The following is a 52618-nucleotide window of genomic DNA, read 5'->3' as shown; positions in this document are numbered from 1 at the left end:
GGCTTTCTGCTCAAAGTAGTGGGCTTTGTGATGGCTCACAACATTTTGTTCTACTTCTAACCACACAACTTAGGTTAAATAAATGTTTATTACAAAATTACCGGCATACCCTCCCTGGCTAATAGTACAAATACGACGTTTTATAGCTAATGATAGATATCTCGCACTATTAAAAAAGGCTGCTTTTCAAAAGCGCTTGAAATCTCGGTTGGATTCGTACCCGCAAACACGTTAAAATCCCGGATTAAATGCATCTGGTCAAAATAATTGCATTCATAAGCGACCTGGGTCCAGGTCATAGCCGGATTGTGTTCTTTGAGCAACCACGCCTTGCCAAATCGAACTAACCGGCTGTAGAATTTTGGTGAAACGCCCATTCGTTCTTTAAAGGCACGTTCAAACTGGCGGTTACTCAGACAGGCTTTCTTGACCAGGTCATCAATTTTAACCGAGCCACCATACTTTATTATTTCAGGAATTACATAATCAATAGAAAAAGGTCTTTTAATTTTAGTGAGCTGACTGAACATGAATTCTTCTGCGATAGCTTTCATCACCTCAAAGTCAGCCGCATTCGCTAATGCATCCAATACATACTGAATGGATTTGCCAAATACGGTTTCCCCATCATAGTCTATCTGAATCATTCTCTGCATAGGTTCTCTCAACAACCTATGGAGAACGCCCGGCTGAAACCCTATTTTTATAATCAGATGATTATAACCAAGCGAAAGAATAGTACGTTCTGTTTGCGGTCCGGCAATAGTACAGGCATAAAGTGTTTTAACTTGTTTAGTAAATGTATTTTCGACAATGGGTCTGTCATAAGGAAAAAAGTAGATGGAATGTCCGGGCAATGGCGGGTTTGGGAAACTTAACTTGGCCTGTAAATCAGTGGTAACATTCGAGCTAATAAAAATATGATTGACAAGCTGTTGAAGGGCCGGATGAGGGGCAAAGAATACCTGTTTATTGATCATGCTAGTAAATCATAAGTATATAGGCAATTTTAATCCCATTCTAAATTTACTAAACTCTGAGATTTCCGAAACTGAACCTTTTTGACTGGCGCTATTTTTCCTGACTGCTCAATTTATTGAGTGAACTATCTCAGTACTCCCATTTAAAGAGTGTATTTTGAGAAAATTGAACTTATAGTCGCAATCTGATTATTAAATGTTTCAAGCGTCAGATGAAGTCCTGTCTAACAAATGATATTGAACGTATATACGTTTATCTACCGCTTTAAATTACCGATCGGGGGGCCGACCTGTTTAGTGCCATAGTCTTCGTTAAACCGCGCCCGTTCTTCCTCGGTCATCTTGTTGGGTACCCCTTCACTCACTTTCTGAAAGAATTCTTCCATGCGGCCAGCCGGTTGGAAAATCATTAACAGTTTGGCTTCCCCTTCGCCTACCTTGGCAAAACTGTGGGGAACCATGCGGGGGCCAAATACGCTATCACCCGCCTTGGCCCGATAGGTTTTTTCCCCTACTTTGATGATGAATTCACCCTGAAGCACGTACCACCATTCATCTTGACTAAAATGATAATGATGGGGTGGACCACCTTCTTTCAGGCGGGTGGATTCGTAGACATATAAATCCCCATTGGTATCCTGGGTTGATATCTTGGTAAAAAACGTGTCACCTTGTAAGAGCGTGATCTGTTTATCAAATCGATCTTTTCCTGAGCCGACCATAAACCCTTTTTCATCTCTGATTTTTTTTATTGAGTTAGCAATCAGAGTAATCGGCGAGGCTATAAAAGCGCCTGTGGCTAAGCAAAGCTGAAAAAACCGTTGTCTTTTCATAAACTGAAATTTGGGGTGTTTATTGATTCATTGGCGTTGAATTCTGCCGGAGCCCACTGTTAGCAGGCTTAACGCAAAAACTAATCTAGCTACTCCAAGGTTAGTTAACAACACAGGAATTTTGACTGTAAGAATTTTGCGTGAACAGTCAAACTATAGAGTGAGTCATGCTTCATCACCACTTTTAACGGCCAGAATAATCCATAACAGTCTAGGTGTACTACACTGATTTATTATCCGGCAAAACGCCCTAATTAAAAAGCTTTGCTACAGATCAGGGAAACAAATAACTATTAGGCGAAGTCGTGACCCACATATATATGGCTACTTCTGTTTTCTCGCTACTGTACTATTGACTGCTTTACTTCCTTTAATGAATTCATCCGAGGAAGACACCCAGCCAAAGGCTTCAATAGCTAGTAGGGACGCTTCATAATTACTTCTCGATAAGTTTGCGCCCATGGGTTCCGCTGTACAATCAGACAATAATACGGACGAATAATCCCGAAACATGGCATCACGGATGGTTGATTCGACACAAATACTCGTGGTACAGCCGGTGACAATGAGATACTTTTTGCCTAATTTCTTCAGGATAGCATCTAAATCAGTCTGATAAAAGCCGCTGAATCGAGTTTTATACAGAACTATATCATCAGGACGTGGCTTCAGCTCACTAACAATCTCCGTACCCCAACTACCTCTGATCAAAATACGGCCTTTTGACCCATCAGGTGCGGTGTCAGGCTGGCCTACGTGCAAAAATTGTAAATGACCAATCCGATTCGGTGAATCTTCACTGCCTACATCAGACAAATCTGGCTGATAGCCCATCTTAAGGTAAATAATTGGGATGTCTGCTTGGCGGGCGGCTTCGAGCACTCTAGCGGTTGGAGCAACCGCTTTTTGAATCGTTGCTATTTTGATGCCAGCCCGATCAAACATACCTCCCTTACTGCCGAAATCATTTTGCATATCCACGACAATAACAGCCGTTTTGTCAACATCAACATCAATAGTAACAGGTTTAGCCGGTAAGGCTATCTTTTTACTGTTTGAGATTTGGCTTTGGGCTATGGCTGACACACTCAAGCTCACGAACAGGAGTAGATAGAATGACTTCATATTGATGAATACTAAAATTTGGTGCTTTATACAGCTAATATATATAATTCTCTGATTGATTGGCACTTATTTAAGTATTTGTTAGTGAGTGGAATTCTGCTGGAACCCAGTGTCCACTGTTACGTAACTTGATGTGGCAACTAATCGATCTAAATTAAGGCTGGCCGAAATCACACGTACTTTGACTGGGCAAATTCTAACGTCTCATGAAGGAGGGTATTTTGAGAATGTCCCTTTTAAATTTAATACCTGTTCAACTCAATCCGTAGCTTATGAACTGCGCCATACCCAGATTTGTCTTTAATTCAAATACTGCTTTTTGTAGTAGTCAGGACAGCCTGTAAGGCGTCCAAATGCTCAGGCTAAACGAAATGTATGCAATCATATTCAACCCCGGAAGGCATCGTTCGCGTTGAGCGAATGAATAAAACGTTTACCAAATATCACCTGGGCGATGGCCGGGTATTGCATCATTTTACGGCGGCTAACGACGAGCTGTTTCATGACCACCCATGGCCCTTTCGCAGTACCATTTTATCGGGCGGATACGCTGAGATCGTTGCGGAGCTAAAAGACGATGGAACGTTTGCCTTGACTACAGTGAAGCGCCTACCTGGGACAACTCACGAGGTACAGGCGGGTACAATACACAAGCTGTGTGGCTTACTGAAAGGAGATTGCTGGACCCTCATTGAACCGGGAAAGCATGAGCGGAAATCCGGCTTTTATAAGGCGGATGAGGATGGGGTCTGGCACCATTTCTGGGACCAACGGAAATGGAGGTTGATCGTGGCTGTACCCAAGTCGGCCTAAAATTCCACCGAATATTGAGGCATCACGGTAAGTTTCTCTCGACTCAATCAGGAGGTTTTTGTGAGATTTAGTACACAACTAGTCAAGTAGTTTGTTCAAGGTTTTAATTTCCCCTTATCCAGTAAGTCCGTGAGGAATATGGTCAGCACTCCCAGATCGACACCTACTTGATCAGCATTGACCTTATCTTTTGATACCAAAAGTGAGCAATAGGCCCACCAACAGCACCCCAACACCCAATCCAATCAAGACGTTTTCTGTCACCGCTGACGCTTTTGTCGCAGGAGGGAGTTGGGATTGTGGTTCATAGCAGCCATCCGTGACCGCCAGAATCAGCGCAATCGTTTCAGCCGGCACATCCAATTGCGGAACGTGGCCACAATTCGAAAACCAGTGTAGCTGAGCGTCAGGAAACAACTTCAGGGCCAATTCAGACTGACTGGGCGGACAAATCCGGTCCTGACGACCCCAACCAATGACCAGGTTCGGAATGGAACCAAGGGATGCTCCCTGCTGTGGAGGGCCATGGGCCAGACTATCCAGCAGCTTGGTAAAGCTGGGGGTGGGTAAAAACTCCCGAAATTCATGAAGGGCTACTCGGGCTGGTATTGTCCAGGGATGGGCCGAAAATTGAGCAAACAGCACCGTTCGGCTCACCGGATTGCTGACCAGGGGCGGTAAGATCGGTTGGATAAGCCTGGATAATTGTGCCGATAGCCGAACTGACTGGTAGAAATAGGCCACCTGCCAGCCTTGCCAGAATCCACCCGGATCCAAGGATACAACAGCACCGACCACCTGGCCCCGCCGGGCGAGTTCGAGCACCAGCCGGGCCCCCATCGAATTGCCTACGGCATCGATACCCAGCAGTTGGTGCTGGGTTAAAAAGTCGGTTACTGCATCGGCCAGGGTGGGAATGGATACCTCTCCCAGTAGGGCCGGTGACTGACCGAAACCGGGTAAATCTATGGCAATCACATCCCGCTGGGTGGCCAACTCATCCATAATCAGATCCCAAACCTTTAGCGAACTCCCCAGACCATGGAGCAATAAGAGTGGTTTGCCGGTTCCACGCCGGACATAATTCATAGTCATATGCATTGGTTAGTAAATCGTACCTGTGCGCTGAGTAACTCAACCTCCTATGAACGGCTACCAGTACAGATGGTTTAGCGCAGGAGGACTGTCCAGGGTAAGCTAGACTGGACAGTCCGTATGATTTCAAAGTCCAGTTTAGCGTTGCAAATTCACCTTCACGGAACACAACGGTCAGATCATTTAGGGAGATGGGGTCAGTAAACGAAAGCAACGGCAATAAACGACAAGCACCTAGCCAGAGGCATAAATGAGCAAACGGTACTATTCGGACCGATTTAGAAGAGGCTGTAAACAGGATACGGGCCAATCCGTTTACAGGGTGATTTACGGAGTCGTAAATCCGTCGCAAACAAGCTCTATGAAATCGATTGAACCAACACCCCGCAGAGATTTTTTTAAAAAGTCGATAGCCAGTACGATGACCCTACGGGCTGGTATGCCCTTACTGGCCTCCTTACTAACATCGCTCATCAGCGAAGCGGCCAACCCCGTGGATGATTCACCGATGGCAGCCACGGAAAAAGAATTTCGTCAAAAGGTTATTGGCCCGGCCGAGCTGTCGCTGGTCACCAGTCAGATTGCGGTGGGTAAAGCGGCTAATAAATACGCGAAGGAGTTCGCGGGCTTTGAGTTGGAAGAGGCTAAGGCTGTTACGTCGGTGCTCAAAGATCTGGGTACCCCCGTACCAGCCATGAATGCCAAAGCTCAGGCTACACTGACCAAAATCAAGACCACAACAGGCGCTGCTTTTGACAAGACGTATATTCAGGACCAACTCGAAAATCATGAATTTTTGCGGGATTTGGCTCAGGATTATTTAACGAAATCAATGGGTAAAACCAGCCCCGCCGAAAGCCAGACGCGGCATCTGGCCACCCTGGCGCTGGCCGTCTTTAAAGAGCATGTGGCCCTGACCAAACAGATTTTAGGTCAACTGGGCAGCTAACCGAATCGGTTAGCCTTACGGTTTGTTTTTGAGCCACACCTCTTCGTGTGGCTTTTTTTGTCAACAGACAGGCTCAAGAAGGAAATACGTAACCGCTGGAATCAAGCAAGTCGCCCATACACCAGGAATAGTAACAACCAATGACGTTGGTAGTCCGTTTATAAACCAGCGTTTTTGCGAGACCGTTGTATAGGCAACATATTTGTAAATTATGGACAATTGCTTAATGGCAAAAATCCACAGCAGTCCGTAAAATCGGACGACACAGGCCGCCCTGCGCCGAAGCGGCTGCTTTTACATTTCGTTAACCTTCTTTTACAGCTCATTAACGGACGACAGAATACAACCTTTTAGCTTTGCGTTCCACCGCAATGGCGGCCCAGCGCAGTGGTTGAAATCCTTGAAAACAAAGCGAAATGACTAAACTCCTGCATGTATGTGCTTTAGTGATGGTTTTGGTTCACACTTTCTGTGGGGAGTTTTAACAACACTTTTATACAAACCGAACCAAATATGATAAAACAGCTCATCCTTACTCTACTGGTTACTTTGTTTTTTACTCAGGCAGGCATTGCCCAATCCACCGGCACTTTTACCGACTCACGCGATGGGCAAACGTATAAAACGTTCAGCTTTAAAAATGCTTTGACTGACACTACGGTTACCTGGATGGCCCAAAACCTGAACTACAAAGTTGAAGGTAGCTATGCTTATGATGACAAAGAGAGCAATCGAAAAGAGCTCGGCTTGCTTTACACCTGGGAAGCAGCGAAAAAAGGCTGCCCCAGCGGTTGGCATTTAGCAAGGGATGGCGAATGGTCTATGCTGGTGACTAAATTTGGCGGAACCGACAAGGCTGGCGAAGCCCTGAAAAGCGTCAGTGGCTGGGCGGAAGACGGCAATGGTACTAACAGTAGCGGGTTTGACGCTCTTCCTGGAGGTATTCGCAGAAATAATCTTTATGAGGTGATGAGTGTTATGGGTTTCTGGTGGACGTCCACACTCACGGGTGAGGAGGGTAAAGCCTGGGAATGGAACTTTAGTTATGGTGGCCCCGGGGAAAAACCACTTAAAACAAAAGCGTTCCGTTTCCCTGGCTCTGTTTCTTACGCAGAATCTGTTCGTTGCGTTCGGGATTGACTTATTTGATTTATCTATTGAATGCAGCGAATCCTATCCGGAGTATAACGTAAAAGCGTTTGAGGACTTTAAAAGTGCAGCGGGTCAGCAATAAAGTGTATAGCTGTTTCTCAAAACGCCCGTGGCTGTTGCACAACTATTTTGAACCATGCCTTGACCGCAAATCTGGTTGCTGATGGGTTCAGAAATCAGCCATTCAGTATACGAAAAGACCCGAATTGCCTGAATTTCACCCTTACCTACTCATTTGAGTGAGTTGTGCAACAGCCACGCCCGTTTGATGAAAACGGTAGTGAATCTCCGCAAGAAGCCCAGCATAATGTAGTAGCGAATCCCCACGCTAGTCAGGTCAAAGAATTGCTACATCAGTTTAGGTGCGTTTTTTGAACAGCCGCTGTTTTTATTCATCACCTCTAGAAGTTTGATAAACTGACAAACGAATAAGCCGTAAATACAACGCCCTCCACAACTTTTGGATTTGATCCGGTATTCGACTAGGGGTAAGAAACTTTCTAAAACAGCTCGGTTTGATCAAACACACAAACCTAGAAAAATGCAACGCCCTCCACAAGTATTGTCCTTGATCCAGGTTAGTCCCTAAAATGCAAACCAACAAGAAAAAAGCCAGTCAGCGATTAAGCTAACTGGCTGATTTTCAGTGTCGGGGTGGCAGGATTCGAACCTACGACCTCCTGCTCCCAAAGCAGGCGCGATACCGGGCTACGCTACACCCCGAAAAGGAGTTGTAAAGTTTTACAGTTTGTAAAGTTGCTTGCGCATACACCCACTTTAAAACTATATAACCTTATAACTTATTTTCCTGCGGAGAGAGAGGGATTCGAACCCTCGGTACCGTTACCAGTACGACAGTTTAGCAAACTGTTCCTTTCGGCCTCTCAGGCATCTCTCCGAAGCCAATCTGTCTTTCTTGAACGATTGGGACACAAAGATAGAAGTATTCAACGTTTTCAGCAAGAGCCAACCTGTAAAATCTTTTTATAATCGCTAATTTCGTCTTTCCTGATGTGTACTGCCGTCAGTCTTTTCTGACTCAGCATCAGTCCGATACCTGCTCAGAATGAACTGGCTGTATTCTTTTACCCGTGCCGAATTTATTTTTATTGGCTTATTCGTTGGCCTCTACACACTCTACGTATGGCGTACTTTTCGGTTGGCCGCACAGCTTAATACATTGGCATGGGGCGTAGTACCTAAGTTTTTTTTGCGGGGAAGTTATCTAACATTATTGATTATCGCCTTACTAGGCCCCTCGTTTGGAGAAACTGAAGGAGATCTTGTTACTACCGACCGCGATACGTTTCTGGTTGTTGATATTTCGCGGTCGATGGATGCGAGCGACGTAATGCCAACCCGTTTAGAACGTATTAAGTATGATGTTCAGCAACTTTGTGATACGTTGCCCACCAATCGGTTTGGGCTAATTCTAGCGGCAAACATTCCATTTGTCTTATCGCCCCTCACGGCCGACCACGATGCGCTTAAACAGTTTATTCGGGAGGTACGTACCAATGCTTCTCCCTCGGGAGGGGCCAATTTGTGCAGTGCGCTTGAATTGGCCCGCCAGAAGCTGCTCACCGATCCATCGGCCCGCCTAAGCGTAAAATCAATTATCGTATTCAGCGATGGCGAAAACTTTTCCCCCTGTGAACGAACCCTTCTGTCCCAGCTTCGGTCGCAGGGGTTAACCGTTTTGACAGTAGGCATTGGTACAGAAACGGGGGCCCCCATACGTAACGGTCGCGATTTTGTTCGCGACGATGACAAGCAGATTGTTCGAACGCGACTTAACCGTTCATTCTTGCAAGACCTGGCTCGCGACACACGTGGGCATTATCTGGAAGCCGATGCAAGTGGTCAATATGTAAATGAGTTAGCCAACGTAGTGCGCGATCTGAAAGGCCGTTCAGTTGATCAGCGCCGGATAGCCGTGTCGACTAATAAATACTATTATTTTCTGATGGTTGCTCTTACTTTACTAGCTCTCGACCTGATTGTAACAATTCGAACGTTTCGACTGTGAGTTCATGTCAAGGTTTCCGGTTATTTTTGGGGCTCGGTTCTTTTGGTAAATCAGCGTTTCGAAGCGTTGAATATACTAGACAAGCCCGTTTTTACTAACGTATGATTTACCTACTTATCACTGCTTGGTTTTTGTGGCCCGAGCTATTTCCGGCGAACCAGATTTCGCAGAATAATCAGGCACGTCAGGAAGCGCAAAAAGCGTATCAGGTCGGCAATTTCCGGCGCGCGTTAGGGTTGTATATGCGGCTCAACCAAACCTCCGCCATCCCTGATCCGGGCGTCAGATTAAATCTGGGACATACTTATTTCCAGTTGAAACAATACCAGAAAGCCCGTTCGGAGTACGAATCATTGCTTCGGTCAGGAAGTCCCGAATTACGGACGTCGGCGGCACATCAGTTGGGCGTATTAGCCTGTCTGGAGGGTGATAGTACTACCGCGCTGGCCTTATTTCAGGAAGCCCTTCTGGAAAATCCAGGAAATGAACCAGCCCGCTATAATTTTGAGTTGGTAAAGAAATATTATTCGGGTCGAAAAGCGAAATCCAGGTCTCCAAAAAAAAATCAGAAACAACAACAGCAGACAACCACCAAACTCGTTCCAACGGGCGGGCAGCAGGTAGAGCGCTCGGAGCGACAGGATGATCTGTTACGTCGGTTTCGGCGTCTGAACCTAAACGAAGCACAGGCCATGCAACTGCTCGATGCCATGCGGGGCGATGATTTGCCCTATGCTCTAACTCAGTCGGCCCGGCGTTCAGCAAACAAGCCGTCGACGGAAGGAAATCGCTGGTAGACGTAGTGTTAATACGTATTGAACTATGAATGAAGTAGTTATTATTTCGGCTGTGCGAACACCCATCGGTAGTTTCGGAGGAGCTTTAGCCAGCCTTTCGGCAATCGAACTGGGAGCAGTGGCCATTCGTGGGGCACTCAGTCGAGCCAACGTAGCGCCCGAACTCGTGCAGGAAGTCTACATGGGTAACGTAGTGTCGGCCAACCTCGGACAGGCTCCCGCCAAGCAGGCCGCCCTTAAGGCGGGCTTACCGCCTAACATTCCCTGCACAACTATTAATAAAGTATGCGCATCGGGCACTAAGTCTATTATGCTGGCTGCACAGGCTATTGAGTTGGGGCAGGCCGATGTAGTGGTGGCAGGTGGTATGGAGAGCATGTCAAATGCACCCTACTACGTCCCTAAAGCTCGTTTTGGCTATAAATACGGCAACGCCGAACTCGTGGATGGTCTTGCCCGCGATGGGTTAGTTGATGCTTACGACCAATGTGCTATGGGTGTTTTTGCTGATCAAACAGCCCAAAAATATGCCATCAGTCGTGAGGAACAGGATGATTATACGGTACAATCATATCGCAGGGCCGAAGCCAGCACGCAGAGTGGCCGATTCGGTGCCGAAATCATCCCCGTGGAAGTTCCGGGACGTAAAGGAGCGATTATCGTGAACGAGGACGAAGAGTATAAAAACGTCATTTATGACAAAATCCCGTCGCTGAGAGCGGCCTTTACAACTGACGGAACTGTCACAGCGGCCAGTTCGTCGCCTATCAGCGACGGGGCCTCGGCGCTTGTTATCATGAGTCAGAAGAAAGCCGATGAACTTGGGCTTAAGCCGATTGCCCGAATTCTGGCTTATGCTGACGCTGAACAGGAACCTGAGTGGTTTACAACTGCTCCAACCAAAGCGGTGCCATTAGCCCTCGAACGAGCCGGTTTGAAAGCCAGGGATATTGATTTCTTTGAAGTAAACGAAGCTTTTGCGGTAGTGCCACTGGCATTTAGCAAAGTGCTCGATATAGCGCAGGAAAAAATGAATGTGTTTGGTGGAGCCGTTTCCATTGGCCATCCGCTGGGTGCTTCAGGCGCACGTATCGTCACTACGTTGACCAACGTATTACAGCAGACTGGGGGCCGCTACGGAGCCGTCGGCATCTGTAACGGGGGCGGTGGGGCCTCAGCTATTGTTATAGAAAAACTCTAGAATGTTTCAGGTTTCAAGTTAGCTGACCGTAACGACGGACCATCGTCAGCAACTCTTACGTTAGCCTATTTGAGACCTGGAATAATTAACACTTTTTGCATGAACGCCATTCAGGAAACCAATTTTCAATTTCCCGGTCAGACGGGTTTTTATCGGGGTAAAGTGCGCGATGTGTATTCGTTTGCTGAGAAACTGGTTATGATCGCCAGCGACCGAATTTCAGCTTTCGACGTAGTGTTGCCTCGGGCCATCCCGTTTAAAGGACAGGTTCTGAATCAGACAGCCGCCCATTTCTTACAGGCAACCAGCGACATTGTACCAAACTGGCTCCTTGGCGTACCTGATCCTAACGTAAGTGTTGGCCTACGATGCGAACCTTATGCTGTTGAAATGGTGGTTCGTGGCTATCTGGCCGGACATGCCTGGCGGACGTATCGCGATGGGCATCGTATCCTTTGTGGCGTATCACTCCCGGAAGGACTCCGCGAAAACGACCGGCTCCCAACGCCAATCATTACCCCATCGACAAAAGCCCACGAAGGTCACGACGAAGATATCAGTCGCGATGAAATACTACGTCGGGGTATTGTTCCTGAAAACGAATACGTTCAGCTAGAACGCTACGCGCTGGCTTTGTTTGAACGCGGTACGTCTATGGCCGCTGAGCAGGGGCTTATTCTGGTCGACACCAAATACGAGTTCGGAAACCTGAATGGAAAGGTGTATCTTATCGACGAAGTCCACACACCAGATTCTTCGCGGTATTTCTACGCCGATACATACGACACGAATCAGAAAGCGGGACAACCGCAAAAACAATTATCGAAAGAATTCGTTAGAGAATGGCTTATTGCCAATAACTTTCAGGGAAAAACAGGACAGACCGTACCGGCTATGTCGGACGAATGGGTCGGGCAGATCAGTAAGCGCTATATCGAATTGTTTGAAACGGTCACGGGGCAATCGTTCCAGCCCGCCGATTCAACAAATCCGCTCGAACGCCTTGAAGCCAATATTTTGCATACTCTCAATCAATAACGTATCAGTAGTAGAAAAGTAAGTTAATAGTCTATAGTCGTTAGTCATCAGGAGAGGTAAGAGATTTATCTATAAATCTGACGTAACGACTAATGAAAATTGGTCATTTCTAACGACAGTAGACTACCAATTTACGTTTCACTCCCTAATACGTACAACCTCTAACATGAACTATACCATTGAAAAAACCGAGCGATACGCGCTCATCCGGCTGGCGGAAAACCAGTTTGACGAAACCCTAAATACCACTTTCGAGACGCTAAGCCGAAATCTGTTTCGGGAAGGTTATAGCAATATCATTGTCGATGTGGCTCCTGTTCAGGGTGTAGACCAGGCGGGTATCACAAGCCTTCGTAAAATCAGTCGGCAATGCGCCAACGAACTCGGGTTGCTGGTACTGGTTACCAAAAATGACGATCTGATTGATACGTTGGACCGGGCTAACATCGGCGATCTGACCATTCTGCCAACCGTTGAGGAAGCGGTCGATGCTGTTTTTATGAATGAATTAGAAAACGATTTTCGTAGCGAAGACGATGATGAGTACGACGCCGAAAGTAGCGTCGGTCGTGCCGATGTCTAACGTAATGACCGATCAGGAAAACCATTCGCATCGTTCGGTTCACCAACCGTTTGCGCTCACGGTGTTGGGGGCAGGCTCTGCTACGCCTACCCTCCACCTGCACCAGACAGCCCAACTGTTGAGGATTGGCAATGAGTACGTGCTCATCGACTGTGGCGAAGGAACTCAGTTTCGGCTGATGGAGCAACGTATCAGGACCGGGCGATTACGGTATATTTTCATCAGTCATTTACACGGCGATCATTATTTCGGGCTGGCTCCTCTCCTATCGTCCTTAAATTTGGCCGGACGTACGGAAGATTTATACCTGTTTGGTCCGCGAGGACTCGACGAGATTCTGACTACTATTTTTCGAATTTCGGACTCAAGGCTAGGCTATACAATTCACTTTCAGGCCGTTGACTCGAACGTATCAGCAGTGCTGGTCGATAACACGCACATGACTGTGCAATCGATTCCACTAGAGCATCGCATCGATTGCACAGGTTATCTTTTCCGCGAAAAGCCCGCCAAAGCCCGTTTACTACGTGATAAATTGCCTGTCGATATCCCCGTAGAATACCTAAAGCAATTGAAGGAAGGCCGGGACGTAGTGGATGCCCGTGGGCAGGTTTTGTATGCTGCCACTACGTATACCGAGCCAGGGCCGCAGCCCCGCTCCTACGCATTTTGCTCCGATACGCGCTACGTTGAATCACTGGTTCCTCAGTTGCAAGGCGTCGATATGCTTTATCACGAAGCCACATTTCTGGAAGATAACGCCGAGCGAGCTGCCGAGGTTTTTCACTCGACGGCCCGACAGGCAGCCACTATTGCTGCCAAAGCACACGTGGGCCGCTTGCTCATTGGTCACTTTTCGTCACGCTACAAGCAGTACGAACTCTTTTTAACCGAAGCCCAAGCCGTTTTTCCTGAGACCTACCTGGCCATCGAAGGGCAAACGATTCATTTGTAAATTGAATTGACTTTTTGAATGTAGAATCGAACGTAACAGCCCATCACTTAAGTGGTGGGCTGTTACGTTCGATTGGGCGGCTAAACAAACGCCGTTATTATCTGTGTGTATTACGTTGGTTACTCTCTGGGTATGCCGGGAGGTAAAGAATCCACTTCTGCGACGCCAACTAAATCCCGTTCTTTTTATATTTAGCCCCTTAAACCTGACTCCTTACGTAATGCTGGCTTTTCGCCTGGGATTTTTAGACATCAGTTGGCTCGATTTGCTTGATATTGGCCTGGTGGCTTTGCTCATTTATCAGATTTATAACCTCGTCCGGGGAAGCGTAGCCAGCCGGGTTTTTGTAGGATACCTGCTGGTTTACCTGGCGTATCTACTTGTGAAAGCACTGGGTCTCAACCTAATGACGACCATTCTGGAATATTTTATCAGCGTTGGTGCGCTGGCATTGATTATCATTTTCCAACACGAAATCAGGCGATTTCTGCTTCTCATCGGTAAATCGACTAATCTGACTAACAGTCGTTTTTTTCGGCGGTGGCTCCTACGTAACAACACAGAACGTACTGAAACGCATACCCCACTAAAACCTATTCTGGATACCTGCAAAGCACTGGGCGCGGAATTTTCGGGTGGCTTGCTGGTGCTTCAGAAAAATGATGGACTCGAAAAATTTGCTCAATCGGGTGAATTAATAGACGCCGACGTAACAAAATCCCTGTTACTCGCTATTTTCAGTCAGTACAGTCCGCTCCACGACGGTGCCGTTATTATTGGCGATGGACGCATTCGGGCTGCTCGTTGTATTTTGCCGGTTTCGGAAGACGATGAACTTCCGCCATCGCTTGGTTTCCGGCATCGGGCTGCGCTGGGCATGAGTGAAGCTACCGATGCAGCCGTGATTGCGATCTCGGAGGAAAGCGGTCGGTTAGCGCTGGCAATCAATGGCGAACTATTTACCAATCTGAGCCTGCCCGACCTGGAAAGCCGCCTGGAACGATATTTAAGGGAGCCGGGTCGCTAAGGTTAATTCGCGAAAATTGCCCGACATTTTAAGTGATTTCGTCTGGATTTTAATCTCTTTTTAATATCTTGTGACCCCAAAACTGCCTGTAAAGGTGATAATCAACACTTTACTTTAAGCAATGATTATGAAAAAGAATGAAAAATTAGCCGCCGTTCGTCAGTTTTATCCCAACGCCATCTCTACCGATGATGGGGTCAGCCGATTGATTTCCTACATCAAGGAGCAATTGAGCATGCAGCCTGAACAGGTCATGCTGGCTGATAGCATTTGCAGCGACGACGTGAATGCGATTCAGTATCCAGAACGCGCTCGTGAATTTTTAGGCCCTTTCAAACTCGGAGGTTTAGACGGATACCCCTTTGTAGGTCCGACCGGAATGGGTGCGTATGCTCACCATGTTCCCGACAATGGAGTAATCCTTATTTACTATGGTCCGCACATTGGTGTATCGAAAGAAGGTGTACTTGGGAAAATCCATCGTCATGGCCAGAAAGATAATTCGGGTTGCTGCGGAGCTGCTCTTGGCGCGCTGGGGGCCTTACAGAAAGGTGATATTAAAAAGGAAAAGCCTAGTCGAAGCGACTTTCAAATGGATACCATTAAGCAAATCTTTCTAAAATCTGATAAACGGATTCTGGATGTCGATGAGAAGATGCAAATCCATGAAGCTACCGAAGTTATGTACGAAGCCATCGACAAACGGATACGCAAGCTGGTTCAGAAACAGATCATTGAGGGTGACATCCACTTTAAACACGTAATTCTGGTGGGGGGCATTCACATCAATGGTGATAAGGATATGGGGTCGTTTACTTCCGTTAAACGATTTGATTTATATTCAAAAGACGCCCCCTCTTCGGAGTGGACGAACTTACTGGGAACTTGTGTCGCTGTATGAACCAACGACTGGCACACATTGCCCTTGTAGTCGACGATTACGATGACGCCATTACGTTTTATACGCAGAAATTAGGTTTTACACTGGTCGAAGACACACGTTTAAGCGAGACAAAACGCTGGGTTTTGGTCAAACCAACCGGCTCAGGCGACTGTTGTCTACTACTGGCAAAAGCTGCTACGTCCGACCAGCAGAGCCGCGTAGGTAACCAGACTGGTGGACGGGTTTTCCTGTTTCTGCACACCGATGATTTTTGGCGTGATTATAACAACTTGGTTTCTAACGAGATTCGGTTTGTTCGCCTGCCAGCGAGCGAAGAATATGGAACCGTAGCTGTCTTTGAAGATTTATACGGCAACCTCTGGGATTTAATCGGCCCGAATTAGGACGTGATTTTGTCATGCCTAGGCACGAAGCATCTTAACGTTTCCTTATTCACTTGTTTGGAAACGTTAAGATGCTTCGTGCCTAGGCATGACAAACATGACAAAAACGATTACCGCTTACTCGTGGCTGATACCGTTGCAGCCGTTGTTCCCTGACGTAGCAGCCAACCAGCCAATTCTTTAGCGGCCTTATAATTTTCGAATTGGGCCGGAATTTTCCGCCCGTCGACGTATTCGTTGTAAAGCCAGGGATCACCTACCGCGAAAACGGTTCCCTTACCCACTTTCGCTACGCCCATAATTACGTCACCTGCGTCGGTCACGGTGGCTTTGGCAGGTGCTTTTACGTCGAGTGGCGATAACTCTTTTATATAAACAGTTCTGGTTTCGGGAAAAATACCGTTACCCGCCGGAATGTTGATTTTCCCCTGCTCATACTTGTCGCCCTGAACCATGTTCCGGTTCCTGGGCAAAAACTGCATCCCAAATCGGGCCGCCAACTTATTAAACTGCTTGTGTTCGCAATTCGACGTATCATTAGCCATGAGTACTAACGTACCACCCGCCTGCACCCAGTTGGCAATGGCCGCTACGTCTTTCTCGCTGACGTAGTTGGGTGAAGGCGTTTCTTTCGGAGTGTCGGGGTCGACGATGATATATACGTCTGTGCCTTTTAGAGAAGCGGCTGTGGGTGGGCCAGTTATCGTCGCAGTTTTAGCACCCAATCCCATAAAGATGTTCCCCCACCAGAAAAATCCGGAGTGCTGACGGTCGTCCCAGGTGTAGTGGAAAGGTTCGGGTTGTCCGTTATAATCCTTTCGCGATTCGTGATTGAAGTAGTTATCGACGGCCACTGTTTTCCCTTTTCCAATAGCATTTTCATCAGCCATTTCGATCTCTACACTCGCCATAATAAACGGTCCAACACCTTTCAAATCGTCCTGTCGCAGCGGTTCACTCAGGTAATATTCGTAGCTTCCATCACGATAGGGCGTACCTCCCAATCCGCCAACAAGTACGGTTTTCTCCAGGTGAATCATGCTTTTTTCATCTGTAGAGATGAAATTCTTCAGCATACCGTCGAAGCCTTTACGCGCGTTCGTCAGGAGTGACGCAGGCAGATAACCCAACCGCACGCCCTTCGCCAGTGCATACACAAACATGCTCGTACCTGATGCCTCCAGATAATTTCCTTTATCGCCCAGCCGGTCCGTGATCTGAAACCAGCAACCCGATTTAGGGTCCTGATACTTCACAATCGCGGGCATCAACCGATTCAAAATTGCCAGAAGTTCTTTTCGGCGAGGTTGATTTTCGGGTATTATTTCCAATACGTCGACTAAACCCATCGCGTACCAGCCCATCGCCCGGCTCCAGAAATTAGGCGAATTACCCGTTTTGGGATTTGCCCATTTCTGTTCGCGGCTTTCATCCCAACCGTGGTAGATGAGGCCGGTTTTTGGATCGCGGGCGTGGTTCTCCATCCAGACAAACTCGTTGACAATCTCATCGAATTGCTTCGGATCGCCAAATAGTTTGGTGTATTCGGCGAAGAACGGCTCGGCCATATACAAACCGTCGAGCCACATCTGATAAGGGTATCGTTTCTTGTGCCAGAACCCTCCCTCTTTGGTTTTGGGTTGCCCGGCCAATTGTTTCCGCAGCAAATCGGCGGCTTTCCGGTACTTCTCTTTACCGGGCAGTGATTGCTGGAATAGTAACAACACCGACCGACCGGGTGTAATGAAATCCAGGTTGTAATCGTCCAGCCGATAGGTACGTATATCACCATCCGGCTTTACGAACATATCCGTGTTTTTCTGGATGTATTTAAAATACGTATCATCGGCAGTACGGTACCAAACCTGTTTAATGCCTTCCAGTAAAACACCTTTTTCATAATCCCAATGCGATGGAAGTTGCCGACCATCTCTTCTATATGAAATCGAGTCGGGATTACTGGCCATAATGGATGCCGCCATTCGCTGCGACCAGGGCATGGCAGTGGGTTTAACTGTTGTCTGGGCCAGGGTGATAGGGCCGAACGCCAGCATAACAGGTAATAGAAGAATTTTCATTGTTGGTTGTCTTTGCTTACGTTACAAAATAGGTAAGAAATGATGAATTCTACTGCTTATGACTCGCTTTAGCCGTTACGTTATCTTCACTCATTGTCTCTTGATTTTGGAGAACCCAAACCAATTTTTGCCTGTTATCTACGTAATACTCCACTCCAATCCTCCCTCACTGGGGAGGGATTTAGGGTGGGATCTAGTTGCAACGTAGCAGTACGTTTATCCTGCCGAATAAATACCGGCCTATTGACCCATGATTCATCAACTTTCGCTGGCTCTCCCACCCGAAGAAGCACTTGACGAAGCGATTTTCCGTCAGTCGGTGCTACGTCGTCTTTCGCTGCCTGATACGGACGATATTGTTGTCAGGAAACGGCGACAATCCATCGACGCCCGCAATCGACAGGTGCGGGTTCAGGTCGAAACTGACGTCTTCGCCGGCGAAACACCTCCCCCACTGATCCGATACCAGAAACCTCAAATTGACGTTAGCAAAGCTCCACAAGCCATTGTGGTCGGCGCGGGGCCAGCCGGTTTATTTGCTGCCTTACGGCTTGTTGAGCTGGGTATAAAGCCAATCGTGCTGGAACGTGGAAGTGACGTACGCATTCGCCGTCGCGATCTGGCAGCTATCAATAAAGACCACGTAGTAAATCCAGAATCGAATTATTGTTTCGGAGAAGGTGGTGCTGGTACGTATTCAGACGGAAAACTTTACACTCGTTCCACCAAACGGGGCGATGTCCGACGGATTCTGGAAATTTTCGTAGCTCACGGCGCTACGGAACAAATTCTGGTGGATGCCCATCCTCATATCGGTACCAATAAACTGCCAAACGTAGTGGCCGATCTACGTAACAGCATCATTCTGGCCGGGGGCGACGTTCGGTTCGACACCAAAGTAATTGATATTCTGCTGGATGACCAAGAAATTAAAGGCGTCGTTTTAGGCAATGGTGATACGTTGTCGGGCATTGGCGTCATTCTGGCTACGGGTCATTCGGCCCGCGATATTTTTCAATTACTGCACGAACGTAGCGTCAGAATTGAGTCAAAACCGTTTGCGATGGGTGTACGTATTGAACATCAACAGTCGTTAATTGATCAGTTCCAATACCATCGACCAAGCCGGGGTGAATACCTGCCAGCCGCTTCCTATAGTTTGGTGACGCAAACCAAATTTAAGGGGGTAGAACGGGGCGTTTTTTCGTTTTGTATGTGTCCGGGCGGCTTTATTGTGCCCGCTGCTACGTCGCCGGGCGAGTTGGTCGTGAATGGAATGTCGCCGTCGCGTCGGGATTCGCAATACGCCAATTCGGGCTTGGTGGTGGCCATTACCGAAACCGATTTGGAGCCTTACGCGAATGCAGGTCCCCTAGCAGGTTTGACCCTGCAACAGGACCTTGAACGGTGGGCTTGCCGCCAGGGAAATCGCGATGGCGCAGAGTCATCGCAAACGGCTCCGGCGCAACGTATTGCTGACTTTGTAGACGGGCACGTATCAAAGGAGTTATTACCAACGTCGTATCAGCCGGGTTTGGCTTCGGTGGATATGATGGACGTATTACCCGATCATATTGCCCAGCCGCTACGTCAGGGGTTACGCGATTTTGGTCGAAAAATGCGCGGATATCTGAGTAACGATGGACAAATTATCGGTATTGAAAGTCGAACCTCATCACCGGTACGTATCCCTCGTCACCGTGATACGTGCGAACACGTTGAGATTCGGCGACTGTTTCCCTGTGGCGAAGGGGCCGGTTATGCAGGCGGTATCGTGTCTGCTGCCATGGATGGTGAACGATGCGCTGAAGAATTAGTTAAATTGTATAAATAAGTCATTAGTCGTCACCGGGGCCGCCGGAGCGTTCACTAGTCGTTAGTTGTGCAAAACGGTTTGCTTCAGCAACTATAAACTGATGACTAACGACTTACGATTATAAACTTAAACATGATCGACACCTCGTTTCATGCCTTTACCGAAGACCTCAGACAGCGGTTACAGCGACCGTTGCCGGGTGAAGCAGCCCATCGGAAGATGGCGTCGTCGAATCGGTATCGGATGGGTATCAAGCCCAACGAGCGCACACGCCGAAGTGCGGTGTTGATCTGTTTTTACCCCTATCAGCAATCAGTCTACCTGCCGCTCATACTACGGCCGCAGTATGATGGCGTTCATGCGGGTCAGATGGCTTTTCCAGGTGGTCGGATGGAGCGATTCGACGAAAATCTGGTTCGCACAGCACTACGTGAAGCACAGGAGGAAGTAGGCATTCGGGTATCAGACGTAAAGGTGCTGGGTCTGCTGACCGAATTATATATTCCACCCAGCAACTTTTTTGTGCAGCCGGTTGTAGGCGTTCTCCCCTACTGCCCCGATTTTTACCCCGACCCCCACGAAGTCGAAGCGGTTATTGAAGTCGATCTGGAAACGCTACTGGATGAAACCATCGTGGGTGATAGCCAGATTGAAGTACGGGGCGTTATGGTCGATGCGCCTTTTTACCAGATTCAGGGGCACCGAGTCTGGGGCGCCACTGCCATGATGATCAGTGAGTTATTGATGGTGATGGATACGTAGTAACGCATAACCTAAAGTAGGAATTACTACGTAGCGATTACCTCTACTGATACACTTCGCTCAACACTCTCCATACAATTTCACCTTTTGAGAATAGGTAAAAATTAACGTTTTTGTCATTCTGACGAAGGAAGAATCTTAGGATTTCCTTACTCGTGATTATGAATACCTTAAGATTCTTCCTTCGTCAGAATGACAAAAAACTACTAATGCAAACCAGAACCAAAACTCCCTCTATGCTTAATCGCTACCTACTTGTCTGCTTAATTTCATTCAGCTTTTCACTACGTAGTACAGCCGCAACTGTCGATACGTTAGACATTCAGAGTGCCAGCATGGGCCGTACATTACGTGCCGCTGTTGTATTACCAGCCTCCTACGCCGACAAAAAAATGCGAAAAGCAGGGCAAACGTTTCCGGTGCTTTACCTACTCCACGGCGGCACGGGTAACTATCGAGACTGGCTGACGAAAACACCCGACCAATCACTCCTGCACCGGCTCGCCGACCAATATAAGCTGATCATCATTACGCCGGATGGCGACCCAACCAGCTATTATTTCGACAGTCCGCTGGTAAAGACCAGCCAGTTCGAAACGTTCATCTCGAAGGAACTGATTGATAAAATCGATAATACGTATCGGACCATCCGTGAGCGCAAAGGACGTATCATCGCCGGTCTGAGTATGGGTGGTCACGGGTCTATGTTCATTGCCTGTCGCCACCCGGATTTGTACGCAGCCGCTGGCAGCATGAGTGGCGTTATGAATATCAACACGGCGACCTGGAAAGTGCCTACCGAATTTGCGCAGTCACGTAGTGAAAATTTCAAGAAGTTGTTAGGTCCTCCAAAAGATGGCGACGTACCCTATCCAGGCTACACGATAGTCACACTGGTCGATCAGATGAAAGCCAATAATTTGCCGCTTATTTTTGATATTGGCGTGGATGATTTTCTGATTGATACCAATCGAGATGTACATCGTCGGCTGCTCGAAAATAAAACGCCACACGATTACGTAGAGCGCCCCGGAGCGCATACCTGGGACTACTGGGAGAATGCTTTACCTTATCAACTGCTCTTTTTCAATAAAATTCTGAAAGCTAACGGTGCTGCTGTACTTTAAACCGCTACGTTAGGAGTACTACGTTGTAGAAATATTTTCAGGTTTAAACCTCTTTTCTACAACGTAACACTCCCGCTTTCAATTAAGTAGTTCCTGAAAGTTATGTAATCATTGGTTTCGTTGTGATGTTACGTATCATTTTGATAAACAAACAGCTGTATACATCAGACTCGAATTTGGTAGCGTATCCATTGCTACATCTACCTAAATCTGGCTAAGCGTTTTTACGGATAAATCATTGCCTTTCAGCGCAATATTCCAGAAAAGTGTTTATAAAAAACTCATTTCTGAGAAGTAAAGGTCGGTTGTTATAGTCTTAAACATCAATAGCTTTGTAGTCTGTAACAAATACGTAATTTGTACTGTTAATTCTTCATTCTCTCTTGCTAATTTTTTCTCTGTGAAAAGGTGGATTGCTATCGGCCTCGTCGCTCTTGTTGTCGGCGGGATTATTGTGTATAATAAAATATTACATCCAGCTCCTGGAGCCTCGGGCGGTGGTCCTGGTGGTGGGGGCCGAGGTGGTGGTGGTCAGGGTGGAGGCCCTGGCGGCAAAGGTGGCGCAGGCCGGGATGCGGCCCCAACTAGTGTCAACGGCTTTGTGGTGATTACGAAAAGGCTTCAGGAAGATATTGTGTCGAGTGGTTCTTTATTGGCGGCCGAGCAGGTCGATATCTACCCTGAATTATCAGCGCGTATCACGCAGCTTAACATTCAGGAAGGGAGGCCCGTAACCAAAGGCGAATTATTGGTCAAACTCTTTGACGCCGACCTGAAGGCACAACTTCAGAAACTTCAGGCTCAGGCCGATAACGCCCGGCGAACCGAAGAACGCAATAAACAGCTATTGGCCCGTGGTGGTATCAGTCAGCAGGAGTACGACATTGTGACGACGAATCTGCAATCGTCGCTGGCCGACATCGAACTGGTAAAAGCTAATCTGCAACGCACCGAAATCCGGGCACCTTTTTCAGGTGTTATTGGCCTCCGAAACGTGAGCCCCGGTGCCGTTATAACCCCTAACACCCTGATTGCCCGATTGCAGCAGGTATCGTCGCTGAAACTTGACTTTTCCATTCCCGAAAAATACGGCCCTTACGTGCGGAGTGGCAGTGTAATTTCGTTTTTAGTGGATGGAGCCAAAAAGCCGAGTGGGGGTGTAGTGTATGCCATTGAACCTGGGGTAGAAGAACAAACGCGAAATTTGCGTATCCGGGCTCGGGTCAACAACACATCGCTCCAATACCGTCCGGGCACGTTTGCCCGGGTTACGCTGACGGTTCAGAATGAACAAAGTCTGGTAGTACCTACGCAGGCGGTCATTCCCCAAACCCGAACGAATCAGGTCATTTTAGTCAAAAACGGCAAAGCAGTATTTAAGGATATAAAAACCGGTTTGCGGACGGCAGGTACCATTCAGGTACTATCAGGTTTAAATGCGGGTGATACAGTAGCGACAACGGGGTTGCTGTTCCTCAAACCTGATGCGCCTGTTAAAGTTGGAAAAGTAATAACGCTGTCAGGCAGCGGCCCAAAAGTTGCACAAAACTGAGTGATGAGAGAGAAGTGATGAACGATGAGTTTGCTGACGCTCTCAATAGTTGCTAGCGTCAGTAAACTCATCACTCACCGTTTATCACTCATCACTAAAAACAACAAAAGCAATGTCTCTTCCCGAACTTAGTCTGAACCGGCCTGTTTTCGCGATGGTAATGTCCATCGTGATTGTGCTGTTTGGCGTTATTGGCTTCACGTTCCTGGGGGTACGTGAATATCCGGCCATCGACCCGCCTGTAATTTCGGTGCGAACGAACTACGCGGGCGCCAATCCCGAAATCATTGAATCACAGATTACGGAGCCTATCGAGAAGTCACTGAACAGCATCGAAGGCATCCGGACGATTTCCTCGAATAGTTCGCTGGGTGCCAGCACCATTACGGTTGAGTTTAATCTCGATGCGAACCTAGAACAGGCCGCCAACGACGTCCGTGACAAGGTAGCACAGGCCCAACGTCAGCTTCCGCAGGATATCGACGCCCCTCCGGTTGTGACGAAGGCTGATGCCAACTCCGAGCCGATTATTTTCATGAACGTGCAAAGTATGACCCGCAACCCAACGCAGTTGTCGGATTATGCCGAAAATGTGCTTCAGGAACGTATCCAGACTATTCCGGGAGTAAGTCAGGTTCAGATTTATGGGCTGAAACGTCAGGCTATGCGGCTCTGGATCGACCCCATTAAACTGACAGCTTACCGCCTGACGGCGCAGGATATCCAAGCCGCACTAAACGCCCAGAACGTAGAGTTGCCGAGTGGAAAGGTATATGGAAACAATACCGAACTGACGGTGAAAGCCGTTGGGCGTCTTGTTTCTGAAGACGATTTCAATAACCTGATTCTTAGGCAGACCGCCAACCAGATTATCCGGTTTAAAGACGTGGGCTACGCCGTAATCGGTGCTGAAAACGAAGAAACTATCTCGAAGCAGAACGGTGTAGTGGGCGTGTCGATGGCATTAATTCCGCAACCGGGCGCTAACTATGTGAACATTGCCGATGAGTTCTACAAGCGATTCGATCAGATCAAAAAAGAGCTACCCAGCGATATTATCTGCTACATAGGGGTTGACCGTTCTACGTTTATCCGGCGTGCCATCGAAGAAGTGGGCGAAACGCTGATCATCTCGTTTGTACTGGTTGTGCTCGTTATTTACTTCTTCTTCCGCGACTGGCTGATTGCCTTCCGACCACTCATCGACATTCCGGTTTCACTTATCGGCGCGTTTTTCATCATGTATGTAGCCGACTTCAGTGTGAACGTACTGACGCTGTTGGGTATCGTGCTGGCAACGGGACTGGTGGTGGATGACGGGATTGTGGTGACGGAGAATATCTTCAAGAAGATTGAACAGGGTATGGACACCGATAAAGCGGCACGCGAAGGCTCCAACGAGATTTTCTTCGCCGTCGTTTCTACGTCCATTACGTTGGCAATTGTGTTTCTGCCGATTATCTTCCTTCAGGGGTTCGTGGGGCGCTTGTTCCGGGAATTCGGGATTGTGGTGGCCGGAGCCGTATTGATTTCGGCTTTCGTATCGCTAACGCTGACGCCTGTATTGAGCGTAAAGCTAACTAGCAAAAACCACGGCCGGTCCTGGTTTTACCGCAAAACAGAACCCTTCTTCGAATGGCTTGATGATACGTATCGATCGTCGCTGGATGGTTTCATGCGGAAACGCGGTTGGGCATTGGCTATGATTGCAGCCTGTGTGGCAATCATTTTTGGCATCGGTTCGCTGCTTAAATCAGAGTTGGCTCCTCTCGAAGACCGGGGCCGAAGCCGCATTTCCATCACCTCGCCCGAAGGTACCAGCTATGAAGCTCAGGCCAACCTTACCGACCGGGTGATGCAGTTTGTGATGGATTCGATACCTGAAAACAAACTGGCCTTCAGCGTAGTAGCCCCTGGTTTTACTGGGTCGGGATCGGTTAACTCGTCGTTCGTAATGGTCAATATGGTCGATGCCGTCGACCGGAAACGTTCGCAACAGGAAATCGTCGATTATCTGACCAAAAACCTCCGGAAGTTTACCGAAGCCCGCATGTTTCCCAACCAGGATCAGACCATTCAGGTAGGCCGGGGCGGTGGTCAGCCAATTCAGTTCGTGATTCAGAACCTGAATTTTGAAAAGCTGCGGGAGAAACTTCCTGTATTCATGGATGAGGTTCAGAAAGATCCTACGTTCGTAAACCCCGATACCGACCTGAAATTCAACAAACCTGAACTGAATATCACTATCGACCGGGAGAAAGCAACCAACCTGGGCATTTCGGTGCAGGACGTAGCGCAGACGCTCCAGTTGGCCCTCAGTAACCGACGCCTTGCCTACTTCCTGATGAACGGAAAGCAGTACCAAGTGATCGGACAGGTGGACCGGGGTGACCGGGACGAACCGTTTGATCTGGCATCATTTTACATTCGCTCGACTTCAGGTCAGCTGATTCAGTTAGACAACCTGGTGAAATTTCAGGAGGTCAGCAGCCCTCCACAAGTGTATCACTATAATCGATTTAAATCAGCAACGATTCAAGCCAGCTTAGCGCCCGGCAAAACCATTGGTGACGGAGTAGAAGCTATGCGTGCCATAGCCGCCCGTACGCTGGATGATACGTTCCAGACGGCTCTCTCTGGACCCTCTCGTGACTATGCTGAAAGTTCGGGTAATACGTTGTTTGCGTTCCTGCTGGCGCTGGTTCTGATTTATCTGGTACTGGCTGCTCAGTTCGATTCGTTCATCGACCCACTCATCATTATGATGACGGTACCGCTGGCACTGGCCGGGGCCGTATTCTCACTCTGGATGTTTAATCAAACACTAAATATCTTCAGTCAGATTGGTATCATCATGCTTGTAGGACTGGTTACGAAAAACGGGATTCTGATTGTGGAATTTGCCAACGAGCAGCGACTGACGGGTAAGAATAAATTTGAAGCTGCTGCTGAATCGGCCGCGCTACGTTTGCGACCCATTCTGATGACGACCTTAGTGGCTGCGTTTGGTGCTTTGCCGCTAGCTCTGGCGCTGGGTTCAGCCGCCAAAAGCCGCGTACCACTGGGTATCGTGATTGTGGGCGGGCTGTTGTTTTCGCTCGTTCTGACGCTCTACGTAGTACCGGTCATTTACACGTACATGAGTCGCCGGAAAGATGTACAGCCCAATAAGGATTCTCATGCGAAAGGCGGCACAAAAGGCGATAAGTCGAAACCACAGGAAGTTGTTGCTCCGGCATAATCGACCAAACGTAGCAAAAACAAAAAAGGGTGAATCTGGACGTACCGGATTCACCTTTTTTGTTTTGTTACGTTGTTAAATCAGTTTGGCTCTACTACGTAACCTGACTTATGGGTAGTTATTTTTTGTCATCCTGACGCAGGAAGGATCTTAAAGTCCCTCACTAGAGTGCTAGGAAACCTTAAGGTCCTTCCTGCGTCAGGATGACAAAAAATTCAATAATGGCCAATTGATCAGTCATTTAACTTGTCAATTGGCCATTTCGAGCAGTGCGTCTTACGGTTTTATAAACGTTACGTTGTATTCCATTGAATAGTCGTAATTCAGCGTGTATCCACCCGTTTTACGAAGCTCATGCTTATTAGTCGGCATACCATCGGCGTTAAGTGTGTAGCTGTATGTTACGTCTTCGAGGACATTGTTCGAAGGCAGATCGATGAGTTTGAACGAAGTCAATAACTTGTTCGAAAACTTACCGAAAATGGGCAGGTACTGCGGAATCTGATCGTACATGGTCTGCCAGATTGGATTCAGATGAATCTTATCCGTTGCCCCTTGAAACTGAAACTGCATCACCTGTTTTTTACCACTTCTTGAGATATCAATTTTCTCCAGATTACCGCTGCCATCGTAACTAAAAACATACTGCTCATTGTTGTTACCCACAATCGATTGGAGTTTTCCGGCTCCATTGTACTGATAATCATACTGAACCTGCGACAGGTGGTTTCCGCTGTTGTCGTATTTATTGACGAACGATGTTTTTGCACGTTTTTGGGCATCGAAGAGAACCAGCGTTTTATTCCATAACTTAAAATTGTTAAGCAGTTGAATCGTCATGCCCGACCCGTTGGAAGCCCGAATGAATTCCCAATAATAGTTTGGTTCGAAGGATGACCCGAGCTTGTTGATGTTGCCATCTACATCATACGATAGTAGTGAGCTACCCTGTTTCACCAGCGTGTATTTTTTAAATTGAGCCACGATAACATCACCCGAATTAATCGGCGAAATAGTACCGGGACCATCGGGGCGGGTATTATTGTCGTTCACGCCGTTATCCGGGCGAACCGACTCCATCATACTATCTTTATTACAAGAAACTAAGCTCATTGTCAGAGCTACTCCAAACAGGGCAAGCGTACTTTTTACGAAGGTATTCATTGTTGTTGTTTAGTGATTGTGAGAAAATTTAGATCGTTCATTTGTTTGAACGACACAAAGGTAGCAGGGTGCCGAGCGTGGGTACCAGCGCGAATCAACAACTGGAGACTCCGGGTAAATAACTGTCGGAATAAGCAGGCTGATTTGTAGAAAATGACCTGTTTGCTACAGGTGTTGCTACGTATGTTTGAATTTCGTAATGTCTTGTCGCTTCGGCGATCCGATTGGATTTTGTTGTTATCCGTCGGTCTCTATTGTACGTTTGTACCCAATAAAACACACATCGTTATGAGCACAATCATGCAAAAACGCCAACTTGGCCAGAGTAATCTTGAGGTATCGGCCCTTGGTCTTGGCTGTATGGGAATGAGCTTTGGCTATGGGCCGCCCAAAGACAACCATGAAATGATTTCCCTACTCCGCGAAGCTGTTGATCAGGGCGTTACGTTCTTCGATACGGCTGAAGTGTACGGCCCCTTCATCAACGAAGAACTAGTCGGCGAAGCGCTGGAACCGTTTAAAGGCAACGTAGTGATTGCTACCAAATTCGGGTTCAACATTCAGGACGGGAAAATGGCTGGCGTCAACAGTCGGCCCGATAACATCCGTCGGGTAGCCGAAGCGTCCCTGAAACGGCTGCGTGTAGATGTCATCGACTTATTATACCAGCACCGCGTTGACCCCAACGTACCAATTGAGGACGTAGCGGGAACTGTGAAAGACTTAATTCAGGAAGGCAAAGTCAAACATTTCGGTCTGTCGGAAGCAGGAGCCCAAACGATACGTCGGGCGCACGCCGTACAGCCAGTCACTGCCCTGCAAAGTGAGTATTCACTCTGGACGCGCCAGCACGAAAAAGAAATTATCCCGACCATCGAGGAGTTAGGTATTGGTTTCGTAGCGTTCAGTCCACTTGGGAAGGGGTTTTTGGCTGGTAAAATTGATGAAAAAACCCAATTTGCGGAAGGCGATATACGTAACATTTTACCCCGATACACCGAGGAAGCTCGTGTTGCCAATAAAGCTCTGCTGGATTTGCTCCAACAATATGCGGAACAACGTAATGCTACGTCCGCACAAATTGCGTTAGCCTGGGTATTAGCGCAGAAACCCTGGATTGTGCCCATTCCGGGAACCACAAAGCTACATCGGCTGACCGAAAACAATAGAGCCGCTGCGATTCAGTTAACGGCTGCGGAACTTCAGGAGATTGAGAATGCTTCTGCTCAGATTGACGTAGTGGGTACTAGATACACTGAACAAATGGAGAAATCGACGGGGTTATAAATGGCCGGTTTACCAGTATTCGCGCTCACCCTAGCCCATGCTGATTAACGTGTAAATTGGACATCTATTGAGATAATATATTGATAATCAATAGTTTAAATAACATTTTTTTTATCATCCTGACCGGGCCGCCGGAGCGGGCACGAAAGATCTTAAAGTTTCTTTACTCTCAAGTAAGGATGCTTAAAGATGCTTCATTCCAGCTCCGGCGGCCCGGTCAGGATGATAAAAAAAACGAATAATTATTCATTATTCATATTATTTAAGATGTAAACGGCATGAGCTTGACCGATTTTATCATCAATAAATGGGTATGAGATACAGTTGTTTTGTCTAAGTTTAACGTGCGTAACGATTAACACAATGAGACAACTGAAATTTAGAGCCTGGACCCGGTTCAGTTCCATCTATCGAATGGACTATCTGTCGGGCTTTTTCTTCTATGGCACAGATTCCGACCAGATACATCTGTTTCTACCTAATGATGGGGCCGATTTTCTGGTTCCAAGCGCGAATGTCATTTTGATGCAATTCACTGGCCTTGTCGATAGCAACGGGAACGATATTTACGAAGGCGATATCATTGCCATTGACGACAAGACGACTTATAAAGTCTATTGGGATGCCGAAAATTGCTATTGGGCCATCCTATCCAAACAAGGCGACGAACATGGTCCCTATGGTGGGGCACTTATTCAGAATACGGGTTATAGCCGTTCTCGCAAGCGGGTAGTTTTGGGGAATATTTATCAAAATCCAGATCTCCTGACAGAAGAATAATTACACCTCAGGCCAACTTTGATAAAATCTACGTACCGACGCAACCCTTTCGGGGTTTAATCCGTATAGGAGGTTAAGTACCAACCTATTTACAACTCGGTTAGAACGGGAGGTAAACACCAGCTTCTTTGAGGCTGGTGTTTATGTTTATACGTATCCTTCAAATCATAAGATGGTACACAGAGATGCACAGAGGGTAAAGGAGATACGCAGAGAAAAATATAAAACCTCTGTGCATCTCTGTGTACCATTCCTAAAACAAAAAAAGTCCCCGCCACCGAAACAGCAGCGGGGAGCTCCCAATCTAACTAACCCAAAACTATATGAAACATTTACTATCAATAACTAAATGTCTTACGCATCGACAGTCGATTTCTCCCCCACAAATTGCTGATGCGCGTGTTTAAACAGCACGTTGAACGAGGTCAGGCTGCCGTAGATTCTGGTAATGTACTGTTGTATATTTATTTTTTCTTCGTCGTCGAGTGTGCTAGCATTTACGCGTTGCTCGAGCACGCGCAGCCGGTCGCGAACCATCACAATCTTGTGAAAGAACGCATCAATCGGCATTTCTTTATGGGACAGATCCGTACGACCTGGTTTTAATATCAACTTCCCTCCTTTCCACTTATCACCCAGCGGCACCAGCTCGGTTTGATCGGCCCAGCGTTGCAGAATGCGGGTAAGCGATTGCTCCACATCGAACAGGCTGACCAGATCGCTGTCGGGTTCCAGAGCTTCAACGACGGTCAGCGACGTATCGAATTTGATTATCTTCACGCCATGCTGCACGAACGTAATGGTGTAACCGCCAGCTTTCAGGTTGATAATCACGCCATCGCCAAACTCATCGTGTCGAATCCGTGAACCGATGCCCAACAGGGTATTCATAAAAAGGGTATGGGTTTGTATGTTACACCCTATCATAAACAAACCTTGTGCCAGAATTACATTTGATTTAAAATCTGCTGCTTTTTCTGTTCATGTCTACTTCATCCAACGTACCACTTTCTCCTCAAAATCACCTGTTTCGGCTTCCCGACGGTATGCATTATCTCAACTGTGCAACTCGTGCTCCATTAAGTCTGGCCGTCGAACAATCTGGAAATGAAGCCCTTACCAAACAAACAAATCCATTTGGGTTACGACCTGATGATTTTTTTAGTGGGGCGGTTATTGTACGAAAACTTTTTTCTGAACTCATCCAAAATCCTGATCCTGAACGTATCGCCGTAATTCCATCCGTCTCGTATGGCATGGCTGTGATAGCCAGAAATCTGGTGCGAAAACCTGGAATTCAGAATGGCCAGAAAATTGTATTGGTCGGCGGTGAATTTCCGAGTGATGTCTACGCCTGGGATCGGGTTCACTCCGAACTGGGGCTGACGGTTGTTACGGTCGACATGCCCGACCAGTTCCCGATTGGGCCAGCCTGGAATGAGCGCTTACTTGAAACAATTGACGAAGAAACTGCACTGGTCGTCGTGCCGCCCGCCCACTGGATGTACGGCATCCGATTCGATGTAGAAGCGATTGGTCAGAAAGCACGCCAAGTGGGTGCCTGGCTCGTCATCGACGGAACGCAATCCATTGGTGCCCTCCCCTTCGACCTGTCGGCGGTTCAGCCCGATGCGCTGATCTGTGCAGGTTACAAATGGTTAATGGGGCCTTATTCGCTCGGATTGGCCTATTACGGTCCGGCATTTGACGATGGGATTCCGCTGGAGGAAAGCTGGATGAACCGGATCGACAGCGATCAGTTTCATCGATTGATGGACTACCAGCACACGTATCGGCCAAAAGCGTACCGATACAACGTAGGCGAGCACACGCATTTTCTACAGATGCCAATGCTTCAGGCTGCCTTAACCCAACTCCTCGACTGGCAACCGATACGTATCCAACGATACGTTCAGCAGCTCATGGCCGAATCATGGCCAATCCTCGAACAGTTCGGTTACCGCGTCGAACCCGAAAATGGCTCGCGTGGCCGATGCCATCACCTGGTTGGGTTATGGTTGCCCCAGAACGTTGATCCCATCTCCATTCAGCAGGCGTTGCTACGTGAGAACGTATCGGTATCAGCCCGCGCCAACGTACTACGTATTGCCCCTCATGTATATAATACGTCCGAAGACGTCAACGCCCTGGTACGTGTGCTGAGTGGCATAGGGCATGGGGGTAAGGGCATGGGGTAAATGGCTCTCAACGCCACACCCTATGCCTCTACCCCTCTGCCCTCTGCTTCATAAAGTTCCAGCGGCAGGCCGTCGGGATCGGAGAAGAACGTAAAGCGACGAAGTGTGTGCTCATCGGTACGTATTGGTTCAGTCACTACATTCTGGCTGTTCAGGAACGTAACAGCTTCATCAAGGTTCAAAACCGCGAACGCCAGGTGTCGGAGTCCTAGTGCTTCAGGGCGGGACGGGCGCTTGGGTGGACTCGGAAAAGAAAACAATTCGATCAGGTACTGGCCGTTCAGGGCTAAATCTAATTTATAAGATTGCCGCTCGGCTCGGTAGTGTTCATTTAGAATAGAAAAGCCCAATATTTCGGTATAAAATCGCTTCGATACGTTGTAATCCGAACAAATAATGGCGATGTGGTGAACAGCTTTAAGATGCAGCATAAAAATCAGGGAGTCAGCAACGTATCGGTCGCCAGTGTATCAACAGACGTACCATCTTTAGGCATGGGCAATGCCCGTTCCACCTCCCGGCGTTTATTCCAGGGGGCAGTCGTTCGGCTCGCCATATCAATCGCCAGCAATGCTACGATGGTGGTAAAAACGATAAAAACGACAATGAAAATCCGACGATTGCGATTCATGGTACGTAATGAGTAGGCCCCGACAGGCTCTGGCTGTCAGAGTCGCGTTAGCGACTAACTTAGTAGTAATCACGTATCCGACAGCCGGAGCCTGTCGGGGCCTACTCATTCTGTCGGCAGTTGTTTGGGCGATATTTCAAACAGCAACGTACCGGTACGTCCGGAAACTTCGGCCCAATTCAGATCGCCAAATTCCACAGCCAGTACAGCACCTTTGCTCATCGAGCCAATATCCTTATGCGTCAAAAATTCGGCCAGATAGGATACGTCGGGATTGTGCCCTACAATCATAGCCGATTTTATCGTTGATGGAATAGCATTGATGGCCGCCAGATACGCTTTAGGACCGCCGTCAAACAACTTTTCATCTAACTGAATAGCAGCCGTATCATATCCCAACTGCTCAGCAATAACCTTGGCCGTGTCTTTCGCACGGGGGGCTGTACTGCTGATTATACGTTCAGGGCGGATGTCTTTGCTACGCAGGTAACGACCCATGCGGGCGGCAGCGATGATCCCGTCGGACGTCAGTTGACGGTCGTGGTCGGCCATGAACATAGCTCGGTCTTCGGCTTTGGCGTGGCGAACGATATATAGGGTATTAGGCATGGTTTTGTTCAACGTTCCGGGCTCTCTGTACAACTTGGAACTGGAACCGCTCTGGCGGCCCGGCTGAAACTTGGGACAAAAATAAGTCTTCAATTAACAATTACCCATACGTAGTGTTTTTATAGATTCAAATTCACTGTGGGCGATTCAAATGACAATACGTACTTTTGCGACTGTAACCAACATCCGGTCACCGTTTTAGTATGAGTTATCAATCCATTCAGCAGTTATTAAAAACCGCCCCAGTCGGTACCACCGTCACGGTAAAAGGTTGGGTACGTACCAAACGCGAAAGTAAAAACGCCGTTTTCATCGCTCTTAACGATGGGTCGACCATACATACAATTCAGGTGGTGGCCCAACCCGGTCAGCTTCCCGAAGAAACGCTGAAACTCATCACAACGGGTTCGTGTCTGGCCGTAACGGGGCAGTTGGTCGAGTCGCAGGGAGCTGGTCAGGCAGTTGAGGTTAAGATTGAGGACGTAACGGTTTACGGCACCGCAGACCCTGAAAAATATCCACTTCAACCCAAGCGGCACTCGCTCGAATTTCTGCGCGAGATCGCTCACCTACGTCCACGTACCAATACGTTCAGTGCGGTGCTACGTATCCGGCACGCGCTGGCGTTTGCCATTCATAAGTATTTCAACGACAACGGGTTTTATTATCTCAATACGCCTATCATCACCGCTTCCGACGCCGAAGGAGCCGGTGAGATGTTCCGCGTAACGACACTCGACGCCATCAAACCTCCTTTGAACGAAGAAGGCAAAGTTGATTTTAGTCAGGACTTTTTCGGGCGCGAAACCAATCTGACCGTATCGGGGCAGTTGGAAGGCGAGTTAGGCGCTATGGCATTGGGTAAGATTTATACGTTTGGACCAACGTTCCGCGCCGAAAACTCCAACACGACCCGTCACCTGGCCGAGTTCTGGATGATCGAGCCGGAAATGGCTTTTCACGAGCTGGAAGACAACATGAATCTGGCCGAAGATTTTGTCAAAACCGTGATACGTTACGCCATCCAGCACTGCGCCGATGATTTGGCGTTCCTGGATAACCGACTGAAGGAAGAAGAGAAAACCAAAAAGAAGGAAGAGCAAAGTGAATTTGGCTTGCTCGAAAAACTTCAATTTGTGATCAGCAACGAGTTCGTTCGCCTGACCTACACCGAAGCCATTGATATTCTGGTGAATTCGAAACCCGCGAAGAAAGGGCAGTTTCAATACGAGGTGAAATGGGGCGTCGATTTGCAGTCGGAACACGAGCGGTATCTGGTCGAAAAACACTTTAAAAAACCGGTTATTCTGACCAATTATCCCCGTGAAATCAAAGCGTTCTATATGAAGCAGGACCCGGATGGGAAAACAGTTCGTGCCATGGACGTCCTGTTTCCGGGAATCGGTGAAATCATCGGTGGTTCGCAACGGGAAGATGACCTCGACAAGTTGACCGCCCGAATGCACGAAGTGGGCATCGAACCTGAAGCCCTCTGGTGGTATCTGGACACACGACGATTTGGCTCAGCTCCCCACGCTGGTTTTGGCCTCGGTTTCGAACGGCTGGTTCTGTTTGTGACGGGCATGGGCAACATCCGCGACGTAATACCATTCCCAAGAGCCCCCAAATCAGCAGAATTCTAAATTTAAAGAGCGAAAGAGTGAATGAGCGCTGGTGCTGGAAATTCACTCTTTCGCTCTTTCGCTCTTTAAACATGCTAATCGCTCTTCCCATTTTTCTGGCTATGGCTTCCGGCTTCGTCATCGTCGGCGTATACACCGAGCGCAAGGTATCGGCGTTTATGCAGGACCGACTCGGCCCCATGGAAACCGGAAAATGGGGCTTGCTTCAGCTTTTCGCTGATTTACTGAAACTGCTTCAGAAAGAAGACATTGTTCCCGATGCCGCCGACCGCCGTCTGTTTCTACTGGCTCCAGCGGTCATTTTTGCGTCGGTTTTCGCTGGCTTTGCCGTCTTGCCGCTTACCCCTGATTTGCAAGGTTCGGGCGCTGCCGTTGGTGTGTTCTACCTGATGGCAATCGTCTCGTTCGACGTAGTGGGGATTCTGATGGCGGGCTGGGGTTCCAATAATAAATACTCATTGTTTGGTGCCATGCGTTCGGTGGCGCAGATAATTTCCTACGAGATTCCGCTGGGCCTGACTATTCTGTGCGTCGTGATGATTTGCCAGACGCTTAACTTACAAGCAATTAGTTTTCAGCAAGGCATCTTCGCGACGAGCACCAACTACCTTTTCGGACTGAAAGCGACGGGAATCGACGTAACAAACTGGGGCGGTATTTTCGCCTGGAACGTAGTACGAAATCCGTTTCTACTGATTGCCTACGTCATTTTTTTCATCTGCACACTAGCTGAAAGCAACCGCGCTCCGTTCGACCTTCCTGAAGGTGAATCGGAGATCGTTGCTGGTTTTCACACCGAATATTCGGGAATGCGCTTCGCTTTACTTTACCTGTCAGAATACGCCATGATGCTGCTGGTGTCGTTCTTGGGCGTTGTATTATTTCTGGGTAGCTGGAATACACCATTACCCAACATCGGCCCAGTTCGACTGGCCGACTGGACCAGTGGCGCACCCGGAACCGTCTGGGGCAACGTATCGGGTGCCTTTTGGCTATTGTCGAAAGCGTTCCTAGCTGTGTTGGTGCAGATGTGGGTACGTTGGACGTTTCCGCGCGTCCGCGTTGACCAGATGATGTTTCTATGCTGGAAAGTACTGACTCCCGCCGGACTGATACTGTTTCTCATTTCTGGTATATGGCGTTTGCTGATGGTGTAAAATATTCAAAAGCGTTTTCTCATGAATACTCCCTGGCAACGTTTTCGGCAGCGGCTTCACACAATTATTTTTGAGGCCGATACGTGGGCAGGTCGCGCTTTTGACGTTACGTTACTTTTTCTGATTGTTCTGAGTGTACTGGCCGTTATTCTGGAAAGCGTACCGTCGATAGCGCGTTTCCACAGCCAATTCTTCGACCGGATAGAATGGGTATTTACGATTCTGTTTAGCATCGAATACGTAGCACGTATCATCAGCATCCGTCAGCCAATCCGTTACGTCACCAGCTTTTTTGGCCTCGTCGATTTGCTGGCTATATTGCCAAGTTATCTGGGCCTTTTTATGTTCGGTGCGCATGAACTGGCGGCTGTGCGGATTCTCCGGATGCTACGTATCTTCCGTATTTTAAAACTGGGTGAATACACGTCGGCGGCAGCACTCCTAGCCTACTCATTACGTGAAAGCAGGGCGAAAATCACCGTTTTTTTCGTGGCTATTTTTACGCTGGTTATTACGTTGGGCGCCATGATGTACGTAGTGGAAGGGCGTTCCAATGGCTTCGAAAGCATTCCGTTGAGCATTTATTGGGCCGTTATTACGATTACTACGGTCGGTTATGGCGACATTGTTCCCAGTACACCCATGGGTAAGTTTATCGCGACAATCATCATGCTGCTCGGCTACGTCATTATTGCCGTACCAACCGGAATTGTTGCCGTTAGCCTAACCACGGCCAGTAAAAAACTGGATATTTCGACGCAGGCTTGTCCTAACTGTAGTCGGCAGGGGCATGATCCCGACGCGGTTTACTGTAAGTACTGCGGTTCGGCGCTATAAATGAGCAAAAACCATCCGGCAGGTTATTCGCTCATTCACTCTTTCGCTCATTTAATCTTTTCGTAACTTTGCGGCCTTTTACATTGCCGTTATGTCTCTTTTCACACCCAATCCTGTTGATGATCTGGTTTGGCGAATCGCCTGGAAATCGCCAGTATTTCGCCGAAAATTTATTGCGGGTTCTATTAGTTTGCTTGCCTTACTTGGTGCTTTTCCTACGTTTTTTCAGATTATTGAACAGCACAGCGGTCCGGTTTTAAACGACTGGGTTCTGAATCAGATTCCACCCCTGGACGTATCGCTGATTATTTTTCTGGTGATCTGGGCGGCTGCCTTGCTCCTGCTTATCCGAGTCCGACGTAGTCCAGCCATTTTTATGATGTTTGTCTACAGCTACGTTATTGTCAGCCTGTCGCGAATGATTAGTATCAATCTATTGCCACTCGATCCGCCCGTTGGCCTGATTCCGATGGTCGATCCGATTACCAATGCGTTTTACGGGAAAGTGTACATCACCAAAGACCTGTTTTATTCGGGTCATACATCCACCATTTTTCTCATCTTTCTGAGCTTGCGCCGTTGGTGGGATCGCGTGCTGGTTTTTATCGGTTCGCTGATTGTAGGGGCATTATTGCTCGTGCAGCACGTTCATTATACCATCGACGTAATGGGCGCGTTTGTGTTCACGTATCCGCTTTACCGACTCGGAAAATGGTTCGCCTTAAGCGGTTGGAACAACGTAGCGAAATCGACTAATCCGAAGGCTTCTCCCAACTGAAAATAAAGTCCGTTCGATACGCTCTGGCCTAATCCCCAGCAATAATCGATACGTAGGTTCAGGCGTTCTTTTCGGTTCAGAGCCAGACGGACTCCTCCACCTAACGAATAGTTGAGGTTCTGAAAATTGACATCGTGCAGCCAGTTGCCCACATTACCTACGCCTGCAAAACCGATTACAATCATAGGTCGTATAGCTCGCCTAACGGTAGTGTGGCATAATGCGATCAAACTAAAGTATTCGCCTAAAGGCGAGGGATTTCCCCCGGAGTGATACATTAATTCTGGCCTAGCGCGATTTAGTTTTCGTTGGCTTCGACGGTGTTACGTTCTCTGGTGCAGGCGGCATTATTGGATCAGGCTCGGTTGTTGGCTGATTGCTCCGGCTGCGCCCTTCCCGGAAGACGACAAAACCAATCAATGCAATTAATAATACGTTGCATATCAGATCGATAGTATCACCTAATCGGGCCAGCGGTGGATCGAAACGGAATTCGATATTGTGTTTGCCAGTGGGTATACGTAGCGCTCGTAATACGTAGTTGGCACGCAGGTGCGGAGCTGGCTTTCCGTCGATAAACGCCTGCCAGTCTTCATGGCCTCGATAATAAATCTCTGAAAAAACAGCCAGCCCATCACGTGTAGCATTGGCCGAATAAATCAGTTTATCAGGGCGGTAACTTGTTAGTTGAATCGTGCTGCCTGTATGATCTAATTGGGCAGGCAGATTACCTAATTGGGCAGCAAATCGCTTATCAACCACAACCGAATCGCGTGGATTAAGCGTTTTCATCGCTGCCATTTCGGCATCGGCATCGGCTACCTGTTGTATGTTTCCGACAAACCAGGCCGCTCCCAATACTTCAGGATTTGGAATGGGAACTGGGCCAGGCTGTTGCTGTGGATTATTGGGGTCGGGCTGGCCGGGCTGAATAACGTATTTAGCATTCAGCATATTCAGAATATGCAACGTATTGTTCTGGAACGCGTGGTTAATCAGTTCATTATACCGACGCAAACGGGTAGTGTTATAGCCCCCAATCGACCGGTGGAAATAAGAAGCCCGGTTGCTTTCCATAAACGACCCCGTCTGATCGAAAACCCGGTAGCCAAGTGTTTTATCCTGAAGAATCTGCCCGTCGGCGGGCGTCGGATCAAAAATGGTTGTAACCTGCGATTTGGGAACAAAATCAGCGCTGTTGAGGAACCGTTTATCAACCGCAAACAGATCGAAAACAACAATGGCAAACAAGATCGGATAAAAAACCGCCGATTTGATTTTGTTGGTAATGAATAAATAAATAGCGCCAGCGGACAGCAAAATCAGAATAATGGAACGGAAGGCATCCGAACGCATCAAACTCTGCCGGTCGCTGATGAGGGGAGCCAGAAAATCTTTGGCGGCTTCACCAAGGCCCGTGCGGGCCAGCATATCGACATCATTGGGCCGTTGGAACGACAGAAATGCACTTCCCATTACAGCTATTATCAACGCTACACCCGCTGTTGCCGCCAGACTAATCAGCAGCGGTTGGCGCAACTGGGCAAATGTTAATTTCTGGTCGACAATCGCCTGAATTCCCATAGCGGCACCAGCAGCCAAAAATAACTGCGCCAGACATAGCGCCATAGTCATTGCTCTGAACTTGTTCAGATAGGGAAGGTAATCGAACAGAAGCTCGTTAAAGAACATAAAATTCTTACCCCAGGCGAGCATAATCATTAGTGCAGCTGCGCCTAACAACCACCACTTAATAGGGCCACGAATAACGAACATACCCAGCACAAATAAGAACAACAGCGCGGCTCCGGCATAGGCAGGTCCGCCCAGAATCGGCTGATCTCCCCAATACGTTGGGGCGCCTTCCTCCGCAAATTGTTTAGCTGCTGATGGATCGATTCCCCGATTTACTAAAGCTTTATAAAACTCGGAATCGGTCCCTAATCCGCCGATTGACCCCCCACCGTATACGTTCGGAATGAGCAGCGTCAGGGTTTCAGCTTTGCCGTAGCTGTATAAAAATGCATAATCTTTATCCAACCCTCCTTTCGATTCACTACTGGGCGTTTTGCCATCGGGATTAGTGGTTTTAGCTGTCAGTTCTGACTTACCCCGAATCGATTCTTTAGTGTACTGATTCAGTATTAGTAACCGTTTTCCAAAACTACCGGCTGCCAATACACCAGCCAGCAGCAACGTAGCGAGTCCAAACAGCAGTTGTCGGCTCTTACCGGTTCGTGCCAACGTAACGCCTTCCACCACGACGTATATACCTACCGTCATAAAGAGATAGTACGTTATCTGAATGTGGTTGGCCCCTAGTTCCATGCACAAAAAGAAGCCTGTCAGGGCGGCTCCGAGCAAGTACCGACCACGTAGCGCTAGAATCACCCCAGCCAGCATACCGGCTCCATATCCTAAGGCAAATAGTTTCGATACGTGCCCCGCTTCAAGGCTAACCACACTGAATGTACCAAGCCCGTAAGCAGCAGCGCCCATTGCCGAAAGCCACGAGTTACAGCCTAATACAACCAGCAGAATGTACATGCTCAGCATCACCACAAACAAAATACTGGCGGTGTTTGGCAATACGTTAACAAAGCCTGTAAAAGCCTTATAAACAAGTATATAAGGATAATGAAAATCAATCATATAGCCTGGCATACCGCTGAAAACAGCGTCAGTCCAAAGGGGTTTTTCGCCGGTTTCGCGGGCAAATTCCCGAATTTCGTGAGCAGCCGCCGAGGCTTCCTGCACATCGTGCATTGACAGAGTTTTACCTGATAATACCGGCAGAAAATAGATAGTGGCCAGCACAAATAGACCTATTACAGCAAACAGATGCGGGCGAAGCCGTTGAAAAAGGGTTGGATGATTCATAGAAAGTTAATAGCAACTCAGGCCAAAGATACGGCTTTGTGGTGAAACGGATAGACCGGGCAGTTGATTGTTCCAAAAGAGGCTTCAGAGTAGTAAAAGTACCCTCAGGCAGAGAGCTTCAACTCTATGTCACCCTTTATACTATTCTGTGGATAAGCCTAATAAACCTTCATTAATTTCTGTACTTTTCCGGGATTTCTTCCTTGACCAATACAAACAAATCAAGACGATGGCCTAATTGAGTAAAGTCGAATAAGTTGCTGGAATTAGCGAGAAGTTGATGCATCTGTGCAAATTTGTGATAGAAAATAAGTACTACTTTTTATAAATATATGACTACAAAATGAGTTAATTATATGTAAAAAGAAGCCAAAAAATGAGTTTTCTGTAGTTACTCAAATGAATTTTTATTAAATATATCGTTTACAGAATATATATATAATGCCAATTTAATATAATCATCAGTACTTATTATTTACCCGTGCACAAGCTGGGGAACGGGTATTTATTTACTATTTGGTAGGTTGTTTTCATCCAGAATTTGCATTTCAACCACCTACCGTTTAATCAATTTTGCATTTTACCTAGTTAACCACTTTTTAAGAGACAATTTGATGGCCGAAAGTTTTCATATGTAAAATTAAAAACGATAAGATATTGATTATCAACGCTTTAAATTAAATACTAATCACTATATACAAGTGGCCTTTTGATTTAACGGTGGTATATTTCAAAAAACGTTTGCTCCACCAGCCACATGTTTTTTTAAATTGAATTGTAACCTGAGAATGTCCTCGTAGTCTAAATTTTCAGAATCTAACCCATAAATGATTTTAAACAGGCATCATGAATACCAAACACAACCTACTCATAGTGGATGAAAATCCCTACGTGGTTGACATCCTCGCTCAAAATCTACGAAATGAATTTAACATCACAGTAGCAACTACAGGCCAGGAAGCAGCACGGTTATTAATTCAGGGAAATCGATTTGATTGCGTACTTACCGAATTGAATATACCCTTCTTTAGTGGTATTGAATTGACCAAGTTTATTCGGACGAGTCGCCTATTGCATCATCTTCCAGTTGTTATTCTGTCTAACGCACCCGATAGCAGTACACGCATCGAATGTCTGGAACAGGGAGTTGATGATTTTATTTCAAAACCATTCAATCCACTAGAAGTAAAAGCAAAATTGAATGCCCTGCTACGTCGGGCTGTCACTACGGAAGAAGGCCAGAAGCGATCAGCGATCACGCAGACACAACCAGTCAATAAACCCCTGTGGCAGCAACGCTCGCGTATACTGTCGATGCTTTTAGGTGATTACTCGCTCTCACAAAGCGCATAATTGACGGCATCAGTTACACTCTCTCCCTATAATAGCACCAATAAGTACCTGGATTCCAGTATCCTGATACGTCAGGAGTCCACAAGCATTGATGTTTAGCTAAGCAGTGTACGTTGACGCAGCCTATCAATAACTGCTTAGTTAAGCATCAACAAAAGTTACGTAATCCCATAAGTGTAGTATATCGACACTACAATCTGACTGAACACAACAATGCCTGGGTTAAGTGTTTTGCTGGTGGTCGAAGATGAATTAATTGCCAACCGAATTATAAATATGGTCGGCCCGGCCTGCCGTATAGTTCGCTTTAGTTACGCAATAGAGGTAAAATCCTGGTTCATCGGAAACCCCGGCATCAGTTTGGTAATTGCCGATAAGCTTAATGAATTCAGTACGGTAACCATGGTGCGGAGTAATCCGGCTTACGGACTTACTCCCATTCTGGTTACTTGTCTTTCTAAGGAAACCCAAATACCAAAAACTACAATTATGGACGGAGTTACAGACATGCTGGTTATCAACGAGGATAATTACGCGATACAATCTAAACTTAGCTATTACCTCAAATTAACGAATCGGATGCAGGCTTATGGAGTAGCGGATTATATTTATACCGTTAATCAGTTTAAACTCCCCTGGTGGAAGCGAGCCATTGATATTGCGGCTTCACTGCTGATTCTGACTATTCTCTCGCCGATCCTACTGCTGGTAGCGATACTGATCAAGCTGGATTCCAGAGGACCTGTTTTTTATAAGTCGAAACGGGCCGGAGCCAACTACTACGTATTTAATATGTATAAGTTCAGAACGATGGGCGTGGCTGCTGATCAGCTCATCAACAACATGGCTTCACATAATATCTACGCTACGGAATCCGCTTCTACGCCCATCTATCAAACAACGGAATTTCTGTGCAGCGCCTGTCGTGCCAAGGGTGTTGGCTGCCAGAGTTTACTTTTCGATAAAGATCAACCTATCTGTGAGAAACAATATTTACAGGACAACGAAAAGTCGGCGAAGTTCATGAAATTCCGTAACGACCCGCGCATTACACGCTTTGGTACGTTCTTACGGAACAGCAGCATCGACGAACTGCCGCAACTTTTCAACATCCTGCTCGGCCACATGTCGCTGGTTGGCAATCGACCACTGCCCCTCTACGAAGCCGAGAAACTAACCTCCGACGAATTTGCCCGTCGTTTTGCTGGTCCGGCTGGCCTTACCGGTTTATGGCAAATAAAAAAGCGTGCCAAAGGCCAGCCAGCCATGTCGGATCGGGAGCGGACGTTCCTCGATATTGAATATGCCAATTCGTTCTCGTTCAAAACCGACCTATATATTATGTGGCGGACGATTTTCAGCTTATGGCAAAAGGAGAACGTATAGGCAACAATGGGGTTCCTGAGCTTGTATCGATCATTACGATCAACTATAACCAGGCCGAAATTACCCGACAGTTTCTGGAATCGACCACGCGACTGACGTACCCAAACTACGAAATCATTATCGTGGACAATGCGTCGACAGAAACGCTCAGTTCCAGTATCGATTTGAGTCTATATCCAAAAGTCCGGTTGATACGTAGCGAAACCAATTTAGGCTTTACAGGTGGTAACAATCTGGGAATGTCCGAGGCCAAAGGGGATTACTTCTTCATTGTCAATAACGATACCGAAGTATCTGCTACGTTGCTTGATGAACTTCTTAAGCCATTTGCCACTGACGATACAATTGGCGTTACGTGCCCCAAGATCAAATTCCACGCGAGTCCGAAGGTATTGCAGTTTGCGGGCTATAATCCCATGAATATGCTTACCGGCACAGCCACCGCCATCGGATACAATCAACCCGACGAAGGACAATACGATCAGCCACACCAGACGTATTTTGCCCACGGTTGCGCCATGATGATACGTCGGTCAGTGGTGAAGCAGGTGGGTCGTTTTGCCGAGCGTTTTTTTCTGTACTACGAAGAACTCGACTGGTCGCAGCGGATACGTAACGCAGGTTATCAAATTTACTACCAGCCTACTGCTACTATTTTGCATAAAGAATCGGCATCGGTTGGGCAGCAGAGTACACTGAAGACGTATTACCTGACCCGCAATCGGATTCTGTTTATGCGCCGTCATTGCTCGCCTTTCCAGCGCTTGGTCTTTTATCTTTACTTCACTACGTGCGTATTTCCCAAACACATCATTTCGTATCTTGTCAAAGGGAAAATACAACACGCCAGGGCCTTTATTGACGGAACTCTCTGGAATCTAAGGTCCACCAGTGTATCACCCGTCTAGGTCTTTTACCATCATCAAACATGACGCTTTTCTATCAATTGGTTGGGTGGACGTTTTTTCTCCTGGCCTTTCTGGTTTTCTATACGTATCTGGGTTATGGCATCGTAGCCTGGCTATTGGTCAAGCTGAAGGGTAAGCAGGTAACGGCTCCTGCTACGTCGGAAACGGCCTTTCCCGACGTAACGATGATTGTTCCCGCCTACAACGAACTCGATTACCTGCCTGCCAAGCTGCAGAATTGCCTGAATCAGGATTATCCCGCCGAACACCTGCATCTACTTTTTGTGATCGAAGGTTCGACCGACGACTCTGCTACGTACCTGGCGGGACGTCAAAGGGATATTCCCAATCTGAAGGTTATTTCGGGAACGCAGCGACTCGGTAAAATTGTAGCTATGAACCGCGCCATGCAGCAGGTCACTACGCCTATCACCATTTTTACCGACGCCAATACGCAACTGAATCGCGAAGCGGTGAGCCGGATTGTGAAGCGTTTCGAACCCGCCGACATTGGTTGCGTAACAGGCGAAAAACGGATTCAACTGGAAGGTGAAGAAGCGGCCGCCGGAAGTGGCGAAGGACTTTACTGGAAGTATGAATCGTTTTTGAAAAAACTGGATGCCCAGCTTCACACCATTGTTGGAGCCGCCGGTGAATTATTCGCCATTCGGACTAATTTATACGAACCGGTCGAAGCTGATACGTTGCTGGACGATTTTATGATTTCGCTACGTATCGCCGGACGCGGCTACCGAGTCGACTACGCACCGGATGCCTACGCGCTGGAGCGCCCCTCGCATTCGGTGAGCGAAGAACGTAAACGGAAAGTGCGGATTGCCACGGGTGGTTTTCAGTCGATCAAACGACTTGCTTATTTGCTGAATATATTTTCGTACGGCTGGCTCAGCTTTCAGTACGTATCACACCGGGTGCTACGTTGGGCAGTAACTCCGTTCTGTCTGCCACTGCTGTTGTTGCTGAATGTGATTATGCTGACACAGTCAGCTACATCGGATAGTATGCTGTCGACAACATTCTGGCAATTGCTTTTTATTGGACAACTTGTTTTTTACGCAATAGCTACAATCGGTTACGTTCTTGAAAACCGACAGACCCGTTTCAAGCTCACTTTTGTACCATTCTATTTTGTCTTTATGAACTGGTGCGTACTGGCTGGTTTCATTCGTTTTTGTAACGGAAACCTGTCGGGCGTGTGGGAAAAAGCCAAACGGGCATCTTAATTCCTAATTACTACGTAAGTATATTTACTACCAAAGCCAATCAAGTTCACTTAGAAAATGCTAAATTTGGGTGTGAATCTATTTACAAAATCTCCATTTTAACAAACTTTAAGTTACCTGTTTTTAATACGTTAACATGCATCAACTTGACCAACCTATTTCCCTGGCCGAGCAATGGCGCGACAAGCCGTGGTTTCTGACGGTAGTAGGCGTCTTACTGGCTATGTTAGCTGGTTGGGTTATCGGAGCCTGGGGTATTTTAGGTGCGTTGGCTACTATTGGCATACCTGTAGCACTGGCAGTCGGTATCAGTGTTTTGCTGGAGCCAAGAATTGGGCTCTATATTTATTTACACCTCAGCTTCCTGATCGGTTTTACCCGTTTTTTGCCGCCTAACTTATCGCCCGGTACGGCTCTTGATGCGGTACTGGTACTCACCTTATTAAGTACGTTCCTGAACGGTAAACGGATGAACTGGAAACGGCTTCGGGAGCCGATTTTCTGGCTGATTATTGTCTGGTTTTCGTTCAATATCCTCGAATACTTTAACCCCGAACACCCACATCCAGCGGCCTGGTTTTATCACGCCCGCTCATTTTCGATAAGCTGGTTTATCGTAGCTATCATCGTTCTGGTAAATCCAATTACCAAATCCAATATTCTTCTGTTTTGTGTTACCTGGATTGTCTGGTCGTTTTTGGGAGCCTTATGGGGGTTCAAGCAGCAGTATATCGGGCTAGAATCGGCCGAACTCCGGTGGCTGGCCGAAGGTGCTGACCGTCAGCACATTCTTTGGGGGCAGCTTCGTAGCTTTTCGTTTTACTCCGATGCCGGGCAATTCGGCTCCGAGATGGCTGGCGTTACGCTTCTGTGTATTATTTTCTTTTTTGAAACTAAATCGTGGTTACTGAAAGCTATTTTGGCTTTTGTGGCGGTAATTCTTTTCTGGGGATTTGCGCTTTCGGGTACACGTGGTGCCCTTTTCGTGATTATAGGGGGTTATCCGGCCTATCTGTTTCTGAAACGTAATCCCGTACATATTTTACGGGGAGTTGCGATCGCCATACCCGTGCTGGCAATCCTCATGTTTACGCATATCGGCGATTCCAATTACCAGATATACCGGATTCGCACGGCGCTACGTCCTACGCAGGATGCTTCGTTCCAGGTACGTCTCGATAATCAGCAGAAATTACGAAACTACCTGAAAGATAAACCCTTTGGGGCGGGTATTGGAACGTCGTCGGGTGCTGGTCAGCGTTTTTCGCCGAATCACTTTGCCTCCCAAATTCCGACCGATAGCTGGTACGTTCAAATCTGGATTGAAACGGGCATAGTTGGCCTCACGCTTTACCTGATTTACCTCGCCAGTATCATACTGTTGGGAACCTATAAAATCTGGCAGTTAAACGATCCATGGACAATTAGTATCATGCTGGCCTTACTGGCTGAATTTATTGGCATCTGTGTCGTGAGTTATACAAACCCAATTTTAGGGCAATATCCGACCAGTACGTTGCTCTTCATTACGTCTGTGTTGTTCAGCACCTGCGAACGCTGGGACACTCAAAAGCAAACAGCATGAGAATCGGAATTGAGGCACAACGGCTCCTGAGGCCCCACCGGCACGGTATGGATATTGTCGCTTTGGAAACGATCCGGGCGCTGGCCGATTTTCCACAACATGAATTTGTGGTTTTTGTGAAACCCGATTCGAACCGCGATGGACTTCCCGACGTACCGAACATTCAGTTTGTCGAACTGGATGGCGGACCTTATCCGGTCTGGGAGCAATACGTACTTCCGAAAGCGGTGAAGCAATACGGCGTCGATTTATTGCACTGCACAGCCAACACGGCTCCATTACGTTGCTCGGTGCCCCTGGTACTGACGCTTCATGACATTATTTTCCTGGAAAATCAGCCACTGCTACGTGGTAGCTGGTACCAGCGATTCGGCAATCAGTATCGACGCTGGAACGTACCACGTGTGGTGAAATCCAGTGACCGCATCATTACGGTCTCCAACTTCGAACGGCAACGTATCATCGACCATATGCACCTGAATCCGGCGCAGGTCGTAGCCATCTGGAACGCCGTTAGCAGGCAATTCAGGGTGATTGATGATGCCGAGAAACTTGCTGAGGTTCGAAAAAAATACAACCTGCCCGAGTCGTTTATCTTTTTCCTGGGTAATACTGACCCGAAGAAAAACGTAGGTGGGGTGCTAAAGTCGCTGTTATGGCTTAAACAACAGGGGCAACTTTCGCTGCCAATCGTTATTTCCAATCTACCTCAAGCGTCGCTCGATACGTTACTGAACGAAATTGGTGGTCAATCGCTGGCCAGCGACATTCGTTTGTGCGGCTATATTCCCAACAACGTATTGCCGTTAGTGTATAATGCCGCCACTGTTTTTCTGTGTCCGTCGCTACGAGAAAGTTTTGGGTTGCCCATTCTGGAAGCCATGGCCTGCGGTACGCCCGTTTTAACATCCACTACGTCGTCGATGCCGGAAGTAGCGGGTGATGCGGCCCTTTTGGCCGACCCAACTTCATCCGAAGACATGGCTCGTAAGCTGTTACGTTTATTAATCGACAATGCGCTACGGACCGATTTACGCGAAAAAGGGCTGAAACGAGCCGAATTATTTTCCTGGCACGCAACGGCCAGTCACCTAATCGACGTATATACAATGTCGTTGGATGCCTCCCGACGCTCATGAGTTCTGACGATAAACGCCGTTTACCTTTTTCTATGAAGGACTTCGACAGTATTATTTGTGTTGGTCAGACCACCTGGGAAGGTGATTATCAGAAGGCTGTGGTGCAGTTGATGTCCGAACTGGCGGCCCGTCACAAAGTGCTTTACGTCGATTATCAGTATACGCTTAAAGATTGGGCGATGGGGCTTTTGGGGCGCCAACCAATGGCATTACGAGCACCGATACGTTTGAGTGATCCACTAACTAAAAAAACACTCGAAGACGGCATTGAAGCCTATGTTTGGGCACCACCGCTCATGCTACCCGTAAATTTCCTGCCGGTTAAGCCCCACGATGCTCTACTACGTCTGAACGTCAATAGACTAACAGCCGGACTCCGGCGGGTGATGGCAAAACTTGGCATGAAGAAACCGCTGGTTATTAATGCCTTTAATCCCGTTTTTGGACTGCCTATGCTCGGAAAACTGGGCGAGAGCGCAACCATTTATTACTGTTTCGATGAGATAACGGCCGCAAGCTGGATCAGTCGTCATGGACGGCGTTACGAATCGCTTTATTTACCTCGCGTTGATGCTGTGGTTACTACGTCCGAAACGCTACGTCGGACGAAATCTGAGCTTCAGCCGAATGCATTCTGTGTAAAAAATGGCGTTAATTTCGACTTGTTTAACCAAGCGCATTTCCTGGCGCAACAGGAACAGCCAACGAAACCCATTGTAGGCTATCTGGGAACCGCCGACAACCGAATTGACCTTGAACTAGTCGAGTATTGTGTACGAACCATGCCCGACGTAGTATTTCAATTTGTTGGTGAAGTAAAATCGGTAGCACTGAAGGAAGTCCTGTCCGCTTATCCGAATGTAGAGTTTATTCCGCCACACCAACCCCCACAATTACCCGCCTTACTTGCCCGAATGACGGCAGCCATGATTCCGTTCGTGTGCAACGAGCATACTTACACAATTTATCCCCTGAAAATCAACGAATATCTGGCGGCTGGCCTCTCCGTTGTGTCTACGCCTTTTTCGATTCTGGATGATTTTGACGGCGTTGTCGAACTGGCGAATAACCCGGAAGATTTCGCCAAAGCACTACGTTACGCTTTATCGGATAACGCTACGTCCCGAATTGACGAACGTATTGCGATGGCAAAAGCCAATTCCTGGGAAAAGCGGGCTGAAGAGTTTGAAGCGGTTATTCAGGGGATATAAGTAATCTGCTACGTAGCACGGGCAAAAATACAACTGACTGAGTAATTAGTGGCTTGTACATTATCCTTACATGTTGACTAACTACGAATTATATTATTCGATAAAAAGTTAATTCCATATAGATTGACCCTGTAATAAAAATAAAGAGCCTGTTTAAACTTTCAGACGCAATTCTAAAATGAGTGTTTTTGTCATGCTGACGCAGGAAGCATCTTGAGGCATCCTAAAGTACTAATGAGGAAAGTTTAAGATGCTTCCTGAGTCAGCATGACAAAAACCGCACTCGAATTAAAGTTTAAATAGGTTCAAAAAGTAGCTAGAATTGATAGCTGACGTAAAGGGCGTGAATCGGTTCAATGAACAACTGGTGAGTGCGTTGAAAATAGCTGGCAACATTTTGTTGGTTACCACTAAAGTCGCGATACTGATAAACCAAATGGCTTTCCAGTGTAAAACTGAGGTGGCTCCCTACGTAATAGCGGCCACCAATAAAACCAGCCACCCCTAGTCTCGTCTCTTCTTGTCTAATTGCTTCTAAACCGCTAGGAATTACTAGTACTCGAATTAAACTGTAGTGGAAATAAGGCTCAAGACCATATAAAACCGCGAAATGGCCGTACAACTTTTGGCGCTCATACCCCAATGCCAGGTTGATACTGGTTTGCTTTTCTTCTCCCGTTCCTACTGCTCCTCCTACTCCTGTTCCGGGATTGACTAAAAAGCGAGGCCATACTTTAAGTCGTAACGCTTTTCGGCCACTAGCTAATTCATAGTTACGTTTGAGAACGTATCCGTATGCATCTTTAGCCTTATCAACAAGGGGAAGTAAATCTATCCCTACTTCCCATTTATAGAAAGGCACTACTGATTTATTAGATTTAACCTGGATAGAGTCTTGACAAAATGAGAAGGAGGAAATAAAGAGAAGTAGAAAGGATGTTAGCAAGTATTGTTTGATCATAGAAAAGCGAATTTGATATATAAGTAGCTATTGTTAATAAGCTTTAGGACGATAAGAAATACCCAGTGTTTACTTGACTATAAAGCAAAAAAAGCTCCCACTTTCCGGGAGCTTACCGCTTGGGGATCAGGTCGCTTAGCGAGCCCGCATCCGGTAAATAGTCCGACCACGAAGGCCAACTAAAGGGCCACCTACTTCAATAATTCGGGGCCGGGGAGGGCGGTTGATGTGCAAAAGGTTCGTTTTCATTAGTGTAGTTGTTGTTTGTGATTGATGATACAAATATGAGGGTAACTCGTGAATCCACCTACCGAATTAGTACCAAACGCCGGATTTGAGGGATGAAGCAACAAAAAACAACGATCAACGGTGAAAACCTGATATTACATTATTCTAAGCACAGAAGTATGAAAACGCAATTTTTATAGTACAAAAATAAGATTTAGGATTCTTCTGATAGAGAATTTTCCTCCAATTCAGCATCTACTAGCTACAAACCAAAAAGCCAGACGACAATAAGTCATCTGACTTTCCAATTTTCATCAGTTTTATAGTTTTAGGCTTACAATTCCCCTGTTCTTTTACACAGGTAAATCGGCTGATTTTTTGGCGCTTACCCACTCTCCCACCTGCGCATCATAATATTTCAGGATTCGGGCAGGGTTACCTCCTACTATTGTATAAGCTGGTACGTCGCGCGTGACTACGCTGCCTCCGGCTACCACTGCATGGCGACCAATAGTAATACCAGCCGTTATCGTTACGTTAGCACCAATCCAGCAATCGTCCTCAATGATAATTCGATGTCGGGTAACGGCTTGATCGCGAATGGGTTTATGTACGTCTTCGTAGACGTGGTTCAGGCCGGATAATACGACGTGTTGCGCGGTTATTACGTTGTTACCAATAGTAACCGGGCCAATTACTACGTTCCCGATGCCCACCAACGTATTGCTTCCAATCTCAACACTACCAACGCCATTGTTGACTACACTAAAATCATCAATTATGCTTTGAGCACCCAACATGAACGGGTTGAAGGGCAGTACGTCCATCCGAACACTCGACCGAACAATTGACGTACGATGGCGCTGATGCACAAACGGATTTACGAACCAATTCACCCATCGGCGCGGGCGGGCCTGACCCGAGGGAATCAGCAGCCGGTGTACGAACTGCTTGAGGGCTGGTCGGTCGTCAATGTATTTTTTTAGCGACATCTTTTGGGTGAGTCAATCAGTGTGTTACGTCCCTTAGCTGTTCCGTTATCTAACAATACGTTTGTTTAGACAAAACCGATGCAACCCGACTGGCTTTCAATCAATAATTAGTGTCCAGATAATCAAATACTTCCTGTCTGTTTTTGGCGTGAAGGATTTTCGCACCCGACAGTGCCGGAAAAATAGTGGCGTATTCGTTAAAATGGTGCTCCATACCCCCACCCGGATGCGACAGAATGATATTTATGCCTTCAAAATAGCTGGCTAGAGCCGCCGTTCCGCCATGCATCGAAATAAACCGGTTGCAGTTGGCGTATACCATCAACTGGAGATGATTAAAGTTCGAAACTTTATCTTTATGCACCCCATATAAGTCATTCATTAGCAGCACTTCCGGATGATTTTGCCGCATCCATTCATGCTCATTCAAATCCATAATTTCACTATTATCGACCACAATCTGGGTTGATAAAGGTCGGTTATAGATGATCTGGTACCGCGATTTATACGTCGAAATAATTCGATCCAGAGCCGCTACGTCCAGAAAGTTTATGGGCGGTTTGTCCCATTCAATATTGTATTTATTGGCGATTATCAGAATCGGTTTATCGTAAACAAATACATCGTTTTTGTAATGCGCCTTCAACGGAACCCGTTTCCATTTCGAGAAACTGAACGACGGACTGTGCGTCATGTTGGGTACTTCATAATAACCGTATCCGCTTTCCCAAACCCGTTTATTATACTTCTCTTCATGATTTTCGCTGAAAAAATAAAACGGTTTCGTATTCGAACTCGACACTGTTTTTTTCAACGTACCGTTCAGAAAATGCCAATATGCAAACGGCATTACGTAACGCAATTCCTGATCGAATTCACCGTGAAAATCAACGACCTTATACGGGCTTTTGGTAACATAATCTTTGGCCCAGAATTGAAACTGATTTAACCGGGAATAATAGTTGTCACGAATGAAATACCGTAAATCGGGGCGAAGCCTGGGGTATTTTACTGTTACCAACACGTAAAGAGCTTTCAGCACGAACTGCTGCATAACGTCAATGGGTCTGTTCAATGGGGCGATATGAACTTGCTTTAAGTTTACCATTTACAAATTATGAAAACAAGTAATATATCATAAGAACTGTACACATTTCTCTATTTTGACGTTTAATGCTCTAAATAGCCACTATCGATAGAAAAAAATTTA

General features: G+C 47.2%; 47 protein-coding genes and 2 tRNA genes (1 of these 49 running past the window's edge). 31 read left to right on the top strand and 18 right to left on the bottom strand.

The genetic code is table 11. The features are described from left to right. Positions 1-146 precede the first annotated feature (146 nt). The 3 genes from IC229_RS27195 to IC229_RS27185 form a co-directional block, all read right to left on the bottom strand. Positions 147-980, bottom strand: coding sequence for a helix-turn-helix domain-containing protein (locus IC229_RS27195; RefSeq protein WP_190890855.1), 834 nt, complete (start codon positions 978-980; stop codon positions 147-149). Between the two features lie 257 nt (positions 981-1237). Beyond that, the gene (locus IC229_RS27190; RefSeq protein ID WP_190890854.1) at positions 1238-1813 is read right to left on the bottom strand and encodes a cupin domain-containing protein; all 576 of its coding nucleotides are present in this window, start codon (positions 1811-1813) and stop codon (positions 1238-1240) included. A gap of 324 nt (positions 1814-2137) precedes the next feature. After that, on the bottom strand, positions 2138-2938 hold the full coding sequence (locus IC229_RS27185) for a cysteine hydrolase family protein (RefSeq protein ID WP_190890852.1): 801 nt from the start codon (positions 2936-2938) through the stop codon (positions 2138-2140). 375 nt (positions 2939-3313) lie between these two features. On the opposite strand from IC229_RS27185, the gene IC229_RS27180 reads away from it, so the two are divergent. Continuing rightward, entirely contained in the window at positions 3314-3751 is a 438-nt protein-coding gene (locus tag IC229_RS27180; protein ID WP_190890850.1) for a hypothetical protein, read from the top strand. Positions 3752-3934: 183 nt separating this feature from the next. Here the strand turns inward: IC229_RS27180 and IC229_RS27175 are convergent, their stop codons facing one another. After that, complete coding sequence (locus IC229_RS27175; RefSeq protein ID WP_223834217.1) at positions 3935-4840, bottom strand: alpha/beta fold hydrolase; 906 nt, start codon at positions 4838-4840, stop codon at positions 3935-3937. 367 nt (positions 4841-5207) lie between these two features. Here IC229_RS27175 and IC229_RS27170 point away from each other — a divergent pair, with 367 nt between their 5' ends. Next, positions 5208-5795 carry a DUF4142 domain-containing protein gene (locus IC229_RS27170; RefSeq protein WP_190890846.1) on the top strand — a complete coding sequence of 196 codons (588 nt, stop codon included), beginning with the start codon at positions 5208-5210 and terminating at the stop codon, positions 5793-5795. A 513-nt stretch (positions 5796-6308) separates the two neighbouring features. After that, complete coding sequence (locus tag IC229_RS27165; protein ID WP_190890844.1) at positions 6309-6935, top strand: FISUMP domain-containing protein; 627 nt, start codon at positions 6309-6311, stop codon at positions 6933-6935. A gap of 661 nt (positions 6936-7596) precedes the next feature. On the opposite strand, the gene IC229_RS27160 is transcribed toward IC229_RS27165, so the two are convergent. Both IC229_RS27160 and IC229_RS27155 read right to left on the bottom strand, forming a co-directional pair. Next, a tRNA-Pro gene (locus IC229_RS27160) sits at positions 7597-7670 on the bottom strand. Positions 7671-7758: 88 nt separating this feature from the next. Further along, a tRNA-Ser gene (locus IC229_RS27155) sits at positions 7759-7845 on the bottom strand. A 168-nt stretch (positions 7846-8013) separates the two neighbouring features. Between IC229_RS27155 and IC229_RS27150 the strand changes: the two genes are divergently transcribed. From IC229_RS27150 to IC229_RS27110, 9 genes are all read left to right on the top strand, one after another. Continuing rightward, positions 8014-8976: a vWA domain-containing protein gene (locus IC229_RS27150; protein WP_190890842.1), complete on the top strand. Its 963-nt coding sequence runs from the start codon at positions 8014-8016 to the stop codon at positions 8974-8976. Positions 8977-9077: 101 nt separating this feature from the next. Further along, a complete protein-coding gene (locus IC229_RS27145; protein WP_190890840.1) occupies positions 9078-9773 on the top strand; it encodes a tetratricopeptide repeat protein in 696 nt (231 codons plus the stop codon). Positions 9774-9798: 25 nt separating this feature from the next. Further along, complete coding sequence (locus IC229_RS27140; RefSeq protein WP_190890838.1) at positions 9799-10974, top strand: acetyl-CoA C-acyltransferase; 1176 nt, start codon at positions 9799-9801, stop codon at positions 10972-10974. 99 nt (positions 10975-11073) lie between these two features. After that, the gene (locus IC229_RS27135; RefSeq protein ID WP_190890836.1) at positions 11074-12012 is read left to right on the top strand and encodes a phosphoribosylaminoimidazolesuccinocarboxamide synthase; all 939 of its coding nucleotides are present in this window, start codon (positions 11074-11076) and stop codon (positions 12010-12012) included. A gap of 166 nt (positions 12013-12178) precedes the next feature. Continuing rightward, on the top strand, positions 12179-12595 hold the full coding sequence (locus IC229_RS27130; protein WP_190890834.1) for an STAS domain-containing protein: 417 nt from the start codon (positions 12179-12181) through the stop codon (positions 12593-12595). Between the two features lie 4 nt (positions 12596-12599). Then, on the top strand, positions 12600-13550 hold the full coding sequence (locus tag IC229_RS27125) for a ribonuclease Z (RefSeq protein ID WP_190890867.1): 951 nt from the start codon (positions 12600-12602) through the stop codon (positions 13548-13550). A 220-nt stretch (positions 13551-13770) separates the two neighbouring features. Beyond that, on the top strand, positions 13771-14577 hold the full coding sequence (gene cdaA, locus IC229_RS27120; protein ID WP_190890832.1) for a diadenylate cyclase CdaA: 807 nt from the start codon (positions 13771-13773) through the stop codon (positions 14575-14577). A gap of 127 nt (positions 14578-14704) precedes the next feature. After that, complete coding sequence (locus tag IC229_RS27115) at positions 14705-15478, top strand: hypothetical protein (protein WP_190890830.1); 774 nt, start codon at positions 14705-14707, stop codon at positions 15476-15478. Next, complete coding sequence (locus tag IC229_RS27110) at positions 15475-15864, top strand: VOC family protein (protein ID WP_190890828.1); 390 nt, start codon at positions 15475-15477, stop codon at positions 15862-15864. The genes IC229_RS27115 and IC229_RS27110 overlap by 4 nt, the downstream gene beginning before the upstream one ends. A 110-nt stretch (positions 15865-15974) precedes the next feature. Here the strand turns inward: IC229_RS27110 and IC229_RS27105 are convergent, their stop codons facing one another. Further along, a complete protein-coding gene (locus IC229_RS27105) occupies positions 15975-17942 on the bottom strand; it encodes a glycoside hydrolase family 88 protein (RefSeq protein WP_190890826.1) in 1968 nt (655 codons plus the stop codon). Positions 17943-18192: 250 nt separating this feature from the next. Here IC229_RS27105 and IC229_RS27100 point away from each other — a divergent pair, with 250 nt between their 5' ends. The 5 genes from IC229_RS27100 (at position 18193) to IC229_RS27080 (ending at position 26440) form a co-directional block, all read left to right on the top strand. Next, the gene (locus IC229_RS27100) at positions 18193-19776 is read left to right on the top strand and encodes an NAD(P)/FAD-dependent oxidoreductase (protein WP_190890824.1); all 1584 of its coding nucleotides are present in this window, start codon (positions 18193-18195) and stop codon (positions 19774-19776) included. A 114-nt stretch (positions 19777-19890) separates the two neighbouring features. Then, positions 19891-20520 carry an NUDIX hydrolase gene (locus tag IC229_RS27095; RefSeq protein ID WP_190890822.1) on the top strand — a complete coding sequence of 210 codons (630 nt, stop codon included), beginning with the start codon at positions 19891-19893 and terminating at the stop codon, positions 20518-20520. A 236-nt stretch (positions 20521-20756) separates the two neighbouring features. Continuing rightward, entirely contained in the window at positions 20757-21647 is an 891-nt protein-coding gene (locus IC229_RS27090; protein WP_190890821.1) for an alpha/beta hydrolase, read from the top strand. 400 nt (positions 21648-22047) lie between these two features. Further along, complete coding sequence (locus IC229_RS27085; protein ID WP_190890819.1) at positions 22048-23199, top strand: efflux RND transporter periplasmic adaptor subunit; 1152 nt, start codon at positions 22048-22050, stop codon at positions 23197-23199. Positions 23200-23311: 112 nt separating this feature from the next. Further along, a complete protein-coding gene (locus tag IC229_RS27080) occupies positions 23312-26440 on the top strand; it encodes an efflux RND transporter permease subunit (protein ID WP_223834216.1) in 3129 nt (1042 codons plus the stop codon). A 276-nt stretch (positions 26441-26716) separates the two neighbouring features. Here the strand turns inward: IC229_RS27080 and IC229_RS27075 are convergent, their stop codons facing one another. Beyond that, complete coding sequence (locus tag IC229_RS27075) at positions 26717-27604, bottom strand: DUF4595 domain-containing protein (protein ID WP_190890817.1); 888 nt, start codon at positions 27602-27604, stop codon at positions 26717-26719. Between the two features lie 300 nt (positions 27605-27904). On the opposite strand from IC229_RS27075, the gene IC229_RS27070 reads away from it, so the two are divergent. Beyond that, positions 27905-28891 (top strand): aldo/keto reductase, encoded by a 987-nt coding sequence (locus IC229_RS27070; protein ID WP_190890865.1) that lies wholly within the window; start codon positions 27905-27907, stop codon positions 28889-28891. A gap of 363 nt (positions 28892-29254) precedes the next feature. Then, the gene (locus IC229_RS27065; protein WP_190890815.1) at positions 29255-29671 is read left to right on the top strand and encodes a YopX family protein; all 417 of its coding nucleotides are present in this window, start codon (positions 29255-29257) and stop codon (positions 29669-29671) included. A 354-nt stretch (positions 29672-30025) separates the two neighbouring features. Here IC229_RS27065 and IC229_RS27060 read toward each other — a convergent pair whose 3' ends face one another. Next, positions 30026-30562, bottom strand: coding sequence for a hypothetical protein (locus IC229_RS27060; RefSeq protein ID WP_190890813.1), 537 nt, complete (start codon positions 30560-30562; stop codon positions 30026-30028). A gap of 92 nt (positions 30563-30654) precedes the next feature. On the opposite strand from IC229_RS27060, the gene IC229_RS27055 reads away from it, so the two are divergent. Continuing rightward, entirely contained in the window at positions 30655-31869 is a 1215-nt protein-coding gene (locus IC229_RS27055) for an aminotransferase class V-fold PLP-dependent enzyme (RefSeq protein WP_190890811.1), read from the top strand. Positions 31870-31889: 20 nt separating this feature from the next. Here the strand turns inward: IC229_RS27055 and gloA2 are convergent, their stop codons facing one another. The 3 genes from gloA2 to IC229_RS27040 form a co-directional block, all read right to left on the bottom strand. Then, positions 31890-32300: an SMU1112c/YaeR family gloxylase I-like metalloprotein gene (gene gloA2 / locus IC229_RS27050; RefSeq protein ID WP_190890809.1), complete on the bottom strand. Its 411-nt coding sequence runs from the start codon at positions 32298-32300 to the stop codon at positions 31890-31892. Between the two features lie 5 nt (positions 32301-32305). Then, a complete protein-coding gene (locus IC229_RS27045) occupies positions 32306-32500 on the bottom strand; it encodes a hypothetical protein (RefSeq protein ID WP_190890807.1) in 195 nt (64 codons plus the stop codon). A 105-nt stretch (positions 32501-32605) separates the two neighbouring features. Next, positions 32606-33109 carry a SixA phosphatase family protein gene (locus IC229_RS27040; protein WP_190890805.1) on the bottom strand — a complete coding sequence of 168 codons (504 nt, stop codon included), beginning with the start codon at positions 33107-33109 and terminating at the stop codon, positions 32606-32608. Positions 33110-33312: 203 nt separating this feature from the next. On the opposite strand from IC229_RS27040, the gene asnS reads away from it, so the two are divergent. The 4 genes from asnS to IC229_RS27020 all read left to right on the top strand — a co-directional run bounded on the left by asnS (position 33313) and on the right by IC229_RS27020 (position 37524). Beyond that, positions 33313-34752, top strand: coding sequence for an asparagine--tRNA ligase (gene asnS, locus IC229_RS27035; RefSeq protein ID WP_190890803.1), 1440 nt, complete (start codon positions 33313-33315; stop codon positions 34750-34752). Between the two features lie 71 nt (positions 34753-34823). Then, positions 34824-35909, top strand: coding sequence for a complex I subunit 1/NuoH family protein (locus IC229_RS27030; RefSeq protein WP_190890801.1), 1086 nt, complete (start codon positions 34824-34826; stop codon positions 35907-35909). 21 nt (positions 35910-35930) lie between these two features. Next, the gene (locus tag IC229_RS27025) at positions 35931-36746 is read left to right on the top strand and encodes an ion transporter (RefSeq protein ID WP_190890799.1); all 816 of its coding nucleotides are present in this window, start codon (positions 35931-35933) and stop codon (positions 36744-36746) included. A 91-nt stretch (positions 36747-36837) separates the two neighbouring features. Further along, positions 36838-37524, top strand: coding sequence for a phosphatase PAP2-related protein (locus tag IC229_RS27020; RefSeq protein WP_190890797.1), 687 nt, complete (start codon positions 36838-36840; stop codon positions 37522-37524). Here the strand turns inward: IC229_RS27020 and IC229_RS27015 are convergent. Both IC229_RS27015 and IC229_RS27010 read right to left on the bottom strand, forming a co-directional pair. Beyond that, positions 37443-37709, bottom strand: a complete 267-nt coding sequence (locus IC229_RS27015; RefSeq protein ID WP_223834215.1) for a hypothetical protein — start codon at positions 37707-37709, stop codon at positions 37443-37445. The two genes, IC229_RS27020 and IC229_RS27015, sit on opposite strands and share 82 nt — an antisense overlap. Before the next feature lie 103 nt (positions 37710-37812). Then, a complete protein-coding gene (locus IC229_RS27010; RefSeq protein ID WP_190890795.1) occupies positions 37813-40404 on the bottom strand; it encodes a hypothetical protein in 2592 nt (863 codons plus the stop codon). Between the two features lie 846 nt (positions 40405-41250). On the opposite strand from IC229_RS27010, the gene IC229_RS27005 reads away from it, so the two are divergent. From IC229_RS27005 to IC229_RS26975, 7 genes are all read left to right on the top strand, one after another. Beyond that, positions 41251-41757 carry a response regulator gene (locus IC229_RS27005; protein WP_190890794.1) on the top strand — a complete coding sequence of 169 codons (507 nt, stop codon included), beginning with the start codon at positions 41251-41253 and terminating at the stop codon, positions 41755-41757. Positions 41758-41970: 213 nt separating this feature from the next. Further along, on the top strand, positions 41971-43143 hold the full coding sequence (locus IC229_RS27000) for a sugar transferase (protein WP_317171644.1): 1173 nt from the start codon (positions 41971-41973) through the stop codon (positions 43141-43143). After that, positions 43122-44051, top strand: a complete 930-nt coding sequence (locus IC229_RS26995) for a glycosyltransferase family 2 protein (RefSeq protein ID WP_190890792.1) — start codon at positions 43122-43124, stop codon at positions 44049-44051. The genes IC229_RS27000 and IC229_RS26995 overlap by 22 nt, the downstream gene beginning before the upstream one ends. A gap of 20 nt (positions 44052-44071) precedes the next feature. After that, on the top strand, positions 44072-45292 hold the full coding sequence (locus IC229_RS26990) for a glycosyltransferase family 2 protein (RefSeq protein ID WP_190890790.1): 1221 nt from the start codon (positions 44072-44074) through the stop codon (positions 45290-45292). 136 nt (positions 45293-45428) lie between these two features. Then, on the top strand, positions 45429-46877 hold the full coding sequence (locus IC229_RS26985) for an O-antigen ligase family protein (protein WP_190890789.1): 1449 nt from the start codon (positions 45429-45431) through the stop codon (positions 46875-46877). After that, the gene (locus IC229_RS26980; RefSeq protein WP_190890787.1) at positions 46874-48016 is read left to right on the top strand and encodes a glycosyltransferase family 4 protein; all 1143 of its coding nucleotides are present in this window, start codon (positions 46874-46876) and stop codon (positions 48014-48016) included. Before IC229_RS26985 ends, IC229_RS26980 begins: the two co-directional genes overlap by 4 nt. A gap of 32 nt (positions 48017-48048) precedes the next feature. Next, positions 48049-49227 carry a glycosyltransferase gene (locus tag IC229_RS26975; RefSeq protein ID WP_190890785.1) on the top strand — a complete coding sequence of 393 codons (1179 nt, stop codon included), beginning with the start codon at positions 48049-48051 and terminating at the stop codon, positions 49225-49227. Between the two features lie 316 nt (positions 49228-49543). Here the strand turns inward: IC229_RS26975 and IC229_RS26970 are convergent, their stop codons facing one another. From IC229_RS26970 to IC229_RS26955, 4 genes are all read right to left on the bottom strand, one after another. Further along, positions 49544-50188, bottom strand: a complete 645-nt coding sequence (locus IC229_RS26970; RefSeq protein ID WP_190890783.1) for a hypothetical protein — start codon at positions 50186-50188, stop codon at positions 49544-49546. Between the two features lie 581 nt (positions 50189-50769). Beyond that, on the bottom strand, positions 50770-51408 hold the full coding sequence (locus IC229_RS26965) for an acyltransferase (RefSeq protein ID WP_190890782.1): 639 nt from the start codon (positions 51406-51408) through the stop codon (positions 50770-50772). A gap of 100 nt (positions 51409-51508) precedes the next feature. Then, entirely contained in the window at positions 51509-52462 is a 954-nt protein-coding gene (locus IC229_RS26960; RefSeq protein WP_190890780.1) for a hypothetical protein, read from the bottom strand. A 116-nt stretch (positions 52463-52578) separates the two neighbouring features. Then, positions 52579-52618: the final stretch of a 4'-phosphopantetheinyl transferase family protein gene (locus IC229_RS26955; RefSeq protein ID WP_190890778.1), read on the bottom strand. The gene runs 707 nt beyond the window's last position; 40 of the gene's 747 nt are visible here — the last part of the coding sequence; its start codon lies off the right edge, out of view; the stop codon is at positions 52579-52581.

It is taken from the genome of Spirosoma profusum (assembly GCF_014699005.1).
Lineage (GTDB): Bacteria > Bacteroidota > Bacteroidia > Cytophagales > Spirosomataceae > Spirosoma > Spirosoma profusum.
Note: the sequence above shows the minus strand (reverse complement) of the source record. Positions and strands in the feature narration are given on the sequence as shown.

Coding starts and splice junctions, on each gene's coding strand:
- IC229_RS27195 (WP_190890855.1), bottom strand. CDS start 980: ATGATCAATAAACAGGTATTCTTTGCCCCTCATCCGGCCCTTCAACAG.
- IC229_RS27190 (WP_190890854.1), bottom strand. CDS start 1,813: ATGAAAAGACAACGGTTTTTTCAGCTTTGCTTAGCCACAGGCGCTTTT.
- IC229_RS27185 (WP_190890852.1), bottom strand. CDS start 2,938: ATGAAGTCATTCTATCTACTCCTGTTCGTGAGCTTGAGTGTGTCAGCC.
- IC229_RS27180 (WP_190890850.1), top strand. CDS start 3,314: ATGCAATCATATTCAACCCCGGAAGGCATCGTTCGCGTTGAGCGAATG.
- IC229_RS27175 (WP_223834217.1), bottom strand. CDS start 4,840: ATGAATTATGTCCGGCGTGGAACCGGCAAACCACTCTTATTGCTCCAT.
- IC229_RS27170 (WP_190890846.1), top strand. CDS start 5,208: ATGAAATCGATTGAACCAACACCCCGCAGAGATTTTTTTAAAAAGTCG.
- IC229_RS27165 (WP_190890844.1), top strand. CDS start 6,309: ATGATAAAACAGCTCATCCTTACTCTACTGGTTACTTTGTTTTTTACT.
- IC229_RS27150 (WP_190890842.1), top strand. CDS start 8,014: ATGAACTGGCTGTATTCTTTTACCCGTGCCGAATTTATTTTTATTGGC.
- IC229_RS27145 (WP_190890840.1), top strand. CDS start 9,078: ATGATTTACCTACTTATCACTGCTTGGTTTTTGTGGCCCGAGCTATTT.
- IC229_RS27140 (WP_190890838.1), top strand. CDS start 9,799: ATGAATGAAGTAGTTATTATTTCGGCTGTGCGAACACCCATCGGTAGT.
- IC229_RS27135 (WP_190890836.1), top strand. CDS start 11,074: ATGAACGCCATTCAGGAAACCAATTTTCAATTTCCCGGTCAGACGGGT.
- IC229_RS27130 (WP_190890834.1), top strand. CDS start 12,179: ATGAACTATACCATTGAAAAAACCGAGCGATACGCGCTCATCCGGCTG.
- IC229_RS27125 (WP_190890867.1), top strand. CDS start 12,600: ATGACCGATCAGGAAAACCATTCGCATCGTTCGGTTCACCAACCGTTT.
- cdaA (WP_190890832.1), top strand. CDS start 13,771: ATGCTGGCTTTTCGCCTGGGATTTTTAGACATCAGTTGGCTCGATTTG.
- IC229_RS27115 (WP_190890830.1), top strand. CDS start 14,705: ATGAAAAAGAATGAAAAATTAGCCGCCGTTCGTCAGTTTTATCCCAAC.
- IC229_RS27110 (WP_190890828.1), top strand. CDS start 15,475: ATGAACCAACGACTGGCACACATTGCCCTTGTAGTCGACGATTACGAT.
- IC229_RS27105 (WP_190890826.1), bottom strand. CDS start 17,942: ATGAAAATTCTTCTATTACCTGTTATGCTGGCGTTCGGCCCTATCACC.
- IC229_RS27100 (WP_190890824.1), top strand. CDS start 18,193: ATGATTCATCAACTTTCGCTGGCTCTCCCACCCGAAGAAGCACTTGAC.
- IC229_RS27095 (WP_190890822.1), top strand. CDS start 19,891: ATGATCGACACCTCGTTTCATGCCTTTACCGAAGACCTCAGACAGCGG.
- IC229_RS27090 (WP_190890821.1), top strand. CDS start 20,757: ATGCTTAATCGCTACCTACTTGTCTGCTTAATTTCATTCAGCTTTTCA.
- IC229_RS27080 (WP_223834216.1), top strand. CDS start 23,312: ATGTCTCTTCCCGAACTTAGTCTGAACCGGCCTGTTTTCGCGATGGTA.
- IC229_RS27075 (WP_190890817.1), bottom strand. CDS start 27,604: ATGAATACCTTCGTAAAAAGTACGCTTGCCCTGTTTGGAGTAGCTCTG.
- IC229_RS27070 (WP_190890865.1), top strand. CDS start 27,905: ATGCAAAAACGCCAACTTGGCCAGAGTAATCTTGAGGTATCGGCCCTT.
- IC229_RS27065 (WP_190890815.1), top strand. CDS start 29,255: ATGAGACAACTGAAATTTAGAGCCTGGACCCGGTTCAGTTCCATCTAT.
- IC229_RS27060 (WP_190890813.1), bottom strand. CDS start 30,562: ATGAATACCCTGTTGGGCATCGGTTCACGGATTCGACACGATGAGTTT.
- IC229_RS27055 (WP_190890811.1), top strand. CDS start 30,655: ATGTCTACTTCATCCAACGTACCACTTTCTCCTCAAAATCACCTGTTT.
- gloA2 (WP_190890809.1), bottom strand. CDS start 32,300: ATGCTGCATCTTAAAGCTGTTCACCACATCGCCATTATTTGTTCGGAT.
- IC229_RS27045 (WP_190890807.1), bottom strand. CDS start 32,500: ATGAATCGCAATCGTCGGATTTTCATTGTCGTTTTTATCGTTTTTACC.
- IC229_RS27040 (WP_190890805.1), bottom strand. CDS start 33,109: ATGCCTAATACCCTATATATCGTTCGCCACGCCAAAGCCGAAGACCGA.
- asnS (WP_190890803.1), top strand. CDS start 33,313: ATGAGTTATCAATCCATTCAGCAGTTATTAAAAACCGCCCCAGTCGGT.
- IC229_RS27030 (WP_190890801.1), top strand. CDS start 34,824: ATGCTAATCGCTCTTCCCATTTTTCTGGCTATGGCTTCCGGCTTCGTC.
- IC229_RS27025 (WP_190890799.1), top strand. CDS start 35,931: ATGAATACTCCCTGGCAACGTTTTCGGCAGCGGCTTCACACAATTATT.
- IC229_RS27020 (WP_190890797.1), top strand. CDS start 36,838: ATGTCTCTTTTCACACCCAATCCTGTTGATGATCTGGTTTGGCGAATC.
- IC229_RS27015 (WP_223834215.1), bottom strand. CDS start 37,709: ATGATTGTAATCGGTTTTGCAGGCGTAGGTAATGTGGGCAACTGGCTG.
- IC229_RS27010 (WP_190890795.1), bottom strand. CDS start 40,404: ATGAATCATCCAACCCTTTTTCAACGGCTTCGCCCGCATCTGTTTGCT.
- IC229_RS27005 (WP_190890794.1), top strand. CDS start 41,251: ATGAATACCAAACACAACCTACTCATAGTGGATGAAAATCCCTACGTG.
- IC229_RS27000 (WP_317171644.1), top strand. CDS start 41,971: ATGCCTGGGTTAAGTGTTTTGCTGGTGGTCGAAGATGAATTAATTGCC.
- IC229_RS26995 (WP_190890792.1), top strand. CDS start 43,122: ATGGCAAAAGGAGAACGTATAGGCAACAATGGGGTTCCTGAGCTTGTA.
- IC229_RS26990 (WP_190890790.1), top strand. CDS start 44,072: ATGACGCTTTTCTATCAATTGGTTGGGTGGACGTTTTTTCTCCTGGCC.
- IC229_RS26985 (WP_190890789.1), top strand. CDS start 45,429: ATGCATCAACTTGACCAACCTATTTCCCTGGCCGAGCAATGGCGCGAC.
- IC229_RS26980 (WP_190890787.1), top strand. CDS start 46,874: ATGAGAATCGGAATTGAGGCACAACGGCTCCTGAGGCCCCACCGGCAC.
- IC229_RS26975 (WP_190890785.1), top strand. CDS start 48,049: ATGAAGGACTTCGACAGTATTATTTGTGTTGGTCAGACCACCTGGGAA.
- IC229_RS26970 (WP_190890783.1), bottom strand. CDS start 50,188: ATGATCAAACAATACTTGCTAACATCCTTTCTACTTCTCTTTATTTCC.
- IC229_RS26965 (WP_190890782.1), bottom strand. CDS start 51,408: ATGTCGCTAAAAAAATACATTGACGACCGACCAGCCCTCAAGCAGTTC.
- IC229_RS26960 (WP_190890780.1), bottom strand. CDS start 52,462: ATGCAGCAGTTCGTGCTGAAAGCTCTTTACGTGTTGGTAACAGTAAAA.